Annotated in this window: 30 protein-coding genes and 1 pseudogene; 17 read left to right on the forward strand and 14 right to left on the reverse strand. The window is 67.8% G+C overall.

Features of this window, described 5'->3' with window-relative positions; all coding sequences use genetic code 11:
* Both ACR2JI_RS06155 and ppsA read right to left on the reverse strand, forming a co-directional pair.
* The coding region (locus ACR2JI_RS06155; protein ID WP_526389097.1) for a fatty acid synthase subunit beta domain-containing protein at positions 1-7,178 on the reverse strand (7,178 nt) is incomplete at its 3' end.
* A 478-nt stretch (positions 7,179-7,656) separates the two neighbouring features.
* Positions 7,657-9,930, reverse strand: a complete 2,274-nt coding sequence (gene ppsA / locus ACR2JI_RS06160) for a phosphoenolpyruvate synthase (protein WP_526389100.1) — start codon at positions 9,928-9,930, stop codon at positions 7,657-7,659.
* 228 nt (positions 9,931-10,158) lie between these two features.
* On the opposite strand from ppsA, the gene ACR2JI_RS06165 reads away from it, so the two are divergent.
* The 5 genes from ACR2JI_RS06165 to ACR2JI_RS06185 are packed head-to-tail and all read left to right on the forward strand — an operon-like array spanning position 10,159 to position 16,302.
* Positions 10,159-12,192, forward strand: coding sequence for an erythromycin esterase family protein (locus tag ACR2JI_RS06165; protein WP_526389154.1), 2,034 nt, complete (start codon positions 10,159-10,161; stop codon positions 12,190-12,192).
* A gap of 16 nt (positions 12,193-12,208) precedes the next feature.
* Entirely contained in the window at positions 12,209-13,183 is a 975-nt protein-coding gene (locus ACR2JI_RS06170) for a 1-phosphofructokinase family hexose kinase (RefSeq protein ID WP_526389102.1), read from the forward strand.
* 8 nt (positions 13,184-13,191) lie between these two features.
* Positions 13,192-14,025: a universal stress protein gene (locus ACR2JI_RS06175; protein ID WP_526389104.1), complete on the forward strand. Its 834-nt coding sequence runs from the start codon at positions 13,192-13,194 to the stop codon at positions 14,023-14,025.
* A 37-nt stretch (positions 14,026-14,062) separates the two neighbouring features.
* Positions 14,063-14,707: a hypoxia response regulator transcription factor DosR/DevR gene (gene dosR / locus ACR2JI_RS06180; protein WP_526389106.1), complete on the forward strand. Its 645-nt coding sequence runs from the start codon at positions 14,063-14,065 to the stop codon at positions 14,705-14,707.
* A gap of 56 nt (positions 14,708-14,763) precedes the next feature.
* Positions 14,764-16,302 (forward strand): GAF domain-containing sensor histidine kinase, encoded by a 1,539-nt coding sequence (locus ACR2JI_RS06185; RefSeq protein WP_526389156.1) that lies wholly within the window; start codon positions 14,764-14,766, stop codon positions 16,300-16,302.
* Between the two features lie 72 nt (positions 16,303-16,374).
* On the opposite strand, the gene ACR2JI_RS06190 is transcribed toward ACR2JI_RS06185, so the two are convergent.
* The gene (locus ACR2JI_RS06190) at positions 16,375-17,250 is read right to left on the reverse strand and encodes a universal stress protein (protein WP_526389108.1); all 876 of its coding nucleotides are present in this window, start codon (positions 17,248-17,250) and stop codon (positions 16,375-16,377) included.
* A 116-nt stretch (positions 17,251-17,366) separates the two neighbouring features.
* On the opposite strand from ACR2JI_RS06190, the gene otsB reads away from it, so the two are divergent.
* Positions 17,367-21,368: a trehalose-phosphatase gene (gene otsB / locus ACR2JI_RS06195; RefSeq protein ID WP_526389110.1), complete on the forward strand. Its 4,002-nt coding sequence runs from the start codon at positions 17,367-17,369 to the stop codon at positions 21,366-21,368.
* Here otsB and ACR2JI_RS06200 read toward each other — a convergent pair.
* The 3 genes from ACR2JI_RS06200 to ACR2JI_RS06210 all read right to left on the reverse strand — a co-directional run bounded on the left by ACR2JI_RS06200 (position 21,365) and on the right by ACR2JI_RS06210 (position 23,695).
* A complete protein-coding gene (locus ACR2JI_RS06200) occupies positions 21,365-22,387 on the reverse strand; it encodes an Acg family FMN-binding oxidoreductase (RefSeq protein ID WP_526389112.1) in 1,023 nt (340 codons plus the stop codon). The two genes, otsB and ACR2JI_RS06200, sit on opposite strands and share 4 nt — an antisense overlap.
* Before the next feature lie 73 nt (positions 22,388-22,460).
* Positions 22,461-23,069 carry a twin-arginine translocation pathway signal gene (locus ACR2JI_RS06205; protein WP_526389114.1) on the reverse strand — a complete coding sequence of 203 codons (609 nt, stop codon included), beginning with the start codon at positions 23,067-23,069 and terminating at the stop codon, positions 22,461-22,463.
* Positions 23,066-23,695, reverse strand: a complete 630-nt coding sequence (locus tag ACR2JI_RS06210) for an Rv1363c family protein (RefSeq protein WP_526389116.1) — start codon at positions 23,693-23,695, stop codon at positions 23,066-23,068. Before ACR2JI_RS06210 ends, ACR2JI_RS06205 begins: the two co-directional genes overlap by 4 nt.
* A gap of 128 nt (positions 23,696-23,823) precedes the next feature.
* Here ACR2JI_RS06210 and ACR2JI_RS06215 point away from each other — a divergent pair, with 128 nt between their 5' ends.
* Positions 23,824-24,465, forward strand: coding sequence for an Rv1363c family protein (locus tag ACR2JI_RS06215; protein WP_526389118.1), 642 nt, complete (start codon positions 23,824-23,826; stop codon positions 24,463-24,465).
* A gap of 55 nt (positions 24,466-24,520) precedes the next feature.
* Positions 24,521-24,940 carry an Rv2576c family protein gene (locus ACR2JI_RS06220; protein ID WP_526389120.1) on the forward strand — a complete coding sequence of 140 codons (420 nt, stop codon included), beginning with the start codon at positions 24,521-24,523 and terminating at the stop codon, positions 24,938-24,940.
* Between the two features lie 82 nt (positions 24,941-25,022).
* Here the strand turns inward: ACR2JI_RS06220 and ACR2JI_RS06225 are convergent, their stop codons facing one another.
* From ACR2JI_RS06225 to ACR2JI_RS06255, 7 genes are all read right to left on the reverse strand, one after another.
* Positions 25,023-25,448, reverse strand: coding sequence for a hypothetical protein (locus tag ACR2JI_RS06225; RefSeq protein WP_526389122.1), 426 nt, complete (start codon positions 25,446-25,448; stop codon positions 25,023-25,025).
* Positions 25,449-25,451: 3 nt separating this feature from the next.
* Positions 25,452-26,309, reverse strand: coding sequence for an MlaE family ABC transporter permease (locus ACR2JI_RS06230; RefSeq protein ID WP_526389124.1), 858 nt, complete (start codon positions 26,307-26,309; stop codon positions 25,452-25,454).
* The gene (locus tag ACR2JI_RS06235) at positions 26,309-27,118 is read right to left on the reverse strand and encodes an MlaE family ABC transporter permease (protein ID WP_526389126.1); all 810 of its coding nucleotides are present in this window, start codon (positions 27,116-27,118) and stop codon (positions 26,309-26,311) included. Before ACR2JI_RS06235 ends, ACR2JI_RS06230 begins: the two co-directional genes overlap by 1 nt.
* A 239-nt stretch (positions 27,119-27,357) precedes the next feature.
* Entirely contained in the window at positions 27,358-28,635 is a 1,278-nt protein-coding gene (locus ACR2JI_RS06240; RefSeq protein WP_526389128.1) for an amidohydrolase family protein, read from the reverse strand.
* Positions 28,629-29,756 carry a CoA transferase gene (locus tag ACR2JI_RS06245; protein WP_526389130.1) on the reverse strand — a complete coding sequence of 376 codons (1,128 nt, stop codon included), beginning with the start codon at positions 29,754-29,756 and terminating at the stop codon, positions 28,629-28,631. The genes ACR2JI_RS06240 and ACR2JI_RS06245 overlap by 7 nt, the downstream gene beginning before the upstream one ends.
* Complete coding sequence (locus tag ACR2JI_RS06250; protein ID WP_526389132.1) at positions 29,753-30,742, reverse strand: enoyl-CoA hydratase/isomerase family protein; 990 nt, start codon at positions 30,740-30,742, stop codon at positions 29,753-29,755. Before ACR2JI_RS06250 ends, ACR2JI_RS06245 begins: the two co-directional genes overlap by 4 nt.
* 145 nt (positions 30,743-30,887) lie before the next feature.
* The gene (locus ACR2JI_RS06255; protein WP_526389134.1) at positions 30,888-32,825 is read right to left on the reverse strand and encodes an acetoacetate--CoA ligase; all 1,938 of its coding nucleotides are present in this window, start codon (positions 32,823-32,825) and stop codon (positions 30,888-30,890) included.
* A 96-nt stretch (positions 32,826-32,921) separates the two neighbouring features.
* Here ACR2JI_RS06255 and ACR2JI_RS06260 point away from each other — a divergent pair, with 96 nt between their 5' ends.
* A complete protein-coding gene (locus ACR2JI_RS06260) occupies positions 32,922-33,719 on the forward strand; it encodes an SDR family oxidoreductase (protein ID WP_526389136.1) in 798 nt (265 codons plus the stop codon).
* Between the two features lie 7 nt (positions 33,720-33,726).
* Here ACR2JI_RS06260 and ACR2JI_RS06265 read toward each other — a convergent pair whose 3' ends face one another.
* Positions 33,727-33,981: a hypothetical protein gene (locus tag ACR2JI_RS06265; protein ID WP_526389138.1), complete on the reverse strand. Its 255-nt coding sequence runs from the start codon at positions 33,979-33,981 to the stop codon at positions 33,727-33,729.
* Between the two features lie 40 nt (positions 33,982-34,021).
* Here ACR2JI_RS06265 and ACR2JI_RS06270 point away from each other — a divergent pair, with 40 nt between their 5' ends.
* From ACR2JI_RS06270 to ACR2JI_RS06305, 8 genes and pseudogenes are all read left to right on the forward strand, one after another.
* Positions 34,022-34,549, forward strand: a complete 528-nt coding sequence (locus ACR2JI_RS06270; protein ID WP_526389140.1) for a hypothetical protein — start codon at positions 34,022-34,024, stop codon at positions 34,547-34,549.
* 7 nt (positions 34,550-34,556) lie between these two features.
* Complete coding sequence (locus ACR2JI_RS06275; RefSeq protein ID WP_526389142.1) at positions 34,557-35,150, forward strand: hypothetical protein; 594 nt, start codon at positions 34,557-34,559, stop codon at positions 35,148-35,150.
* The gene (locus ACR2JI_RS06280) at positions 35,150-36,139 is read left to right on the forward strand and encodes a phospholipase D-like domain-containing protein (protein ID WP_526389144.1); all 990 of its coding nucleotides are present in this window, start codon (positions 35,150-35,152) and stop codon (positions 36,137-36,139) included. Before ACR2JI_RS06275 ends, ACR2JI_RS06280 begins: the two co-directional genes overlap by 1 nt.
* The gene (locus tag ACR2JI_RS06285) at positions 36,132-36,698 is read left to right on the forward strand and encodes a chromate transporter (RefSeq protein ID WP_526389146.1); all 567 of its coding nucleotides are present in this window, start codon (positions 36,132-36,134) and stop codon (positions 36,696-36,698) included. The genes ACR2JI_RS06280 and ACR2JI_RS06285 overlap by 8 nt, the downstream gene beginning before the upstream one ends.
* Entirely contained in the window at positions 36,695-37,240 is a 546-nt protein-coding gene (locus tag ACR2JI_RS06290; protein WP_526389148.1) for a chromate transporter, read from the forward strand. The genes ACR2JI_RS06285 and ACR2JI_RS06290 overlap by 4 nt, the downstream gene beginning before the upstream one ends.
* 15 nt (positions 37,241-37,255) lie before the next feature.
* A complete protein-coding gene (locus ACR2JI_RS06295) occupies positions 37,256-39,628 on the forward strand; it encodes a flippase-like domain-containing protein (protein ID WP_526389150.1) in 2,373 nt (790 codons plus the stop codon).
* Positions 39,629-39,641: 13 nt separating this feature from the next.
* Complete coding sequence (locus ACR2JI_RS06300; protein ID WP_526389152.1) at positions 39,642-40,409, forward strand: SDR family NAD(P)-dependent oxidoreductase; 768 nt, start codon at positions 39,642-39,644, stop codon at positions 40,407-40,409.
* Positions 40,410-40,883: 474 nt separating this feature from the next.
* Positions 40,884-43,184 (forward strand): annotated as a pseudogene (locus ACR2JI_RS06305) (hypothetical protein); the annotation flags it as partial.

Raw genomic sequence — 43,184 nt, forward strand, 5'->3', positions numbered from 1 at the left:
AGATCGACCTTCAGCGGTGCCAGCGAGCCGGCCACCCGGGCCTCCGGGGTGCACAGATCGAGCAGCATCGCGGCCATCTCGTCGGTGGTGTAGGTGGTGACACCGGCTTCCTCGACGGCGTCGACGATGACGTCGTTGTGACCCATCAGTCCGGTGCCCTTGGTCCAGCCGATCAGCGCGTGCGCGATGGTGACCCGTTGCGCCCAGGACGATTCCGCGCTCCACCGGCTGACGACCGCATCCAGCGCGGACTTGGATTCGCCGTAGGCGCCGTCGCCACCGAACATTCCGCGGTTGGGCGAACCGGGTAGCACCACGTGCAGCCGGGATGCGATATCACGCTCGGCGCCGATGGCCGCGCAGCCGCCGATCAATCGCTCGACCGCCCACAGCAGCACCTTCATCTCCATCTCGGAGCGCGAACCCGCATCTGAGAGATCACCGCTGACCCGCGGTGCCGCAAACGGGAACAGCAGGGTGGGGTTCTGGGCGTCCTTGAGGTGAATCGCCTGCGGCCCGAGGTTTTCGCTCTGCTCGCTGCCGACCCAGGCAACCAGGGCATCGATATCGGCGTAGGAGGCCATATTGGCCGGCAGCACCCACAGTGCCGCACCGAAGCGGGCATTGTCGCGGTAGAGCGACTTGTAGAACGCCAACCGATCGTCGTCGAGACGTGACGTGGTGACGATGACGGTCGCGCCGCCGTCGAGCAACCGCGCCGCCACCGAGGCGGCGATGGAGCCCTTCGACGCACCGGTGACGACGGCGACCTCGTCGCTGTATCGGCCGGGTTCGGGGTTCTCCGCTCCCGCGGCGACGCGCGCGTAGAGCGATGCGTGAACCAACCGGCCCTGGGCCAGCGCACGACCGCGCCACCAGTCCGCCTGGGTGGCCACCACATGGCCGGTGCCCTCGAATCGCTCGGCCAGCCGCTGCCAGTCGGCCTCGACATCGTCTTCGTCTGCCAGCCAGAGCTTCACCAGATCTTCGCGGGCACTGGCCCACCGGTCGTCGAGCAACACAGCCTTGCGGGCGTCGAAGACCGGGGCGACCAATCGTGGCCAGTCCGAACCGAGTTCGGTTGTGACCAGGTCGATCAGCTCGGCGTCGGTGCTGCCCGGCGCGGCGCTGACCGGAGCGTCCAGACCGAGCCGGTCGAGCATCAGGCGGGCCGCCGAGGCCAGCACGCCATCCGGTCCGGTCACGGTCGCCGCGAACTCGTCCAGTGCGGCGGAATCCACGACACCGCCGGCCGCGGCACCCGATGACGGCAGCGACACCGCGACACCACGCCGTGCGGCCACTGCGGCGACTGCACTGTCGATCGCCGTCTCGACGGCGGCCGCATTGCTCAGCGCGCCCTCGTGTAACCCGCCCAGCGCGCCACCGCGCACACTGCTGCCCTCGCGGGTTCCCAGTGCCAGTTCGACGGTGACGTGCTTGACCCAGCCCGGACCCAGTTCCCAGGTCTTGGCGATCCGTTCGCCGATGGCGGCCGGACGCTTGCCGGACGGGCCGAGCACGGTGCGCAGCTGATCGTTGATGGCGTCGGAGAGCACCGGGCCGAAGGGCTTGTAGGTGCGGGCCAGTTTGGTGACCTGTCCGCGCAGCGCCTTGAGGTCGGCCTCAGCGGCGCCGTCGATCGCGCCGAGGTTCAACTCCGAACCCAGGTCCATCAGCAGCTGGTTGCGCCGCGACGAGGCGCCGTCGGTGATCGACTCGATGGAGTCCAGCGGCTCGATCTGATCGAGACGCATCTTCGCCGACAGCGCGATGAGGGCGACGGTGGCGTCGGCGGCATCGAAGGCGATGTCGTCGGGGCGGGGGCCGCCTGAAGGCGCGGCCGGGGCCGCCGGCGCGGCGATGGCAGGCGCGGCACCGGCGGTCGCGACAGCCGTTTCGGCGGGCGCTTCGGAACTGACTTCCTCCGGCTCGTCGGCCGCGGTGTCCTCGTCGGTGGCGAACAGCACCGCCGCATCACGCTCGATGTTGAGCACCTGCACCGTGCTGTGCGCGTAGTCGGGCAGTTTCAGCGTGTTACGGGCCAGACCGGCCACGGTCGGGGCGGACTTCACCCCGATCTCGACGAAGCGCTCCACACCCAGACCGCCGGCGGCCACATCGGTGAACAGCAGATCCTGGGTCTCGATCCAGCGCACCGGGCTGGCGAACTGCCAGGCGAGCAGTTCGACGAGCACCCGGCGGGCGACCTCCTTGGAATCCCGCGCGATCCAGGTGTCGTAGTCGGCCAGAATCTCGTCGAGCGGCTCTGCCGGAACCAGGTCGCGGATCTCCTGGATGAAATCGCGATCCAGGGTGAACAACCGCGGCACCAGGTTCGGGATGTAGTGACCGATGAGAATCCGCGGATCGGCGTCATCGGGGATGATCCGCTCCAGCGAGCGACGGAACTCGTCGACCCCGACCCGCAGCACATCGGAGTGGAACGGCACGTCGATACCGGGGACCTGAATGTAGGCGCGCTTACCGCCACTGATCTCCAGCCGCCGGTCGACCTCATCCTTCAGCGCGTCCAGACCGCGCACCGTGCCGGCGATCGCATACTGCGAACCGCGCAGGTTGTAGTTGACGATCTGGAGGAATTCCCCAGTGCGCTCAGCGATCTCGGCGACGAAGTCCTTCACTTCAGCGTCGTCAAGATCCATCTGAGACGGCCGGATGGCGGAGAGCCGATAGTTGGACCGGCCCATCTCGTCGCGGGGCACGATGTCGTGCATCTTGCAACCGCGTTGAAAGACCACCTCGATCAGGGCTTCGAGTTCGAACACGCCGGTAACGCAGGCAACGGCGGTGTACTCACCCACGGAGTGACCGCAGGCGATGGCGCTCTCGACGAAGGCGCCGTCCTCGCGCATCTCGGCGACCTGGGCAGCCGCCACGGTCGCCATGGCGACCTGGGTGAACTGCGTCAGGTACAGCACACCTTCGGGATGCTGATAGTGCACCCCGCGGGCGATCAGGCTGGTCGGGTTATCGCGCACCACATGCAGTACCGAGAAGCCCAGGGCATCGCGGGTGAACTTGTCGGCGCGGTCCCACACCTTGCGCGCGGCCTTCGAGCGGGCGCGCACCTCCATACCCATGCCCTTGTGCTGAATGCCCTGACCGGGGAAGGCGTACGCGGTCTTCGGGCCGGCCAGCCGCGCGGTCGCGGCCATCACCATCTCGCCGTCAACCCGGGCGGTGACCTCGAGAACCTCTGCGCCCAGGTCGATTCCGACCCGATCGACACGGATGTCGACGGCGTCTCCGGGAGAGACCATGCCCAGGAATCGGGCGGTCCAGCCGATCAGCTTGCTCGGCGGCACAGCCTTTCCATCGGTCGCCGTGACGGCGTGCTGAGCGGCCGCCGACAGCCACATACCGTGCACGATCGGCGCGTCCAGTCCGGCCAGCAGTGCGGCGGTGCGGTCGGTGTGGATCGGGTTGTGATCTCCGGAGACCACCGCGAAGGGGCGCATGTCGACCGGCGCGTTGACGGTGACGTCTCGACGCCGGCGCCGCGGGGTGTCGGTCGCGTTCTCCGACACCGCTCCCCCGGCACGCACCGGATCGCTGAGTTCGGCGGATCCGACGCGGCCCCGGATCGCGAAGCGCTCCTCGAGCACCGCCAGCACGGTTCCGGCGGCGTCGCTGATGTTGACGGTGACCGGGACGACCCGCCCCACCTCGGTGTCCTCGGCGGCCGACGACGTCGCGGTGATGATCAAGTCGGTCGCGTACTGCGGCAGCGGTTTGAGCAGGCGGGCGGCGTGGTCGAGGTGCACCAGGCTGAGCAGACCCTCGACCACCGGGAACCCGGTCTCGGTGACCGCTCCGCCGATCGCCGCGAACACCGCGGGCCAGCAGCGGCCGACCATGGCATCGGGGACGGTGGTCAGAGTCGGCGCCAGTGGGGCGCCGAAGGTCGCGGTGACACCGGTGTGGTCGGCCACCCGTTCGGGATCCCAATCCACCCGCACCGTGGCCGATCCGTTGACCAGTTCGGGAAGCGCCTCGGGACCGTCCACACCGGCCGCGATGGCAAGCACGCCACGCATCGCGGCGGCCGCGTCCGGGGTGAGGATCAGCGGAGCGCCGCCGTCGACGACGGTGGCCGGGAGGGTGTAGGCGATATCGATCCAGGTGCCCGACAGCGGCACACTGAGGATCACCCTGTCAGCCGCCACCACCTCCAGCCGTGCGCCGGTGGAATGATTTGTGGCGGTGGTGAATTCACCGTTCGCCGCGCTCCTGCCCTCCGAACGGTTGTCGTGCACCTGCCACTCGGCGGGCGGCGCGAGGCGGTGCACCGGGTTGATCGCGGTGCGACCCGCCCACAGCACGTCTGGGGAGTCCAGCACGATACCCAGCGGCCCACTGAGGCCATCCCGCAGTTGCAGGCGCGATGCCACCGGCCGCACCGATGCGCCGGACGCCAGCACACGATCAACGGAGGCTTTCTCGAAACGGTCGAGCAGATCGCCAACCGGCTCGTCGATGCGGGTGATGCCGGCGACGGCGGCGGTGCCCGGGATGACGCACACCTGGTCGGCGGTGTAGCGGGCATCGTGGGCCTGCCACAGCGAGTCGCTGCGCCACCACCGGCGGACGTCCTTATCGATCACCGGCACGAAGTTGACCGGCTTGCCCACCACCTTGCACAGTTCGACGAAGAACGGCGCGTCGGCCGGGTGCAGCAGAACCGTTGCGGCATCCGGAAAGCGGTTAAGCAGCGTGCTGATCGCTAGTTGCGGATCCTCAAGCAGCCGTTGACCTTCGGCAGAATCGGCGTCGAACAGTGTCGCGATCGGGCCGGTGTCGACGTCATCCAGGCGGGCCTCGGCCCGGTGCAGCATGGCGGCGAAACGGTCCCGCCAGGTGCCGTCGAGCCACACCGAATCGGCCGTCTTGGTGTCGGCGGTGCTGTTGTCGTCACCGATTGCCAGTTCGAGGTAACGCTGCAGCCACTGCAGGTACGTCATTTCGGCGACATCGCCGAAGTAGGGCTTGGCGGTGGCCGCCATCGCCGCGATGATCTCGTCGCGGCGGTGCGCCACCGCATCGCCGTCACCGGCCACCTCGTCGAGCAGCCGACCGCAGCGGGAGGCCGCGTTATCGATCTCGTGGATATCGGCGCCGAGCTGGCTGCGTCCGGATGCCATGCCGTTCAATGCTTTTCCAGCGCCGACCCAGCTTTCGGTGCCGGCAGTGTCGACGAGCAGTTGCTTGACCGCAGGCGACGTGGTGGCCTCCAGGCAGGCCATCGTCGCGGTGCCGACCAGGATGCCGTCGACCGGCATCACCGGGTATCCGTGTGACTCGGACCAGATGCCCGTCAGGTAGTCCGCCGCGCGCTCCGGCGTACCGATGCCACCGCCGACGCAGATGGTGATGTTGGACTGCGAGCGCAGCTCGGAGTATGTGGTCAGCAGCAGATCGTCGAGGTCTTCCCAGGAGTGGTGACCACCGGCGCGGCCACCCTCGATATGGACGATGACCGACCTGGTGGGCGACTCGGCGGCGATCCGGATCACCGAGCGGATCTGCTCGACGGTGCCGGGCTTGAAGCACACGTGCACGATGCCGACTCCGTTGAGTTCCTCGATCAGCTCGACGGCCTCTTCGAGATCGGGGATTCCGGCGCTGATCACCAAGCCGTCGATCGGCGCCCCGTTCTGGCGGGCCTTCTGCACCAGCCGTTTTCCGCCGACCTGCAGCTTCCACAGGTACGGGTCGAGGAACAGCGCGTTGAACTGGATAGCGCGGCCCGGGTCGAGCAGGTCGGTCAACTCGGCGACGCGGTGTTCGAAGATCTCCTCGGTGACCTGACCGCCGCCGGCCAATTCGGCCCAGTGTCCTGCGTTGGTCGCCGCCGCGACGATCTTGGCGTCGACCGTCGTCGGCGTCATGCCGGCCAGCAGCATCGGCGAACGCCCGGTCAGCCGGGTGAACTTGGTGGACAGCTTGACCGAGCCGTCCGGAAGGCTGATGAGCTGTGGTGCATAGCTCGACCACGGCTTGGCCACCTCGGGGGCGCCGCCGACGGTGAACAGGTTGCGCTGTCCGCCGCGGGTCGCGGCCGGGATGATGCCCACGCCCAGCCCGCGGACCACCGGGGCGGTCAGCCGGGTCAGGATGTCACCGGGCCCCAGGTCGAGAATCCACCGCGCGCCGGCTTCGGCGAGTTCGGTGGCCGACTCGAGCCAGTCCACCTGCTGCACCAGGTTGGCATCGGCCATCGCCCGCGCGAGGCCGACGTCGAGGCCCGCCGCCTCGGCCCAGCGCCCGACGATCTCGATGCCGTCGGCCAGCCGCGGGGTGTGGAATCCGACCTCGACATCGACCGGGTCGAAGAGCGGGTTGAACACCGCTCCGCCGCGGAGCTTGTTCTTCCGCTCGGCGGCTTCGGCGTCGGCGATCTGCCGGCAGTACAGCTCAAAACGGGACAGCTGCTCTGGGGTGCCGGTGATGACGACCGATCGGTGGCCGTTGCGGATGGAGAGCACCGGAGGCAGGACGGTGCGGACCTCGCGGGCGAATTCCTCGAGAAGTGTTGCGATACGCCCGGGTTCGACGTTGGTCACCGACACCATCGGCGACTTGTCACCCAGCGCGGTGATGCCGCGGCGACGGGCCACCAGAGTGCCGGCCGCACCCAGCAGCTGTGCCAGCGCCAGAAGTTCGACATCCTTCGCTCCGGCGGCCTTGAACGCCTCAACGGCCAAGACGCCCTGCGAATGCCCGGCCGTCGCGACCGGTGGCGCGGCGGCGAAGTCGAGGCCCTGGTGGCCCAGCGCCCGGATGGCCGCGATCTGAGTGAGCAGCACCCCTGGCAGCGAGACCGCCGAGGAGGTCAGCTGCGCTCTGCTCGGCGGCGTCTCGTCGGCCGCCAGTGCTCGCACCCAGCGCAGCGGCTCGAAGCCGATCGGCCGGACGACGACGAGTTCGTTGGCGACGGGCTCCAGCAGGAGTTCCGCTTCGCCGACGATCCGGGACAGTTCCGACTCGATACCGGCGGTGGTGACGATCTCCTCGAGGTTGGCCAGCCAGCTGCTGTTGCCCTGGCCGCCGAAAGCGACCGCATAGGGTTCGCCGGCATTGAGCCGGTCCACGAGCGCATAGGCGGCGACCTCGTCGGTGTGGTCGTTGAGCCTGTCGTGCTCGTGAATCGTCACGTATGTCTCCCTCAAGAATCGCGTGTCATGCCCGCCCGGCCCGAAACCTCGTCGGACCGGCGGCAACAGCACTAAGAGTCGCATAAGAACAACGCGTTTTCGTCACGCGAATTGGTTACTGATGAGTTCTACGCGCGGGTAATACGGCGGCGGATAACAACGGATCCCGGTGCCCCGAAGCAAACCTCCTGCGTGCAGGTGGTTACGCTTCAGTAGGTAGAAGTTCGCAGATCACGGCATGATTGTTATCACATCGTTATCCATATTTTCTCGGCCGGTCTGCGTCGCACGTCCGTGCGGGTCCCCCACCGCCGGACTCGAGGCAGTCCGAAAATACCCGCTGAAATTCCACCCGCCCGTTTGCTGGTAAAACTTACTTTTCAGTAGGTTTTTGTCGCCGCCAATCCCACTGCCCGAATTGCGGCGTGAGGATGTTGCTGAGGTCGACGCCGACGCCGTCCTGCAGAGCGACCTGCCCTCAGCCCCGTGCCGCCTCGAGCAGCAGGCGTCGCTCGGCAGCGGCCACGATTCGGCGCGCCTTGCCGGCGACGTCCGGGGTCACCGAGATGGACGTGATCCCCATTCGCACAAGATGTTCGGCGAACTCCGGCTTGGATGAGGGCGCCTGGCCGCACAGCGACGCGGTGATACCCAACCGCCGGGCGGTGCTGATGATCTGCCCGATGGCGTCGAGCACCGCCGGATCGGACTCGTCGTAGAGTTCGGCGCACTGTTCGGAGTCACGGTCCACTCCGAGCATCAGTTGAGTCAGATCGTTACTGCCGATCGACACCCCGTCGATGCCCAGTCCGACGTACTCGGGAAGCCAGTGCACCACCGAGGGCACCTCGGCCATCACCCACCGATGCAGGCCGCGCTGGCGACCCAGCGGGCTTGCGTCCACCAACTCGAGGCACTTCTCCAGCTCCCACTTGGTCCGCACGAACGGAATCATCAAGTGCAGGTTGGGATTCCGCTCCCGGACGCGGGCCAGCGCCGTCAGCTCCAGATCGAACAGATCCGGATTGCTGACATACCGGTAGCAACCGCGATAGCCGATCATCGGGTTGTGCTCAACGGGTTCGTACTTCTCCCCGCCCGCCAGGCCGCGGAACTCGTTGGTGCGGAAGTCCGATGCCCGGTAGATCACCGGCCGCGGCGAGAATGCGGCGGCGATACGTCCCACCGCGGTGGCCAGCGAGTCCACCAGGCTGTCCTGCTCGCCGTGTTCGATCAGGTCCCGCGGATGCCGGTTGCCCAGTGCGTCTTCCAGGATCAGCTCGGCACGCAGCAGGCCGACTCCGTCGACGTCCAGTGCCGCGGCGGCTTCAGCCTTGTCGGGCATGGCCACGTTGACGTAGATCTTGGTCGCGGTCACCTCCGACGACACGGTCGCAACCGCGCTCGCGGCCACCGCTGCGGTCTGAGCGCCACCGACCGCCCGGCCGGCCAGCACCCGGCCGTGGGTGCCGTCGACGGTGACCACCGTTGCGTCCTTGAGGTCCCGGGTGGCGGTACGGGCGCCGACGATGCACGGCACGCCGAGTTCGCGGGCGACGATCGCGGCGTGGCAGGTCATCCCGCCGGAGTCGGTCACCAGCGCCGAGGCGCGACGCATGGTGGGCAGCCAGTCGGGGTTGGTCATCTGTGCGACCAACACCTCACCGTCCTTCAGCCGGCCACCGTCCTTCACATCGGCGAGTACCCGGACGACGCCCGAGGCCAGGCCGGGCACCGCCGGAAGGCCCTGGATGAGAACCTCCTGGGTCTGCGACGCCGGGTTCCCGGCGCGATGCAGGGTGGTGATGGGGCGGGTCTGGACGATGTAGGTCTTGCCATCGGCGATCGCCCACTCGGTGTCCTGGGGGCAGCCCGCATGCTTTTCACTGCGAACCGCGATCTCGGCGATGACGCGCACCTCGTCGTCGGTCAGCACCGGAGCCTCGGCCGCAGCCGCATCCAGTTCGACCCGCTGATCCCTGCCGTCGGCGCCGCGAATGATCTTGAAGGACTTGTAACCGGCGTGCCGGGAGAGGATCTCGCCGGTCTGCTTGGACACCACGTAGTTATCCGGCTCCACCGAACCGGAGACGACCACCTCGCCCTGACCGAAAGCACCCTCCACGACCACCCGATCGGTGGCGTCGGTGGTCGGGTCGGCGGTGAATGCCACCCCGGAGCGCTCCGAGGCGATCATCAGCTGGACCACCACCGCCATCGCCGGATCGGCGGTGAAGCCACGGCTGGCGCGGTAGGAGACCACCCGGGGTCCGAACAGTGAGGCCCAGCAGTTCTGCACCGCCTCGATCAGGTCCTGCTCGCCGCGAATGTTGGTGTAGGTCTCATTCATACCGGCGAACGAGGCATCGGCACCGTCCTCGCCGGTGGCCGATGACCGCACGGCGACAAAGCAATCCGGCCCCATCGCGCGGTAGGAGGAGAGGATCCGGTCGCGGACCTCATCGGCCATTCCGGCCTTGAGCACCAGTGCCTTCATCTTCTCGCACATGCCATCCAAGTGATCCGGGTCGACGGCGTGCAACATCGCTTCACGATGCGCGGCGTTGAGTTCGTCGGCCACGCCCGCTGCGTTCATGGACTCCAGGTAGCTGTCGCGCAGCACCACGAACCCGGGCGGCACCGGCAACCCCGCCGACACCATCTCGCCCATGTTGGCGCCCTTGCCGCCGGCCTCCTCTGCGTTGGCCATACCCAGTTCAGCAATGTCGGCGACGTAATGGGGGACGGACATCGGAGGTCTCCTCAGGCGATGGGCGGACGCCATTCATCCTGCGCCGCAGCAACCGATCAGAACAGCGGTTTGGTGGTATCGGTGACCTTGTTCCCTATGGCTTCGCTGCCGGGCCCCTATCGTGGGAACCAACGGGAAGGGGCGGCCCATGACCGGTTCGCCAGTCAGCGCGGCGGTGCTGCTCAGCGCGGTGGAACGACGATGAACAACAAGCCCGGGGCCACCGGCATGCGCCGGCAGCAGCCGCGCCGGATCTTCCGCGATCGCAGCGAGGCGGGTCGGGTGCTGGCCGGTCTGCTGGCCGGTTACCGGGGCCGGGCGGACGTGGTGGTCCTCGGCCTGGCCCGCGGTGGCCTGCCGGTCGCCTACGAGGTGGCCCGCGCGTTGGGTGCGCCGCTGGACGCCTTCATCGTGCGCAAGCTCGGCGCGCCCGGTCATGAGGAGTTCGCCATCGGGGCGCTGGCCAGCGGCGGCCGCGTGGTGGTCAATGACGACGTGCTGCGCGCGCTGAAGGTCACGCCCGTTCAGCTGCGGGAAGTCGCCGAACGGGAAGGGCGCGAACTGATTCGGCGGGAGGCGGCCTACCGCGGTGGCCGGCCGCCGCTGAACGTGGCCGGCAGGACCGTCATCCTGGTCGACGACGGACTGGCCACCGGTTCCTCGATGCTGGCCGCAGTCCAAGCCCTACGCGAATCGGAGCCCGCCGGGATCGTGATCGCGGTGCCGGCCGCTCCGGAGTCCACCTGTCGCGAGTTGGCCGGCCTCGTCGACGACGTGGTGTGCGCATCGATGCCGACACCCTTCCTGGCCGTGGGTGAGTCGTTCTGGGACTTCACCCAGGTCACCGACGACGAGGTGCGCGCCCTACTGGCCAAACCCACCACCGGAGCGCCAGCACCGCCGAAGGCGGTTCGCCCCGCCGACCTGATCGCCCGGGTAGCCGTCGACGCGCCGGGCGGTGTGCCGCCGCATGACGTGCTCGCGGAGTTGATCGGCGACGCGCGGGTGGTGCTGATCGGCGAGAGCTCCCACGGGACCCACGAGTTCTACCAGGCGCGGGCCGAGATCACCAAGTGGCTGATCGAGCACAGGGGCTTCAATGCCGTTGCAGCTGAGGCAGATTGGCCGGATGCCTACCGGGTGAACCGGTATGTGCAGGGGCTCGGTTCCGACGAAGATGCCGAACAGGCGTTACGCGGTTTTCAGCGATTCCCGGCCTGGATGTGGCGCAACACCGTGGTGCGCGATTTCGTCGGCTGGCTGCGCTGGCACAACGGCCGCTGCCTGACCGAAGGCCGCCGCCGGACCGGTTTCTACGGACTGGACCTCTACAGCCTGCACCGGTCAATACAGGAGGTAATCGGCTACCTTGACGGCGTCGATCCCCCGGCCGCCGCGCGGGCACGGGCGCGGTACGCCTGCTTCGACCATTCCGACGGACACGACGGCCAGGCATACGGGTATGCGGCCGCGTTCGGGGCGGGGCCGACATGCGAGCGCCAGGCCGTCGAACAACTCGTGGAGCTAGCGCGCAACGCGCCGAACTATCTCGGCGCGGACGGTCCGGTGGCCGAGGACGAGTTGTTCGAGGCGCAACAGAACGCCGCGACGGTTCGTAACGCGGAGGCCTACTACCGCAGCATGTTCGCCGGCCGGGTCACGTCCTGGAATATGCGCGACAAACACATGGCGGCGACCCTCAATGCATTGATCGCCCACCTCGACCGGCACCCCGGCACACCGACGGGCGCTGGTCCGGCCCGGGTGGTGGTGTGGGCGCACAACTCTCATGTCGGGGACGCCCGCGCCACCGAGGTCTCGGCTGACGGCCAGCTCACCATCGGCCAGCTGGCGCGGGAGCAGTACGGCGATGACTGCCGGCTCATCGGTTTCTCGACCTACGCAGGCACCGTCACCGCGGCCAGCGACTGGGGTGGCGTCGCCGAACACAAGGTGGTGCGCCCCGCTCTGGCCGGCAGCATCGAGGAACTACTGCACGACACCGGCAGGGGCGCGTTCCTGGTGGCCATGCATGACGGCTCCCCGGCCGGGGCAGCCCTGGAAACGGTCCGGCTGGCCCGCGCCATCGGGGTGATCTATCTGCCCCAGACCGAGAGGCAGAGTCATTACTTCCACGTCCGTCCGTCCGATCAGTTCGATGCGATGATCCACATCGACCAGACCCGGGCGTTGGAGCCGCTGGAACCTGACAGCGTCTGGATCGCCGGCCAGAACCCCGAGACCTACCCGAGCGGGCTGTGAGGAAAGGCGCCACAGCGTGGACGTGACCGGGCACCGGATCGTCACCCTCTGCATGAACCCGGCGCTGGATATCACCACCAGCACCGAGGTGGTGCGCCCGACCGACAAGCTGCGCTGCGCGGCCGCCCGATACGACCCGGGCGGCGGTGGGATCAACGTCGCCCACGTCGCACAGGTGCTGGGCGCCACCTCGACAGCGGTGTTTCCGGCGGGCGGACCGGCCGGCGAACTGGTGCACAACCTGCTCGTCGCCGAAGGCGTTGCGGTGCAGCGAGTTCCGATCGGCGGATCGACCCGGGAGAGTTTCACCGTCGACGAGCTCAGCAGCGAACGTCAGTACCGGTTCGTGCTGCCCGGACCGCAGCTGACCGTGACCGAGCAGACCGAGTGTCTGCTACAGCTGCGCCGCGCGGCGGCGTCGGCATCCATCGTCGTCGCCAGCGGCAGCCTGCCACCGGGCGTTCCGGAGGACTTCTACCAACAGGTCTCCGACGCCTGCGCGGAACTCGGCGCGCTGTTCGCACTCGACACCTCCGGCGGTGGCCTCAAACATGTCAACGCCGGGGTGTTTCTACTCAAGCCCAGCGTGCGGGAACTGCGCGACTGCACCGGCCGGGCTCTGAGCACCGAGGCCGATCAGCTCGCAGCGGCCCACGGGCTGATCGAACGCGGCGCCGCCCGGCATGTACTGGTGTCGCGGGGGTCCGAGGGTGCGCTTCTGGTGAGCCGCGACGCCGCGCAGCGGTTCGCGGCGGTGCCGGTGCCGCCCGGAAGCGGTGTGGGCGCCGGTGACGCCATGATGGCGGGAGTGGCCGTCGGCCTGATCCGGGGTTGGTCGCTGACCGAGTCGACCCGACTCGGGGTCGCGGCCGGTGCGGCCATGCTGCTCACCCCGGGCACCGCGCCGTGCACCCGGGGGGACACCGAGCGGCTCTTCGGGGAGGCCCCCGCGCCGGTGGACGTGGATCTGGTCACAATGGAGGGGTCATAGGGAGGCGCATGCCCGAATCGTTCACGGCACCGACGATCGTGGTCGGCGTCGACGGGTCACCGGACTCGGCGCGGGCGGCTCTGTGGGCCATCGACGAGGCGCTCAGCCGCGATATCGAGCTGCGACTGGTGGCGGTGGCCGATTCGGACTCCGACGATCGCGCACGGCAGAGCCTGCGCGCCGCCGCCCAGGCGGTCAACTCCGACGGCCGGGCGGTGCGGATTCAGACCGCAATCCTGGCGGGCGCCCCGATCCCGGCTCTTCTGGATGAATCCCGGACCGCCGCGATGATCTGCGTCGGTGCCCTCGGACTCACCCATGCCGATCACCTCCGGGTCGGCTCGACCGCCGGCGCGCTGGCGGCCTCTGCACACTGCCCGGTCGCGGTGGTTCGCAGATCCAGCCGTCCAGCTGATACCGGCCCGGGTTGGGTGACGGTCGAACTCGACGAGACGCCCGACAGCGCAACCGTGCTCGGGTTCGGCGTCGAGGAGGCCCGGCTGCGGGGTGCGCCGCTGCGGGTGCTCGGCGCCTGGCAGTCGCGCTTCACCGATGTCCACGACGACCATGCGGTCGCCGACGGCAACCGGCTGGTCCGCGCGCAGTTGGACCGCCGCCTGTCACAGTGGAGGCAGCGCTATCCCGACCTCGACGTACGTCCGGTCGCGGTGCACGGCAGCATGCTGAACTATCTGGAGCGCAACGCCGAGAAGATCCAGCTGATCGTGGTCGGGGCCCGCAACGCAGTCGGCGTCGGTGAACTGCTCGGCCCGCCCGGACTGACAGCCCTCGGCGACACCGACTGCTCGGTGCTGGTCGTCGACCGGCAGCGGCTGTTATGACCCGAATCGAACGGACCAGCGGGATATCGTTGCGAGCATGGTCAAGGTCTTCCTGGTCGACGATCACGAGGTGGTCCGCCGCGGGCTGATCGACCTGCTCGGCGCAGACCCCGATCTGGAGGTGATCGGCGAAGCGGGTTCGGTCGCCGCGGCGATCGCCCAGATCCCGACGCTGCGGCCCGATGTCGCGGTGCTCGACGTCCGGCTGCCGGACGGCAACGGCATCGAACTGTGCCGCGAACTCCTCTCCGCGATGCCCGAACTGCGATGCCTGATGCTGACGTCGTTCACCTCCGACGAGGCCATGCTGGACGCCATTCTGGCCGGCGCCAGCGGGTACGTGATCAAAGACATCAAGGGGATGGAGCTGGCCAAGGCGATCAAGGACGTCGGGGCCGGGCGTTCACTGCTCGACAACCGTGCCGCCGCGGCCCTGATGGCCAAACTGCGGGGCGCCGCCGAACGTTCCGATCCGCTGTCGGGACTCACCGACCAGGAACGGGTGCTGCTGGGTCTGATCGGAGAAGGTCTGACCAACAAGCAGATCGCCGCACGGATGTTCCTGGCGGAGAAGACGGTCAAGAACTATGTGTCGCGGCTGCTGGCGAAGCTCGGGATGGAACGCCGCACCCAGGCGGCGGTGTTCGCCTCCAAACTGGGCCAGCGGCACCGGGACCGCTGACCACCGTGCCGGGGGACCATCCGACTCCGCCACTGCGCGACGCGCTGTTGGAGGCGATGCTCGCCGTCACCTCCGGATTGGAACTCGACGAGACCCTCACGACCATCGTGCGGACCGCGACGGATCTGGTGTCGGCCCGCTACGGCGCACTGGGGGTCCGCGGCGAGGCTCACGCACTCGTCGGCTTCATCGCCGAAGGTATCGACGAGGAGGGACGCCAACGGATCGGAGAACTACCCTCCGGCCGCGGAGTGCTGGGCCTTCTGATCGACGACCCGTTGCCGATCCGGCTCGACGACATCCGGTCACACCCGGCCTCGGTGGGATTCCCGCCGAACCATCCGCCGATGCGCACATTCCTGGGGGTGCCGATCCGGATCCGCGAGGAGGTTTACGGCAACCTCTACCTGACCGAGAAGATCGACGGCCTGCCCTTCACCGAGCAGGATGAGGTACTGGCCGAGGCACTCGCCGCGGCGGCCGGAATCGCGATCGACAATGCCCGACTCTATGAGCAGTCCCGAGCGCGGCAGTCCTGGATCGCGGCGACCCGGGACATCGCCACCCGCCTGCTGGCCGGTGACGAACCGGGGCAGGTTTTCCGGCTGATCGCCGAAGACGCGGTCAAGCTCACCGGAGCTGATGCCGCGGTGGTGGCGGTACCGGGTGAGGTTGACGAACTGGTCGTGGTGGAGACGGCGGGGTCGGCAAGCCCATCCGAGGAATCGCGGTCGATCGGCATGACGGGAACCGTGATCGGGGAAACCTTCACCGACCGGACACCGCGGCGTCTGCAAGCGATGGCGACCGACCTGATGGCGTCCGCCGGGCCTGCACTGGTGGTGCCGCTGCGCACCACCGAGAAGGTCGCCGGCGTCGTGGTGGTGCTGCGCCGCGAGGATGGGCCGGAGTTCACCGCCGAACAACTGGACATGATGGCGGCCTTCGCCGATCAGGCCGCACTGGCCTGGCAGCTGGCCGGCACCCAGCGCAGGATGCGCGAACTCGATCTGGTCGCCGACCGGGACCGTATTGCACGGGATCTGCACGACCACGTGATCCAGCGGCTGTTCGCGGCCGGCCTGGCACTGCAGGGCACCATCGCGCGCACCGACTCCCCCGAGGTCGCCGATCGGCTGGCCGACACCGTCGACGAGTTGCAGAGCGTGATCGGGGACATCCGCACCACGATCTTCGACCTGCACGGCGGCGCCGCTGGCACCACCCGGCTGCGACAGCGGATCACCGAAGCCATCGCGGGATTCTCCGGCACCGGGCCGCGAACCACGGCGCAGTTCATCGGCCCGCTGTCTGTGGTGGGCAGCACCCTGGCCGATCATGCCGAAGCGGTGGTCCGGGAGGCCGTCAGCAACGCGGTCCGGCACGCCGGTGCGACTGGCGTCGCAGTCACGATTCGGGTCGAAGACGAGCTGGCCATCGAGGTGACCGACGACGGTTGTGGCATGCCGGCCGATGTGACGGCGAGCGGCCTGAACAACCTACGCAGCCGGGCCGAGCAGATGGGTGGCGAGTTGACGATCAGCCCTGCACCGGACGGCGGCACCGTGCTGCGGTGGAGCGCACCGCTTACCTAGCGCGTCACGGCCGGCATCGTCACCGCGCGAAACCGGATTGCCCGGTTCCTCCTCCGGCCGCGGCCGGCATCGTCACCGCGCGACGATCACCGGTGTCCTGGCGCCGTGCACCACCGCGGTACTCACCGAGCCAAGCAGCATCCCGGCGAAGCCGCCGCGGCCGTGACTTCCCACCACGAGAAGCTGAGCCGATTCGGACTGCTCGAGTAACTGGTGCGCCGGCCGATCGGCGACCACCACACGGCGCACCAACACGTCGGGGTAGCGCTCCTGCCAACCGGAGAGTCGTTCGCTGAGGGTCTCCTCGGCCAGCGACTGCTGGGTGGACCAGTCCACGCCGGGGAACTCGAAGACGCCGGTGTCGCTCCAGGAGAAGACGGCCACCAGTTCAACACCGCGGAACGACGCCTCCTCGAAGGCGATGGCCACCGCCTGTTCCGAGGCCGGGGACCCGTCGAGTCCGACGACCACCGGGGCCTGGGAGGGGTGCGGCATCAACGGATCCGCGTCGTGGATGATCGCCACCGGACACAACGCGTGGTGGACCAGGGCGGTGCTGACCGACCCGAGTAGACCGCGCGCCAGGGCACCGCGACCGCGGCAGCCCACCACGATCATCTGGGCGTTCTTGGACTCCTCCACCAGGGTCGGAACAGACGGTCCGGCCACCATTTCAGTGCTGATCTCGATATCGGGCGCGGCCGCACGGGCGGCTGTCAGGGCGGTGTCGAGCACCTTTCGGCCCTCCTCCTCCTGCCACTTGAGGAATCCCGCGGGCATCGGAACCTCGGGAAAGGCCATCACCACCGGCGGGTTGAGCACATTGACCAGTTTCAGCGGTGTCCGCCGCATAGCCGCGTTGCGCACCGCCCAGTCGACAGCGACCTTCGACTCCGCCGATCCGTCGACTCCGACGACTATCGGCCGAGTGCTTGGCGCAGTGGACATTTGAGCCCCCTTTTCGATGGTGTGGCTCAACTGTAGACCGAGGGCCGGATTGGCGGCAGGAGCCATTTGTCCCCTACCTGACCGACGAACGGCCTCATCACCGATATCGTCGGCCCATGGGAAGCGACCCGGCCGGTACCTCAGGAGTCGCTATCGACCCCCGCTACCACGATGCGGTCCTATTCGACCTCGACGGCGTCATCACCGACACCGCGGCCGTGCACGAGGCCGCCTGGCAGGAACTCTTCGACAGCTATCTGAGCAGTCGCGCGCCGTTGCAAGCCGAGAACCATGACCCCTTCACGGCTACGGACTATCGCCACTTCATCGACGGAAAGCCGCGGTATGACGGCGTGCGCGACTTTCTGTCCTCGCGTCGCGTCGCACTGCCGTGGGGGGCGGATACCGACGGCCCCGAACGGGAGACCATCTGCGGCCTCGGCAATCGCAAGCAGGAACTGTTCCTGGACCGGGTGGCCGCCGGGGTTCCGGTATTCGCATCCACTGTCGCCCTGGTGCGACGACTGCGCGACGCGGGCGTGCGGGTGGCCGTCATCTCGGCCAGCCGCAACGCTGCGCTGGTGCTTGAATCCGCCGGGCTGACAGACCTTTTCGGAGTCCGCGTCGACGGTGTCGTGGCCGCCGAACTCAGCCTGCCCGGCAAACCGGAACCAGCGATCCTGCTCGAGGCAGCACGTCGGCTCGGTGTGCGTCCCGGGCGCAGCGTCGTGGTGGAGGACGCCGAAGCCGGCGTGCGGGCGGCGCGGGCCGGCGGGTTCGGTCTGGTGCTCGGCGTCGACCGCACCGGCACCACGGGCATCCAGTTGCGGGAATGTGGTGCCGATGCGGTCATCGGGGACCTGGCCGAAGTCTCAGTGCGCGACAGCGACCGGCGGATGTCGGCTCTTCCCGACGCCCTGGCGTCGTTCGAGCAGATCGCCGGGGTCGCGTCAGCACGACGGCCGGCGTTCTTCTTCGACTTCGACGGAACCCTGTCCACTATCGTCGAGGACCCGGCCGCGGCCACGCTGGTGCCGGGCGCCGACGAGGCACTGCGCTCGCTGGCGGCGCTGTACCCGGTCGCGGTGCTGTCCGGGCGAGGCCTCGACGACATCCGGGCGCGGATCGGTATTCCGGGCCTGTGGTACGCCGGAAGCCACGGCTTCGAGATGGTCGACCCGGACGGCGTCTACCACCACAACGAAACCGCCGCGCTGGCCGTGCCCGCACTCGAACGCGCCGCCGCCGAGCTGACCGAGCGGCTCTCGGAGATCCCCGGCGTCGTGGTTGAGCACAAGCAGTATGCGGTGGCCGTGCACTACCGCAACGCGGCCGAGGGCTCCGCGGCCGCCGTCACCGCCGCCGTCCACGAAGTCGGCCGCCGCAGTGGGCTGCGGGTGACCTCCGGGCGGATGGTCGTGGAACTGCGCCCGAACCTGGACTGGGACAAAGGGAAAACGCTCGAGTGGATCGCCCGCGAGGTCGACGGGGACGAGACCCTGCTGCCGATCTTCATCGGCGATGACCTGACTGATGAGGACGCCTTCGATGCGGTTCTGCACGACGGTATCGGGATCGTGGTGCAACACAGCGAGGACGGCGACCGATCTACCGCGGCCCGCTTCGCTCTGACCGACCCCGACCATGTCCGCGAGTTCATCGGCCGGATGGTCAGTCAATCCGACATCGACAACCAGACCCGCAGTAGCCCTTGGACATTCACCTTCGGCGGTTACATCCCCGAGCAGGAGAAGCTGCGCGAGACGCTGTGTTCGGTGGGTAACGGCTACCGGGCCACCCGCGGGTGCGCACCGGAGGCCGACGCCGGGCCGCTGCACTACCCGGGAACCTACGCGGCAGGTCTTTACAACCGACTCACCGACGAGATCGCCGGCGTCCGGATCGAGAACGAGAGCCTTGTCAATCTGCCGAACTGGCTCTCACTGAAATTCCGCATCAACGGCGACGACTGGTTCGACATCGACAACACCGAGGTGCTGAGCTACCAGCAGACCATGGACCTTCGGCACGCCGAACTGGTACGGGACTTCCGCTTCCGCGACCCGGCCGGACGCAGCACCCGGGTGCTGCAGCGCCGTGTCGCGGCCGCACACCTACCACACGCCTGCGCTGTGGAGACCACCATCTGGGCCGAGAACTGGTCAGGCACAGTGGAATTCCTGTCGCTGATCGACGGTGACATCCGCAACTGCGGAGTCGACCGCTACCGCGACCTTTCCAGCGACCACCTGGTCGCCACCTCAACCCGGGAGCTGTCCGAGGACTCCGCCCTGCTGGTGTGCGAGACCGTACAGTCCAGGATCCCGATCGCGGTGGCGGCCCGAACCACCGTCTGGCGCGGCGAGGAGCCGCTGGCCGCCGATCGCCGGTTCGTCGACGAGCCGCGCCGAACCGGCCATGACTGTGTCGTGGCACTGCAGGCCGGCGAGTCGGTCACCGTGGAGAAGCTGGCCACCATTTTCACCGGCCTCGACACCGCCATCTCCGAACCTGGCGACGCCGCAGCCCGGTTGCTCCTCCAACTCGATCGCTACAGCGACCTCCGCGAGGGCCACGTCCGCGAGTGGGCGCACCTCTGGGAGCGCTTCGACATCGACTTCGATGACGATCCCGACGCCATGCGGGTGGTCCGCCTACACATGCTGCACCTGTTGGAGACCGTGCCCAACCGTGCCGAGGATCTCGACGCCGGGGTGCCGGCCCGCGGCCTCAACGGCGAGGCCTACCGCGGCCACATCTTCTGGGACGAATTGTTCGTCTTCCCGGTGCTGAACCTGCGTTCCCCGGCCATCACACGTTCGCTGCTGCGCTACCGCTACCGGCGACTGCCCGAAGCACGCCGCGCTGCCCGGCAGGCCGGATTCGCCGGCGCGATGTTCCCGTGGCAGTCCGGCAGCGACGGCCGGGAGGAGAGCCAGAAGCTGCACCTGAACCCCAACTCCGGCCGGTGGAACCCCGATGCCAGTGCCCGCGCCCACCACATCGGGATCGCGGTCGCCTACAACGTCTGGCAGTACTACCAGGTGACCGGAGACCTGGAATACCTGACCGAGAACGGCGCCGAGATGCTCGCCGAGATCGCCCGGTTCTGGGTCAGCCGTGCGGAATTCGATGAACGCCGTCGCCGCTATGTGATTCGCGGGGTCATCGGTCCCGACGAATTCCACTCCGGGTATCCCGATGCGCCCTATGACGGGATCGACAACAACGCCTACACCAATGTGATGGCGGTCTGGGTGATCATCCGCGCCCTCGACGCCCTCGACGCCCTGCCGTTGCGCGAGCGGTTGGACCTGCTGGAGTCACTCGGAATCCGGGGTAGCGAACTGGACCGCTGGGACGACGTCAGCCGCCGGATGTATGTCCCGTTCCACTCGGCCGATGGTGCCGGCGAAGATCCCGTCGGGAGTGTCATCAGTCAGTTCGAGGGTTACGGCGATCTCGCCGAACTGGACTGGCACGGTCTGCGCGAGCGGCACGGCAACATCGGCCGCCTGGACCGGATACTGGAGGCTGACAACGACAGCGTCAACCGCTACAAGGCCTCCAAGCAGGCCGACGTGCTGATGCTGTTCTATCTGCTCTCCGCCGACGAGTTGCGGGAGCTCTTCGCGCGGATGGGCTATCGCTTCACGCCCGAACAGATCCCCAGGACCGTCGACTACTACCTGCACCGCACCTCGCACGGCTCCACGCTGAGTTCGGTGGTGCACGCCTGGGTGCTGGCCCGCGGCGACCGCGAACGCGCGATGCGCTACTTCCAACAGGTACTCGCCTCCGACGTCGCCGACATCCAGGGCGGCACGACCGCCGAGGGGATTCATATCGCGGCGATGGCCGGCAGCATCGACCTTCTGCAGCGCTGCCTGACCGGACTGGAGACCCGCGCCGACCGCCTGATCATCAATCCGCTGTGGCCGGAAAGCCTTGGTGCACTACGGATGCCGATCTACTACCGCGGTTATCTCCTGCATCTGACGATCCGTGGCCGCGGCACCGAGATCAGTGTCGACCCCTGTGATCTTCCACCGATCGAGGTGGAGTGCCGCGGGGAGGTGCAGACCCTGACTGCGGGCAGCACCCTGCGTTTCGGCTAACCGGCCCGGCTGACCGGATCAGAGCCGACGGTGAACCCGCCGTCGTGCGGCCAGTCGGCGACCTCCGGAAGGGGACGGCGCGGCGTGGCCGGCAGCGGGTCCGCCCCGACCGCGGCCCAGCCCAACCGGACCATCATCTGCGGATGGCCACTGTCACCGAACACGTCCACGCGGACCGCGTCTCGGGTCGACGGAATCTCCAGCGGCTCGGTGACCGGGCAGGACGCCAGCCCCATCGCGGTCGCCGAGAGCAGCACCAGGCTGGTGGCCTCCCCCGCCCGCAGCCGGGCAAGTTCGTCGTCGTGCTCGGTACCGAGCACGATCACCACGGCGCTGTCCTCCCCCGACGGCGTCGCGGCCGGCTGGCGAAGCGCAGGTCCGGCGAATACTCGGGATGGGATCGCCGCCGCCGGGTCCGGGTCGGGGGTATTGCGGGCCGGTACACCGGTGACCGAACCGTGCCGCCCGCTCCATGCGCTCAACTCCGCGAGATAGTCGGCATCGGTGGCGTGCTGTGACACCGAATCGGCGACGATGGCCGCGAGCCGCGGGATCAGATCGACCTGGCGCAGCATCACCCCGGCGCGGGCGGCGCGGGCGCCCATCAGTGCGATGTCACCCCACGGCACCGGCCAGGAGCTGTAGTTGCGGCGGTCGGTCCGGCGCCGGGTGATCGCCGCGGCGAGCATGATCTCGAGCTCGTCGGGTGCCTGCGCGGTGACCTCGATGGTGGCCAGATGGTCGGGCTCCGACCCGTTGGGCAGCCGGTGCACCTTGGCATGCCAACCCATCGCCGCCAGCGCGACCGTGCAGTGGTGCAGGGCCGCACCACAGCTGAGCACCATGTCGCGGCGGTCCGGGTCGGTCGTGGGCAGGTGCCGGGTGGGGTCGGTGTGGAGTTGCAGACTGTCCGTGCCGACCCGCCAGTGCCACGGCTGGGAGTTGTGCACCGACGGCGCCCGGCCCGCCAGTGTGAGGACAGCCCGAACCGTTTCAGGGTCGGGAAACGCCACGCTCACGATGTCACTGTGGCCGGTGGGCACCCGACATCGACAGGGCCGGAAGTCCCCAGCTGCCGGGACTTTGCGCGGTCTATACGGGCTTGAAATCCGAGATCAGCCAATGACCGTCGTGCTCGGCCAGTGTCACGATGACGCTGCTGGTGGCCAGCGCGGGAGTCGGCCGTTCCCGGCTGGTGGTGACCTGATTGACGAACACCAGAACCTGTGCGCGGCCCGGCTGCATCTGGGACACCGCGGCGCGGGCGACGGTGGCCTCGGTCTTGACACCGCGTTCCTTGGCGGCCGGCAGGACCGTCTGGTCGGCGAATTCGCTGTACTGCTTGAGGAAATCGCCGGTGAGCCGGGATTTAGCGTCGGCGAGATTCTTGTCGACAGTGTCCGGGGAGTACGTCAGCAGCGCCACGGTGCCACTCTTGGCGGCATCGAGTGCGCCCTCTTGCGCGCCCTGATCGGTCAACCGGTCGGTGCGGAAGATGAACCAGTAGACCGATCCGGCCAGCACTGCCGACAGCAGCAGTGCCACGGCGGTGAACAGTGTCAGCCGGCTACGCCGAGGCGCGGCCGGCTGAGAGTGGATCACCGGGTCGTACTCGGGCTCAGTGGGTTCGGTGCCCGACTCGTCGACCTCGATGGTTTCGACGACCTCGCTGGCCTCGATCTCGTTCTCGTTCTCGCTCACGGCACGAACTCCACATCCGACATCTTCACCTTGTCCCCGTCCCGGGTCACTGTCACGCTCATCCGCCACGGCCGCGGATCCTCCTTCGCCCCACTGGTATTGGTCACTTGCGAACTCGCGGCGACCAGCACCACTGCGCTATCAGCAGCCGACGACTCCAGCGCCGCAACGCTGATCGAGCCCTTGGTGACCGCTTTGGACTGCTCGGCTGTCTGGATGAAATCGTCGGCACGTCGGGCGAAGTCGGCCCGGAACGGACCGGTGGACAGATCGAGGATGCGCGCAACATCCTCCTTGGCCTTCGTATGGTCGATGGAGAGCAAGGCCACCACCCCGGTACGGGCGGCGTCGACGAACTGGTTGTCCGCCGAGCGATGCGCGGCCACGCCGCGGTGCTGCCACAGCATCAGGGCGGTCGCGGTGATCGCTGCGCCGATGAGCAGTGCGGCGACCGCCAGCGCGATCATCGACCGCGGTCGTCCCGAGGGCGAATCGGCGCCAAGTAGGTCGGCTTCGGTTCGGGCGCGATCAGCATCGGCGCGGGCCTGCGCCTCATCCGCCTCAGCCTCGGCAAGCTCGGCCAGCACCCGGGTCACCGACGCGGGTTCGTCAAACTCAGCCGGCATGCGTCTGGGCGGCGATGCTGGACATGGGCGATCCTCCTGGGAACCTCGAAGTCTGCTGATCCTAGACGCCCCTGGGCCGCTGCCCTTCGGCTGGCGTCCTAAGCTGAGCCCAACGGTGAGGAGATCCGATGACGGCCAGCGAATCCGCTGCCGACGGCTCGGCGCAGGTCGCCGAGGCGGCAGTCGCCGACGCCGAAGCCCGCGCAGAGGCGGCCGCGGCCCGCGCCGCAGAACTGCGCCGCACGCTGGAAGATCTTGCGAAGCCCGATCCGCAGCCCCGGGCACCACTGCGTTCGCTGATCGCTCCTCTGATCGCGACGCTGGCCACCGCGGCGCTGTTGTCGGCGACCGGCTACATGCTCTGGGCACATCGTTCCGCCGAGCAACAACGCCGGCAGGTGGCCGAGTACACCGCGATCGCGCGCCAGGGTGTGATCAACCTGATGTCGGTGGACTACGGCACCGCCCGGGAGACCGTGCAGCGCGTCCTCGACAGCTCGACCGGACGGTTCCGCAGCAATTTCGAGGAGACCGCAGACGATTTCGTCAAGGCGGTGCAGGAGGAGAAGATCGTCACCAGGGCCTCCGTCAACGATGTGGCGGTGGATTCGATGACCGCCGACTCGGCGGTGGTCCTGGTCTCGGCGACATCGCAGCGGGAGGGCCCGCAGGCGCCGCAGTCGCAGCAGCAGCCGCGGGTCTGGCGGGTGGTGGTGACCATGGAACGCGACGGTGGTCAGATGAAGATGTCGGCCGTCGAATTCGTCTGAGAGCGACTTCGGCAAATCAGTGGGAGCCGGCTGCTCCCGCGTGCAAAACTGCGCTATGGGATTTACCCGCATCGCGTCGGTGATCGTGCTGACAGCAGCCGTCGCAGGGGGCCCCGGTACGTCTGCGGCGAATGCCGATGAGCCGGTGCTTCACCAGGTCACCTACTCGATCTTCACCGAGAAGCCGTTTCCCGGCGCCAAGATCTTCTACCGGGATACCGAACCGCCCTCATATGCCGACTACAGCCATAACCCCTACGAATTCAGCCCACAAATCTCAGCCGACACCGGACCGGATAACCCATGGGTGCTCAACGTTCAATTGGCCAACCCGGACCAGTGGGCCATGGTGGTTGGGACCAGCGGCCTGTCCAAGAATCCACCGAACTTTCACTGCGTCCTGGCCGTCGACGGGGTCGTCGTGGTGACGAACTCCGGCAGCAAGGGCGCGCTGTGTTCGATTCGCAACTGGTGACGGTGCCCGCTTCGCAACTGGTGACGGTGCCCGATTCGTCACCGGTGACGGTGCCCGATTCGTCACCGGTGACGGCCGCCGTCTAAGCGTCGCCGCGAACCCAGACGCTCTCGTGGTTTTCGAGTCCACATGTCAGGAACATTCCGTCCGGAGCCTGGGCGACGGTGTTGTCCATGCCCGAGCAATCACTCATGAACTCCTTGACGCCCATCATCGGCGGGGAGCGAAAGTAGCGCGGTTCGTAGCGTCGCGGCGAGCCGCAGAAGACCAGCCGTCCCCAACCATTGCGGTTGTCGACGCCGAACACGTAGTAGGAGGTGTCCGAACAGGGCGCCCCGAGCACAACCCCGGCAGTGATTCCCGGCGTGCAGAAAGCGTCATGGCACTCCGCCGTGTCGGCAGATGCCGGTGCCGGCAGCACCGACCCCGCCACAAGCAGTAGGGCGAAAGCCGCAACGGTCGAACGCAGCGTCCCACTTTCGCGGATGAAGGTCGGTGATGTCGTCATCGTCTACCCGGACAGGTTGAAGTTGCCGTTGGCGCCGTAGATGGCCAGTGAGGTCAGCAGCGTGACCGAGACGACCACGATCAGCGAGGTGCGCACGGCGTTGCCGACGGCGACCCCCACCCCGGCCGGTCCACCGGAGGCGAAATAGCCGTAATAGGTGTGGATCAGCAAGATCGTGATCGCCATCAACACCGCCTGCAGAAACGACCACAGCAGATCGGTCGGGTTGAGGAACGTGTTGAAGTAATGCCCATAGAGCCCGGCGGACTGGCCGAAGAGGACCACCGTGACGAACTGGGAAGCCAGGAAGCTCAGGATCACCGCGATCGAGTAGAGCGGAGTGATCGCGATCATGCCGGCCACGATCCGAGTCGATACCAGGTACTCCACCGGGCGGATCGCCATCGCCTCGAGAGCGTCGATCTCTTCACTGATCCTCATCGCGCCCAGCTGTGCGGTCACACCGGCGCCGAAGGTGGCCGCCAGCCCGATACCGGCCACCACCGGCGCCGAGATGCGCACATTGATGAAGGCGGCGAGGAAGCCCGTCAACGCCTCGATGCCGATATTGCCCAGCGAGCTGTACCCCTGCACCGCCAGTGTTCCGCCGGCCGCCAGGGTGAGGAATCCGACGATGGCCACTGTGCCACCGATCATCGCCAAGGTGCCGGCACCCATGGAGATCTCAGCGATCAATCGGATGATCTCGCGACGGAAGTGCACCGCCGCGTACGGCACCCCGGCCAGCGATCGCCCGTAGAACAGGGTCCGGTCGCCCAGCCGGGCGAACCACCGGCGGGGCCGGTCGATCTGGTTGACCAGACGCGGGTACACCCCACGCAGCGTAGACACCGTCGACATCAGCGCGCCGACATCCGGATACCGATGGCGGTCACCACGACGTTGACCACGAACAACGCCATGAAGGCGTACACCACGGTTTCGTTGACCGCATTACCGACCGCCTTGGCGCCGCCGCCGGAGATCGTCAACCCGCGGTAGCACGCCACCAACCCGGCGATCAGACCGAACAGGGCCGCCTTCACACAGGAGATGATCACCTCCGGCACCCCGGTCAGCAGCGTGATACCCGCAGCGAACGCGCCGGGATTGACGTCCTGGGCGAACACCGAGAACACGTACCCACCCAGGATCCCGATGATCACCACCAGTGAATTCAGCAGCAGTGCCACCAATCCCGACGCCAGCATCCGGGGTGTCACCAACCGCTGCACCGGGTTGATACCCATGACCTCCAGGGCCTCGATCTCATCGCGGATCGTGCGTGATCCCAGATCCGCGCACATCGCTGTCGCACCGGCTCCGGCCACGATCAGCACCGTCACCAACGGCCCCACCTGGGTGACCGCACCGAAGGCGGCACCGGCACCACTGAGGTCAGCCGCACCCAATTCCCGCAGCAGGATGTTCAGCGTGAACGAGACCAGCACCGTGAACGGAATCGCCACCAGCAGCGTCGGCGCCAGCGACACCCGGGCGACGAACCACGACTGGTTGACGAACTCCTGCCACTGAAACGGGCGCCGGAATGCGAATCGCACCGCGTCCGCCGACATCGCGAACAGCCCACCGATGCCCTGCATGGGTCCCGTTACGCCGCCGCGCAGCGAAATCCCCGGGGACCAGCGATCTGGTCCTTTAACTGCCATGAGAGCCCGGCCTTCCTGCAACTGCCACCTCGGCGACCTGCTGCGCAACCGTCCGAGTATGACTCACGCCGGACCCGCCCCGGGCTTGAATGAGAAGGTCACATGTTCCCGGGTCACGGCGCCGGTTTTGCTGAGTTCGATGATGCGGTGCCATTCCAGCCCCATCTCGCAGCAGGGTTTGCCACCACCTCCAGTTCACCGGCCTCGACCCCGTGCTCATTGGATCAGCCGCACGACGGTCACAGGACCTGTCCGGCCACCGCGGTCAACTCGACCATCCCGGCCGAGAGTTCAGCCAATGCGGTGGCCGGCGGAACTGAGAGCAGGCAGATATCGCCCGGTTGCCCGATCGCGATCTCACGGATTCGGCCCGGCTGATCCGCAGACCCGAGAAACAGTTGCAGGGCGCGCAGCGGAGTGAGGGCTTCGGCAGCTCCGACGATATGTCCCCCGGCCGTCGTCCGGCGCACCGCGGCGCGCATCGCCGCCCACGGATCGATTCCGCCGAACGGGGCATCCGTGCTGCCGGCCACGGTAATGCCGGCACGTATCAGGGATCGGATCCGCCACAGCTGGTCCTGATCGTCGACGGGGATGTCGCAGCGGTACTGGTCACCGCGTTCAGCAACGAAATTCGGCTGGGTCACCACGGTGACTCCCAGGTCCGCGAGTGCTTCGATGTTGTCCCGATCCACCATCGCGGCATGCTCGATGCGATCCGACGGATGTGTGCCCGCAGCCCGTAGTGCGGCAATTGCCACAACAAGCTGAGCGACGGTCACACAGTGGATCGCCACCGGGTGATCGCCATTGCGGCGCAATGCGATCCAGTCGGTCAGGGCCTCGAGATCGAGCTGGCCATCGGAGAGGATTTTCTTTCCGGGAGATAGGCATGACACGCGCTGCCGGATCGCTCCGCGAAGGTTCGTGATGTCATCGGGGTCGAGATCGGGTGTCGCATCGGTGACTCCGGTGACACCGTATCCGGCCAGCCGGCGGTCGAGTTCGCGCAGATCCGGATCGCGACGGGGTATCGCGGCGGCCAGCCGGAGATCATCGCTGGAAAACCGTCCGTCGGGATGGGAGGCGGCACCGATGCGGTCCAGTGCCGCGGTGTTGAGGATCCACATCGCGCCGCTGCGGTGCTGCACACGAAGGGGTTTCGATGGGCACAGCGCGTCGAGGACGTGCCGGTTGAGTCGGCCTGCCACCGACTCGTGGTAGCCCACCGCCCGGATCCAGCCATCCCCATCGTCCGCGGCGGCGGCGATGGCGGCGGCAAAATCGTCCGGAGTGTGCGCGTCCGGTGGCCCCACCATCACCGAGTCCATAGCCGCCGCTGCCGCTCGCAGATGAATATGGTGATCATGCAACCCGGGCAGCAAGGTACCTCGCCGGGCCTCGATCACAAGTTCGCCGGGTTCGCGGGCCAGTGCCGGCGCTATCTCGGCGATGCGTTCGGCCAATCGCACATCGGCGATACGACCGTCAAGCAGTGTCGCCTGGCGAATCAGCATGCGGCGAGACGCTTCTCGACCATGGTGCGGACGCGGTCGTTATCGGCGCCCAGCGGCCCAGCCGGTATCACGGGTAGTACCGGCGCACGGGCCTCAAGGGTGAGCATCCCATCAGGACCGGTGGCCTGCGCGTAACTGGCTGCGACGGCAGCCAACGAGACGTCGATAACGGCGCCGCCACCGGTTCCGAGCGCAGCCAGCACCGCGGCGGTGGCGGTGATCCCGGTCAGTGGGTCGGCAATGGCGTCCGCACAGAACATCGGTCCGGTGCCGGATTCGACGACAAGGCCACCTGCCACCGCGGCATCGTCGCCGAAAGCGACCCGCTGCGGATGACTGCTGCCATAACCACTGATCCGCAACCAGATTCGTCCGGGCCGGGCGGGTATGACGTCAGGGCCTAGGCCGTTGCGCGCCAGGGCCGCCGGGCGTGAGCCCTCGATCACGACATCGGCCGCCCTCAGCAGCGGGGCGAGTTCACCCGATCCGAACGGTGCGGCGAAGACCAGCTTTTCGCTGTTGACCCAGTCGAAGAATCCGGCGTGGCCGCCGCGGGTGCCGTCTGGCCGGCCGGGACTCTCGACCTTGACCACGGTGGCGCCGGCCGATGCCAGCAGTCGTCCGCACAGCGGTCCCGCCCACATGGACGACATATCGACGACCAGCACCTCATGCAGTGGGCGATTGGCACCTGTTTGACCAACTGTGATGATCGGTTCCGCGGCCCGCACCTCGCCCAGAACCGCCGCAGGGATATCCAGCAGCCGTGCTCTGGCCACGACATCGCCGACCCGGCGCAGTGCGACGGCGGCGGTAAGGCTCTCCCATGGATCCGCGCTCGCGCTATCGTCCTCCAGAAGTGCGGGAACGGCGTCGACGTCGGCGGGCCGACTCAACGTGAGTGCGCACCATCCATCGACGCCTTCCAGTAACTGGCTCGCGCCGCCACAGGAGATCCGGGTCGGCGCACCCAGTCCGAGTAGCGCTGACCGCCCTGTGATGAGTTCGTCGGCATCGATCTCGACCGGCTGTCCCCCAAGTTCCGTGATGGAGTCGGTGATCGAGGCACAGTCCACGCGGGCGCGGGCCACGACCCGGGCCGGGATCTCGAACGCCGTCACCCACTCATTGTGATCGCATCGACCAGGCCCCACTCCAAGCAGGTCTGCGCAGACACGGGCTGCCCTGACAGGACGAGATAAGCGGTGCGCCAACGTCCGATCCGTCGCGTGATGCTCACGGTGCCACCGGCCCCCGGAATCAGGCCGAGCGACAGTTCCGGCAGCGCCATCTGGGAATCGGGGTGCGCTTCGACTCGTCCGCAAAACGCAGCCATCTCCAGGCCGCTGCCGATCACCCGCCCGTGCACCCGGGCGACGAGCCACTCGCCCAGTCGCGACGACAACACGCTGAGGGCAAGTGCCGGACTATGGCGGGTCCGGGCTACGTGCGCGCTCGCCGGGTCCTCAAAGGTGCCGAACTCGGCGAGATCGCCCCCACTGCAGAACGACGGACCCCGGCCGGCGATCACCACCTGCTCTATCGAGGGGTCATGAACAGCAACCGCCAGCAGATCGAGAAGCGCCTGACGCATGTCAGTGCTGAACGCATTGTGACGTTCCGGGCGGTTGAACCAGATGTGCAGAACGTTGCCATCCCGCTCTGCGACAACAGGATCGGGTGTCGGCGCCGGCACTGCCGGACCCCGGCTTGCCAGCCAGGTGGCGAACTCGCGACCCGATTGCAACGTCGAATAGGCCAGCGACTCGGCTGCGACACCGGTCCAGACCGGCGCGTCAGGCTGCGCGGCACGCAGGACGTCGTCGCATATCGATGCCGCCTGCGGCCATCGGCGAACCCGCCGTGCCAGTTCCTCGGTCGCAGCCTCGACGGAGGGCACCGTGACAACACGAGGATCGGTCACCGGCTCGGAGCTGAGAGTGAACGTCGCACGCTGCACCCATGGCTGGGCCCGTTCAGAGCCGATGACTGCCGCCGAGCCGACCGCGACCACCGGCCCCGCGTGGAGGTCGACGTCACGGTCAACGGATTCGAGGTCGACCAGCTGCAGACCCAATACCGACGAATGATCGAGGTCAAGATTCATCGCTGTCCGCCGCCTTTCCGCCGAACTCTAACGCGGAAGAAGGAACTGCCGCCGAATGGTTTAACCAAGCTGTCGCGACGGCTCACCGGGCGGCACAAAGACCTATCCGTTCCGAAGGGAACGCGTGTAGGGCCGGGTCAGGGTGTCAGGCCCCGTTCCAGCGGTGCCGCAACCCCTGCTCCCGGTACCAATCAATCAGATCGGGCCGGTCGACGGAGCGGGGATCCAGTGACACCTCGCTGTGACCGGCCATGATCGCGGTGACCGGCACCTCAAGCTTCTTCCCGGTGCGGGTGTGGGGTATCCCGGGTGCGGCTATGACCTCGTCGGGGACGTGCCGGGGCGAGAGCACGGTCCGGATGCGGGTGCGGATGGTCCCGATCAGTCCCTCATCGAGATCCACACCCTCGGCCATCGTCACGAACAGCGGCATCCAGTAGTCGCCGCCGGGCCCGTCGATCCCGATAACGAAGGCCTCGGTCACCGCGTCGATGCCCTCGACAACCTCGTAGATGTCGGCTGAGCCCATCCGGATGCCGTGCCGATTCAGGGTGGCGTCGCTGCGGCCGTGGATGATGACCGAACCGCGATCGGTGATTGTCACCCAGTCCCCGTGGCGCCACACGCCGGGCGCCGGTCCGTCGTCCCATTGATGGTCGAAATAGGCTGCACGGTAACGTGATCCGTCTGGATCATCCCAGAATCCGATCGGCATGGACGGCATCGGAGCGGTGATGACCATTTCACCTACCTCGTCGATGAGCGGCTGTCGCGCCGGCGACCAGCTATGCAGAGCCACACCCAGATAACGGGTCGTCAACTCGCCCGGGTGCGCAGCAACACCGGCGGTGCCACCGGCGAAGGCCGTCACGACGTCGGTTCCGCCACTGATCGACGAGATCTCGATATGTTGGCCCGCTTGGGCTTTCGCCCACTCGTAGAGGTCGGCCGGCAACGGCGAGCCGGTGCTGCCCAGCGTGCGCAACCGGCTCAGGTCATGGTCGGCGCCCGGATGCAAACCAGCCTTCCGGCCGGCCAGCAGATGACCCGGGCTGGTACCGAAGTAGGTGACTCCTTCGAGGTGCACAAGTTCCCAGAGCCGGCCGGGGTCGGGATACATCGGGTGACCGGTGTAGCAGACCACCGTCGAACCACACAGCAGTCCGGCGGTGCGGAAGTTCCACATCATCCAACTCAATGCGGTCTGCCAGAAGAAGACGTCTCCCGGTCCGAGGTTGCCGTGCAGGGCGGCGGCTTTGAGGTGTTCGAGGACCACCCCTCCATGGCCGTGCACGATGCCCTTGGGCCGCCCGGTGGTGCCGGAGGTGAACAGCACCCACAGTGGGTGATCGAACGGCACAACTGTGACCGCAGGGGAAACCGGTTGAGCTACCAGCCGCAGATAGTCCTCGCTGTCGAGGCGGATCAACTCCGGACTGCCGGGCAGCAGAGCCAGCAACTCGTCTGTCTCCGAACGCTTGTCGTGCCAACGGCCGTTGAGTCGGTAGCCGTCGACACTGAACAGAACCTTCGGCTCGAGCTGAGCGAGCCGGGAAGCAGCACCCTGCGGGGCGTAGTCCTGCCCACAGCTGGACCACACCGCGCCGACGGCCGCGGTGGCCAGGAAGACGACTGCCGCCTCCGCCACGTCGGGCAGATACGCCGCCACCCGATCCCCGACTCCGACGCCGAGGCGCCGAAGTTCAGCAGCCACCGCACCGACCCGGCCCGGCAGATCCCGCCACGCGATCTCGGTCCGGGCACCCTCCTCGTCGATGCCGATGATCGCGACACCGTCGCGGTCGCACTGCCGCAACACCTGCTCCACGTAGTTCAACGTGACACCGGGAAACCAGCGCGCGCCGGGCATGGCGGCATCGGCAAGCACAGCCGATTCACCCTCGGCCAGCGCGTTCCCGGCCGGAATGTCGAAGAATTCCCAGACCGCCCGCCAGAATCGGGCGGGGTTCTCCACCGACCAGTGCCACAGTTCGGCGTACCCGCCCGCGGGAGCGCCGTGACGTGCCGACGCGGCGGCGAATCGTCGCCATTGCGGCTCGTCAGTCCGAGTTTCCGCGCCCATCAGATGCACCCCACGACCCGCAACCTTACGAGACAGGGCCGTTCACATCGCCATTTGGATTGCCGTCATGATCAGGACTGCGGCTAGATTCGGGACATGACATCTGCCTCAGCGGCACCGACGGTATTCATCTCCGGAGCCGCCGCCGGAATCGGCCGGGCGACGGCGCTGGAGTTCGCCCGCCGTGGATACCGGGTCGGCGCCTATGACGTTGATCTGGCCGGCCTGGCGACCCTGCGTGACGAGATCACCAACCGCGGCGGCGAGGTTGCCATCGGCGAGCTCGACGTCACCGACGCCGACGACTGGGACCAACAGCTCAGGGCGTTCACCGGTGGGTCGCGCCGGTTGGACATCCTGGTCAACAATGCCGGCGTGCTCAGCTCCGGACGCTTCGAGCAGATCCCGCTGGCTGAGCAGCGCCGGATGGTCGATATCAACTTCTACGGCGTGATGGCCGGACTGCATGCGGCGTTCCCCTATCTGCGCGACACCGCAGGTGCCCAGGTGGTGAACCTGTGCTCGGCCTCGGCGATCTACGGCCAACCCGAATTGGCCGTCTACTCCGCCACCAAGTTCGGCGTCCGGGGACTCACCGAGGCACTGGAACTCGAGTGGCGCCGCTACGGGATCCGGGTGATCGCGATGTGGCCGCTATTCGTCCAGACCGCGATGGTCGATGGCCTGGAGACCGGCAGCACCAAATCCCTGGGCGTACACCTGACCGCCGAGGATGTCGCCGAATCCATCTACTCCGCCACCCACCCCGGTCGCGAGTGGTTGCCCAAGGTGCACTACCCGGTGGGACGGCAGACCAAACTCCTCGCAAGCTTGTCCCAGGTGTCACCGAACTGGGTTCAGCGGTTGATGAACAAGACGGTGTCGAAGTCCTGAGCCGAGTTCAGCCGACAGTGGCGACCGGCGCCCGGCGGGGTTGCTGATTCTGCACGAACGAACTGCACAGCCCGATATTGCTGGGCACGCACGGCACACCATTGATCGTGGCGGTGCTGACCGGTGCCAAACATTGCGCTGAGTACGGGTTGGGGATGAAGCCCGGCGCGCAGGTCTGAGCAGACGCCGCGGGACTCACGGCGACCCCGGCCGCCACCACGGCGCCGGACACCACCCATGCCAGTTTGTTCGCTGTCGTCATCCTTGTCTCCCCCGTCAACGGTACGCGTAGCATCTTCGCCATGTCTCTGCCCGAGCCGACGCCCTACCCGGCCAACTACCCGTATCCGCCGCAGCCGGCGGCGAAGGGCCCCGGAGCGGCACGCTGGATCGCGCCGTTGGCCCTGGTTGTCTCGCTGTTGGCTGCCGGTGCGGCCGGCTGGGCGCTACTCAAGCCCGCGCCTGAGCCGCCCAGCGTCGGCAACCCCGCCGTCGCCAACCCCAAGGCGCAGGCCTGCAGCGCCTTCTTCCTGGTGAGCAATGGCGTCGCACTGCAGTCCCGCATCGACATCGGACCCGATCCGGTGGCCCAGCAGGCGGTGGCGGCCAATGCCCGACTCGCCATGGCGGGCGGGGCGGACTACATCCGCAGCAAGCTGGCATCCAACACCCCGGCCGACCTCGCCGAGCCGCTCACCGCGTTCGCCGACCAGCTTCAGACGATCGCGCAGTACTACCTCGCCGGCCAGAACAACGACAATCCTGAGCAGACGGCCCGGCTGGCCGAGGCCGACAAGACCACCAAACAACTCGTCGAACTCTGCAAGTAGTCGACCGGTGACAGCACGGCGGAAGTTCACGGCGGCGGCGCTGATAGCGGCGTGCGCGCTGGGGGTCGGCCCGGCCCCGATGGCGTGGGCGGACCCGCCCGTCGCCGACGATCCGGTCCCCGCACCCGCACCCGCACCCGAAGCCGAAGCCATACCCGCAGCCACCCCCAGTCCCGTCCCCGCACCGCCACTGGTCTCCTCGATCGGCAACGCCCTGGGGCAGCGCGGAGACGGCCCGACCGGTCCGCTCGGTCTGCCCGACCTGTCGGCGTACGGCGCGAACCTGCTACTGGGCCAGAATCCGGCACCGGCCGCCCCGGCCGGGGTCACCCCGGCACTGCTACCGCGCCTGAGTGCATTCGATCCCAACTATCTGGTCCCGCAGAACCTGACCCCCGCGATTCCGGGCGCCGGCACCCCTGCACCAGGAATCGGCCCGACGGCCGAAGACCCCAGCACCGGCCGGATCGCCTTCCTGCGACGACTGCACGAGATGTATGCCGAAGGCGAGCTCACAGGCGCGCTCCTGGGCCAGATGTCCCCGGAGGAGTTTGAAGCAAACCTCGCCGAGTCAGGCACCGCCCCGGACCCCCAGCCCTGATGCCGGTTGTTCCCCCGCGCCTGATCGTCGAACCCGACGACGGTCTCGAACCGGTGCGTGAGTTCATCTCCTCGGCGCAGAGTTCTCTGCTGATAAAGCAATTCACGTTCACCGAGCCCAGTCTGATCGACGCCACCATCGCCCGTCACGACGCCGGTGTGAACGTGCGGGTCATGCTCAACGCCCAGCGCTCCGGGGGTGATCGGGCCAACGACGAGACCTACCAACAGTTCCGGTCCGCGGGGATCGATGTCCAGTGGTCGAGTCCGAAATTCTATGTGACACACGAGAAGTCGATCGTGGTGGACGGCCGCGCCGCGATGGTCGCCACCTACAACCTGATGATCAAATACTTCACCCTCACCCGGGACTACGGGATCATCACCTATGACCCTGAGCACATCCGCCAGATCACTGATGTGTTCAACGCCGATTGGGAGCATCTGGACTTCACCCCGGAGAACGACGCCGGTCTGTTGTGGAGCAACTCCAACTCGCGTTTCCAAATGGCCCGGTTCATCGATCGCGCCACCGAGACACTGCTCGTCCAACATCCCAAGTTCGTCGACGCGGTGATCCTCGACCGACTGGCCGACGCCGCCCATCGTGGCGTCGAAGTGAGAGTGCTGTGCGGCGGGAAACACGGCATCAGCGAGTGGGACATCCTGGACACCTTCTCCTCGCTGCGCACGCTGCACCGGTTCGGCGTCAAGGTCCGCAAGCAGAAGAACCTCCGGGTGCACGCCAAGCTGCTTGTCGTCGACGGCCGGGAGGCACTTGTCGGCTCGATGAACATCGACCGCAGCGCCTTCGACCTCCGCCGCGAGCTGGGCGTCATCATCGACGAGCCCGATATCGTCGACCGGTTGCGGCGCGTGTTCAAGTCGGACTGGAAAACCTCGCACCATTACGAGGCACCCGATCCGCTCGGCACCGTCGAGCATCACGAGGATGACTTTCCGCACGACGCGGACCTGGTTCATGAGTGACGAAACCCCATCCCGGGTTTCGCTGGCGCAGATCGCCGTCACGTTCAACCACATCGCGCTGGCATCGTTCGGCGGCGGCCTGTCTGCCTGGTCCCGCGAGATCGTCGTGGCCCGCAAGAAATGGATGGGTGAGGAGGAGTTCCTCAGCGCGATGACGATGTGCCGGATCATGCCCGGCGCCACCCAGGTCAACCTCGCGGTCTTCGTCGGAAGCCACCTGCGGGCCGGCCGCGGCGCTGTCGCCGCCGTCGTCGGCCTCTGTCTGGTGCCGGTGGCGCTGATGCTCGGGATGGGCTTCATCTACTTCACCTTCAAAGAGGTGCCGGCAGTCAAGGGCGCCCTGCACGGAGCGTCCGCGGCCGCCGTCGCGCTGACGATCACCATGGTGATCAAGACCGGGAAGAAGTGTTTGAGCGGGCCGATCCCGATCGCCCTGTTCGCGGCCGCCTTCGTCCTCAACGGCCTGCTCCGATGGCCGCTGCTGATCAGCCTGGCCATACTGGCACCGCTGAGCCTGATCTGGGCCTGGCCCCGCGACCGGGCGGCTGAGCCGGCATGACGACCTACCTGTCATTGGTCAGCATGTTCGGCGTGCTGTCGCTGCTGTCGATCGGCGGCGGCAATACGGTGCTGCCCGAGATGCACCTGCAAGCGGTCAATGGCCATCACTGGCTCACCAACGGGCAGTTCGCTGATATCTTCTCGATCTCGCAGGCCGCCCCGGGACCGAGCATCCTGATCGTCTCCCTGGTGGGCTATGCCGCCGGTCTCAAGGCGGCCGGCGTTCTGGGCGGGGTGATCGGCGGCGTGATCGCCACTGTTGCGATGATCCTGCCGGCCGCAGTGCTGATGTATCTGGTGACGGTGTCGTGGAAACGCGCGGAGAAGTCGAAGTGGCGCATCGCGGTCGAGAAGGGGTTCGCGCCCCTGACCGTCGGACTGATCCTGGCCACATCGCTGGTGATGAGCCGCGCCGCCGATCACGACTGGCGGGCCTACCTGACCACTGCCATTGCCACCGTGATTTTCGTCCGGACCAAGACCAATCCGCTGATCGTGGTCGGCGCCGCGGCACTGCTGGGCTATCTGGGCCTGGTCTGACGCTAGTTTGTAACCGTGCGGGTCGACGGTCGGGAGATAGCTGTCTCCGGCAGCCTGCTACAACCGCTCACCCGGCGCACCACCGACATCTTCCGATTGGCCCTGGCGGGGATATTCCTGGCGATCGTGATCACCAGTTCGCTGATCACCCGCAGCGACTGGGTCGGCCTGGAGCGATCGATCTCCCGGATCGTCGGGGTGTTGACCCCGTTCCAGTCGAACCTGGTGTACCTGGCCTACGGCATCGCGATCGTGGCACTGCCCTTCGTCATCCTCATCGGCCTGATCGCCGGGCGGGAGTGGAAACTACTCGGCGCCTATGCCGCCGCCGGATTCATCGCGGCGGGGGCGCTGTCGATCACCGGCGAGGGAATAGCCGCGCCCCGTTGGCATTTCGACATCAGCGAGCGGCTGTCGACGATGCTGTCGCAGTTCCTCGACGACCCCCGGTGGATCGCCATGCTGGCAGCGGTGCTGACCGTGTCCGGCCCCTGGTTACCGGCCCGGTGGCGGCGGTGGTGGTGGGCCCTGCTCTTGGCATTCGTCCCGATCCACCTGGTGGTCAGCGCCGTGGTGCCGGCCCGCTCCCTGCTGGGACTTGCCGTCGGCTGGTTCGTCGGAGCGCTGGTCGTGTGGGTGGTGGGCACCCCGGCACTGGAGGTCCCCCTCGACGGCGCGGTACGGGCGTTATCGCGCCGCGGCTTCGAGGTCGACTCACTGACGGTGATCCGACCGGCCGGGCAGGGACCGCTGGAGTTGTCCGCCGCCGACCCTGCCGGTCGGACCACCGTCGTCGAGATGTACGGACCCAATCAGCGCAGCGGCGGCGCGCTGCGCCAGTTCTGGCGCTGGCTCGTCCTGCGGGACAGCGAGACCGCACCCCTGCAGACCTCGATGCACCGGGCGGTCGAACACCGGGCTCTGATGGCCATCGCCGTCGGCGACCTCGGCGCGGCCAACACCACCACACTGACGCTCTCCGCACTGGACCGTGGCTGGACGATGTTCGCCCACACCTCACCGCGCGGCTCCGTGTTGGACCAGACCGACGGTCCCGAAGCCGTCACCGCGGTATGGCAGGCACTGGGCGCGCTGCACCGCCACCAGATCGCCCATGGCGACCTTCGGGCCGGCGAGATCACCATCGACGCCGGTACCGCATTATTCGGCGGGTTCGGCTCCTCGGAGTACGGGGCCTCCGATGAGCAGATGCAGTCCGATATCGCGCAACTGCTGGTGACCACCACCGCAAAGTTCGGGGCCGAGCCCTCGGTGCGGGCGGCAATCGCCGAGTTCGGCACCGATACCGTCCTCGACGCCTCCCGGCGGCTCACCCGATCGGCCCTACCACCCCGCTTGCGCCGATCCCTCGGCGACGCCAAGTCCGTGACGGCCGCGGCTCGCGACGAGGTCAAGCACCAGACCGGCGCAAGCGCGATCCGGGAGGAGACCATCACCCGCTTCACCCGCAAGCAGGTGATCCAACTGGTGCTGTTGGTCGCGCTGGTCTACGTCGCCTACCCGTTCATCAGCACGGTGCCGGCCTTCTTCAGCGAGCTGCGCACCGCGAACTGGTGGTGGGCGCTGCTGGGCCTTGGTATCTCGGCACTGACATATGTGGCGGCCGCGGCCGGCCTGTGGGCCTGCGCATCGGAGATCGTGTCCTTCCGCAATGTGCTGATCATGCAGTTCGCCAACACCTTCGCCGCCACCACCACACCGGCCGGGGTGGGCGGCCTCGCGCTGAGCACGCGGTTCCTACAGAAGGCCGGTCTGGGCACGGTGCGCGCCACCGCGGCGGTGGCCGTGCAGCAGGCCGTTCAGGTGATCACTCATATCGCGCTACTGATCTTCTTCAGCGTCGCGGCCGGGGCCTCGGCCGATCTGTCGCACTTCGTGCCGAAGCTGACTCTTCTGTACTTGATTGGCGGGGTGGCGCTCGGCGCCGTCGGCACATTTCTGTTCGTGCCGAAACTGCGGGTCTGGCTGGAGACCGCCGTGCGACCCAAGATCAACGAGGTGGGGACCGATCTGGTCGATCTGGTCCGCGAGCCGAAGCGCTTCGCGATCATCGTATTGGGTTGTGCTGGAACAACTCTCGGTGCCGCACTCGGACTCTGGGTCAGCGTCATGGCTTTCGGTGGGGGCACCACCTTCGTCACAGTCACAGTGGTGACGATGGTCGGCGGGACGCTGGCCGCGGCGGCTCCCACCCCCGGCGGGGTCGGCGCGGTCGAGGCGGCCCTGATCGGTGGCCTGGCCGCCTTCGGCGTCCCGACCGCTATCGGCGTGCCGGCCGTGCTGCTCTACCGGGTGCTCACGGTGTGGCTGCCGGTGTTCTTCGGCTGGCCCATCATGCGATGGCTGACCGCAAAAGACATGATCTAGAGAAGGAAGACATGTGACCGAATGGTTTGACCTCAGTGGGCACGTCGCACTGGTGACGGGCGGCAACAGCGGTATCGGACTGGGTATGGCGCACGGCTTGAGCCGGGCCGGTGCGGCAGTCGCGATCTGGGGCACCAATGCCGAACGCAATGACGCCGCAGTCGCCGCGATACTCGCCGCCGGCGGCGAGGCGGATGCGTTCACCGTCGATGTCAGCGACGAGGACGCCGTGGCCGCGGGTCTCGACCAGACACTGGCCCGCTTCGGTCGGATCGACTCCTGTTTCGCCAACGCCGGCGTGCCCGGCCGGCCTGCCCCGGTCGATGTGATGACCACCGGGGAATGGCGCCGAGTGATGGCCGTAAACCTCGACGGCGTCTTCTACACGGTCCGCGCCGTGGTCGGTCATATGAAGGCCCGCGGCGGTGGCGGCTCGATCGCGCTGACCAGCAGCGTGTCCATGAGCGACGGGCAGCCGTTTGCCATCCACTACGGCGCAGCGAAAGCGGGTCTGGTCGCCATGGCACGTGGGCTGGGAGTGGAATTAGCCCGGGACGGGATCAGGGTCAATGCGATCGTTCCCGGATGGACCATGGCGGCGATGACCGACGATCTGCTCAACTCCCCTGCCGTGGTGGATAAAGTCCTTCCACGGATTCCGTTGCGCCGGTGGGGAACTCCGGAGGATTTCAGTGCGCTGGCGGTGTGGCTGGCCGGCCCGGGATCGGGCTACTTCACCGGTCAGACGGTGGTGTTGGATGGCGGTTACAGCGTCTTCTGAGCCCGACGCGACGGCGCCGTTTGACAACTCAGTCTTTTCGCAGGTTTGCTTTGGAATGGCAGGACAGTGGCTCCACGCAGTAGCAAGGGGATTGGAACCACTGCCCTGCTTCCCTTGTTTGTAAACCCACCACCCACCGTGGTCAACAGTTTCGGCTAATCAGCCACCCGGGGCCTACCCGGCACGAAAAGTGACTTTGCAGAAAATCACGCGTTACCAGCGCCCGCCAGACGACCTTCCAAGAGTTTGCCAAATCTGCACGGTCACGTTGAGTACGGATACCTCCGACTCCCCCAGTCACTCGGATAAACAACGCGAGCCATAGCGTCGAGCTGTCGCGGTACGCCTGAACGGGATGATCGGCGAAACAATCCAGCGATTTGCCCCACGACCCCGGCCGAAGCTTTGCTAGCCTGCTCGAGACGCGCGGCAGGGGGTGCCGTGCCCAGTTCCGTCCGGCAAAGGATTCCTCACATGCGCTCAGCTGACTCTGCCCACACCTATCGGACCAACGGGCGGGGTCGGATCCGCGCCATCGAGTTCGGCCGGACTCCGCCAGAAGCGCAGGCTCAGGGGTACGCCCGCTACGTCGGCCGGGTTGGCGCACTGGCTATCGCTCTCGGAGTCGGATCCGCTGCGGCGTCGATGCCGCTGGCGTTCGCAGACACCACCGGCTCGGGCGGTTCCAGTGCGGACAACTCCTCGGCCGGTGCCACCGCATCGACCTCGCCGTCCCGGCGTTCGGGCCACGGCGCGTCCGCGTCGGCAGGCGGTGACACCGGCAACTCGGCATCGCCGCGCAGCGGCGGCTCGGCAGCGGCGGCGGCTAAGGCCCCGCGGCGCAATAACGACACCCCTGTGCGCGTGCCGGCCGCAGGTGTTGGTGAAGACCACCCCACCACGACCGACGCCGCCCCATCCCGATCGGTGATTACCGACAGTCCCGCGGAGTCCGCAGCCCCGGTTGACAGTGACTCCTCGGCCGAGGCCGACGCGGTTGCCACAGTCGCGGCCGCAGCCTCCCCCAATGAAGCAGCACCCCGAGCGGTGGCGTCGGCCTCGGTAAGAAATCTGGGCGCAAACCTGCTGTCCTGGTTGGCAACCGGCGGTAACGGTGACGGTCCGGCGGTGGCCCCACTGATGTGGACCGCCCTGGCAGTGACCCGCCGCGAGACGGGCAGCGCATTGAAGACGGCGAAGGCAGCCGCAGCCACTTCCAGCAGTGCTACCGCCTCGGCGGTTACCGCCTGGCAGCCGGGGGCCATCATCCGGATCTTCATCGGCGACGGCACCGCCGACAACCCCAACGCCGGCGTCCTGTTCGGCAACGGCTATTCCTGGACCGCCGAAACCTGCGACCAAGGCGACCCCTGCAATGGCGGTAGGGGCGGCCTGATCGGCAATGGCGGTAACGGCTACAACGGCGGCAACGGCGGCGCGGCGGGCTGGTTCGGCAACGGCGGCAACGGCGGCGCCGGTATCGACGGAACCAACGGCGGGGCCGGCGGCAACGGCGGCCGCGGCGGCCTATTTGTCGGCTACGGCGGCAACGGCGGCGCAGGCGGCGCGGCCACCTCCACCACCGGCAACGGTGGCGCAGGCGGCACCGGCGGCCATACCGGCCTGCTGGCGATCTACGGCGTCGGCGGCACCGGCGGTGCCGGCGGAGTCGGCGGTTCGGCCGGTGGCGTGGGCGGCGTCGGCGGTGACGGCGGCTACAGCCTTGGACTGCTTCTCTACAGCCGCGGCGGTGTCGGCGGCGTTGGTGGTGCGGGCGTGACAGCCGGCAACGGCGGCAACGGCGGTCGCGGCGGTGTGTGGCTGGGCTCGGGCGGCGCCGGTGGCGCCGGCGGTGCCACGACCTCTGCCACCGGTAACGGCGGTAACGGGGGCAACGGCGGCAGCACCGGCGTGTTCACGCTCGTTGGATACCGAGGCGGCGTCGGCGGCGCAGGCGGTAACGGCGGCTCAGATTCGGGCACCGGCGGTAGCGGCGGCAACGGCGGCAACGGCGGCGGTCTGTCGCTGTTCGCCCGCGGCGGGGGCGGTGGCGTTGGCGGCGCCGGTGTCAACGGCGGTGACGGCGGCAACGGCGGCCTCGGCGGCTTATGGCTGGGCTCGGGCGGTTCCGGCGGCAACGGCGGTACCGCAACCAGCCTCGCCGGTGCCGGCGGAAACGGCGGCAACGGCGGCAACACGGGTCTGCTGTCGATCTGGGGCGGCGGCGGCCGCGGCGGCGCCGGTGGCCAGGGCCTCGACGGCGCGAACGGTGTCGACGGTGCTGATCCCGGGGATAGCGGAACCGACGGCGGTGACGGCGGCAGCGCAGGCAATGGCGGCAACGGCGGCGAGGGCTCCTGGGTCTTCGGCTGGGGCGGCCGCGGCGGTGAAGGTGGCCGGGGCGGCAACGGCGGTAACGGCGGAATCGGCATCGACGGTGTGACCTCCACAGACCCGACGGTTGACGGCACCGACGGCGGCAATGGCGGCAATGCCGGCAGTGCCGGCAACGGCGGCAATGGCGGCGCGGCCGGTGAGGGCCGCTTCCTGTTCCTCTTCGAGCGAGCGGCCCGGGCCGGTAACGGCGGCGATGGCGGAAACGGCGGCAACGCCGGTACCCCCGGGGAAGGTGGTAACGGCGCCAACGGCACCGCGGCCAACCCGACCGGCAGCAACGGGGGTAATGGCGGCGATGCCGGCACCGCGGGCACCGGCGGCACGGGCGGTCTGGCCGGCTACACCGACGACGAGAACTGCCACCCCGCCGTCAACGGC

It is taken from the genome of Mycobacterium sp. (assembly GCF_051006775.1).
In the GTDB taxonomy this organism is placed as follows: domain Bacteria; phylum Actinomycetota; class Actinomycetes; order Mycobacteriales; family Mycobacteriaceae; genus Mycobacterium.

Bases quoted from the DNA above. Each gene is read 5' to 3' on its own strand.
- ppsA (WP_526389100.1), bottom strand. From the start codon at position 9,930: ATGTCCGTCCCCCATTACGTCGCCGACATTGCTGAACTGGGTATGGCC.
- ACR2JI_RS06165 (WP_526389154.1), top strand. From the start codon at position 10,159: ATGCGCCGGCAGCAGCCGCGCCGGATCTTCCGCGATCGCAGCGAGGCG.
- ACR2JI_RS06185 (WP_526389156.1), top strand. From the start codon at position 14,764: ATGCTCGCCGTCACCTCCGGATTGGAACTCGACGAGACCCTCACGACC.
- ACR2JI_RS06230 (WP_526389124.1), bottom strand. From the start codon at position 26,309: ATGTCGACGGTGTCTACGCTGCGTGGGGTGTACCCGCGTCTGGTCAAC.
- ACR2JI_RS06255 (WP_526389134.1), bottom strand. From the start codon at position 32,825: ATGGGCGCGGAAACTCGGACTGACGAGCCGCAATGGCGACGATTCGCC.
- otsB (WP_526389110.1), top strand. From the start codon at position 17,367: ATGGGAAGCGACCCGGCCGGTACCTCAGGAGTCGCTATCGACCCCCGC.
- ACR2JI_RS06215 (WP_526389118.1), top strand. From the start codon at position 23,824: ATGACGGCCAGCGAATCCGCTGCCGACGGCTCGGCGCAGGTCGCCGAG.
- ACR2JI_RS06240 (WP_526389128.1), bottom strand. From the start codon at position 28,635: ATGCTGATTCGCCAGGCGACACTGCTTGACGGTCGTATCGCCGATGTG.
- ACR2JI_RS06270 (WP_526389140.1), top strand. From the start codon at position 34,022: ATGTCTCTGCCCGAGCCGACGCCCTACCCGGCCAACTACCCGTATCCG.
- dosR (WP_526389106.1), top strand. From the start codon at position 14,063: ATGGTCAAGGTCTTCCTGGTCGACGATCACGAGGTGGTCCGCCGCGGG.
- ACR2JI_RS06220 (WP_526389120.1), top strand. From the start codon at position 24,521: ATGGGATTTACCCGCATCGCGTCGGTGATCGTGCTGACAGCAGCCGTC.
- ACR2JI_RS06175 (WP_526389104.1), top strand. From the start codon at position 13,192: ATGCCCGAATCGTTCACGGCACCGACGATCGTGGTCGGCGTCGACGGG.
- ACR2JI_RS06190 (WP_526389108.1), bottom strand. From the start codon at position 17,250: ATGTCCACTGCGCCAAGCACTCGGCCGATAGTCGTCGGAGTCGACGGA.
- ACR2JI_RS06210 (WP_526389116.1), bottom strand. From the start codon at position 23,695: ATGCCGGCTGAGTTTGACGAACCCGCGTCGGTGACCCGGGTGCTGGCC.
- ACR2JI_RS06265 (WP_526389138.1), bottom strand. From the start codon at position 33,981: ATGACGACAGCGAACAAACTGGCATGGGTGGTGTCCGGCGCCGTGGTG.
- ACR2JI_RS06285 (WP_526389146.1), top strand. From the start codon at position 36,132: ATGAGTGACGAAACCCCATCCCGGGTTTCGCTGGCGCAGATCGCCGTC.
- ACR2JI_RS06250 (WP_526389132.1), bottom strand. From the start codon at position 30,742: ATGAATCTTGACCTCGATCATTCGTCGGTATTGGGTCTGCAGCTGGTC.
- ACR2JI_RS06235 (WP_526389126.1), bottom strand. From the start codon at position 27,118: ATGGCAGTTAAAGGACCAGATCGCTGGTCCCCGGGGATTTCGCTGCGC.
- ACR2JI_RS06280 (WP_526389144.1), top strand. From the start codon at position 35,150: ATGCCGGTTGTTCCCCCGCGCCTGATCGTCGAACCCGACGACGGTCTC.
- ACR2JI_RS06290 (WP_526389148.1), top strand. From the start codon at position 36,695: ATGACGACCTACCTGTCATTGGTCAGCATGTTCGGCGTGCTGTCGCTG.
- ACR2JI_RS06260 (WP_526389136.1), top strand. From the start codon at position 32,922: ATGACATCTGCCTCAGCGGCACCGACGGTATTCATCTCCGGAGCCGCC.
- ACR2JI_RS06225 (WP_526389122.1), bottom strand. From the start codon at position 25,448: ATGACGACATCACCGACCTTCATCCGCGAAAGTGGGACGCTGCGTTCG.